General features: G+C 39.2%; 56 protein-coding genes, 1 tRNA gene, 1 rRNA gene and 1 other RNA gene (1 of these 59 running past the window's edge). 32 read left to right on the top strand and 27 right to left on the bottom strand.

All coding sequences use genetic code 11. The annotated features are described in order from the left end of the window. Together IQ236_RS13120 and IQ236_RS13115 are read right to left on the bottom strand one after the other, a co-directional pair. Positions 1-633 carry the 5' portion of a GTPase family protein gene (locus IQ236_RS13120; RefSeq protein ID WP_193869668.1) on the bottom strand. Its footprint begins 207 nt before the window's first position, so the window shows 633 of its 840 coding nt (coding positions 1-633); it begins with the start codon at positions 631-633; its stop codon lies off the left edge, out of view. 6 nt (positions 634-639) lie between these two features. Beyond that, on the bottom strand, positions 640-1,299 hold the full coding sequence (locus IQ236_RS13115; RefSeq protein ID WP_322744147.1) for a GTPase family protein: 660 nt from the start codon (positions 1,297-1,299) through the stop codon (positions 640-642). Positions 1,300-1,556: 257 nt separating this feature from the next. Between IQ236_RS13115 and IQ236_RS13110 the strand changes: the two genes are divergently transcribed. Beyond that, positions 1,557-2,966 carry an NB-ARC domain-containing protein gene (locus tag IQ236_RS13110; protein WP_193869667.1) on the top strand — a complete coding sequence of 470 codons (1,410 nt, stop codon included), beginning with the start codon at positions 1,557-1,559 and terminating at the stop codon, positions 2,964-2,966. Positions 2,967-2,976: 10 nt separating this feature from the next. Here IQ236_RS13110 and IQ236_RS13105 read toward each other — a convergent pair whose 3' ends face one another. The 4 genes from IQ236_RS13105 to mnmA all read right to left on the bottom strand — a co-directional run bounded on the left by IQ236_RS13105 (position 2,977) and on the right by mnmA (position 6,910). Further along, positions 2,977-3,336, bottom strand: a complete 360-nt coding sequence (locus IQ236_RS13105; protein WP_193869666.1) for a hypothetical protein — start codon at positions 3,334-3,336, stop codon at positions 2,977-2,979. A gap of 180 nt (positions 3,337-3,516) precedes the next feature. Next, positions 3,517-4,176, bottom strand: a complete 660-nt coding sequence (locus IQ236_RS13100; RefSeq protein WP_193869665.1) for a peptidoglycan-binding domain-containing protein — start codon at positions 4,174-4,176, stop codon at positions 3,517-3,519. 84 nt (positions 4,177-4,260) lie between these two features. After that, positions 4,261-5,541, bottom strand: coding sequence for a M16 family metallopeptidase (locus IQ236_RS13095; RefSeq protein ID WP_322744143.1), 1,281 nt, complete (start codon positions 5,539-5,541; stop codon positions 4,261-4,263). Between the two features lie 280 nt (positions 5,542-5,821). Next, positions 5,822-6,910: a tRNA 2-thiouridine(34) synthase MnmA gene (gene mnmA, locus IQ236_RS13090; protein WP_193869663.1), complete on the bottom strand. Its 1,089-nt coding sequence runs from the start codon at positions 6,908-6,910 to the stop codon at positions 5,822-5,824. A gap of 142 nt (positions 6,911-7,052) precedes the next feature. Between mnmA and IQ236_RS13085 the strand changes: the two genes are divergently transcribed. From IQ236_RS13085 to IQ236_RS13075, 3 genes are all read left to right on the top strand, one after another. Beyond that, positions 7,053-8,018 (top strand): SPOR domain-containing protein, encoded by a 966-nt coding sequence (locus IQ236_RS13085; protein WP_193869662.1) that lies wholly within the window; start codon positions 7,053-7,055, stop codon positions 8,016-8,018. Between the two features lie 66 nt (positions 8,019-8,084). Further along, positions 8,085-9,656 (top strand): NAD(P)H-hydrate dehydratase, encoded by a 1,572-nt coding sequence (locus IQ236_RS13080; protein WP_193869661.1) that lies wholly within the window; start codon positions 8,085-8,087, stop codon positions 9,654-9,656. Between the two features lie 13 nt (positions 9,657-9,669). After that, the gene (locus IQ236_RS13075) at positions 9,670-10,392 is read left to right on the top strand and encodes a M23 family metallopeptidase (RefSeq protein WP_193869660.1); all 723 of its coding nucleotides are present in this window, start codon (positions 9,670-9,672) and stop codon (positions 10,390-10,392) included. On the opposite strand, the gene IQ236_RS13070 is transcribed toward IQ236_RS13075, so the two are convergent. Beyond that, the gene (locus IQ236_RS13070) at positions 10,389-10,811 is read right to left on the bottom strand and encodes an NUDIX hydrolase (RefSeq protein WP_193869659.1); all 423 of its coding nucleotides are present in this window, start codon (positions 10,809-10,811) and stop codon (positions 10,389-10,391) included. The two genes, IQ236_RS13075 and IQ236_RS13070, sit on opposite strands and share 4 nt — an antisense overlap. A 100-nt stretch (positions 10,812-10,911) precedes the next feature. Continuing rightward, the gene (locus IQ236_RS13065; protein WP_193869658.1) at positions 10,912-11,310 is read right to left on the bottom strand and encodes a hypothetical protein; all 399 of its coding nucleotides are present in this window, start codon (positions 11,308-11,310) and stop codon (positions 10,912-10,914) included. A gap of 151 nt (positions 11,311-11,461) precedes the next feature. Here IQ236_RS13065 and folD point away from each other — a divergent pair, with 151 nt between their 5' ends. Further along, entirely contained in the window at positions 11,462-12,328 is an 867-nt protein-coding gene (folD, locus tag IQ236_RS13060; protein ID WP_193869657.1) for a bifunctional methylenetetrahydrofolate dehydrogenase/methenyltetrahydrofolate cyclohydrolase FolD, read from the top strand. Positions 12,329-12,399: 71 nt separating this feature from the next. Here the strand turns inward: folD and IQ236_RS13055 are convergent, their stop codons facing one another. Next, positions 12,400-13,932 (bottom strand): phenylacetate--CoA ligase family protein, encoded by a 1,533-nt coding sequence (locus IQ236_RS13055; RefSeq protein ID WP_193869656.1) that lies wholly within the window; start codon positions 13,930-13,932, stop codon positions 12,400-12,402. A 79-nt stretch (positions 13,933-14,011) separates the two neighbouring features. Here IQ236_RS13055 and IQ236_RS13050 point away from each other — a divergent pair, with 79 nt between their 5' ends. Further along, entirely contained in the window at positions 14,012-15,871 is a 1,860-nt protein-coding gene (locus tag IQ236_RS13050; RefSeq protein ID WP_193869655.1) for a serine/threonine-protein kinase, read from the top strand. Between the two features lie 141 nt (positions 15,872-16,012). Then, entirely contained in the window at positions 16,013-17,821 is a 1,809-nt protein-coding gene (locus tag IQ236_RS13045) for a transporter substrate-binding protein (RefSeq protein ID WP_193869654.1), read from the top strand. A gap of 115 nt (positions 17,822-17,936) precedes the next feature. Here the strand turns inward: IQ236_RS13045 and IQ236_RS13040 are convergent, their stop codons facing one another. Then, complete coding sequence (locus IQ236_RS13040) at positions 17,937-18,668, bottom strand: glutamine amidotransferase-related protein (RefSeq protein WP_190521517.1); 732 nt, start codon at positions 18,666-18,668, stop codon at positions 17,937-17,939. A gap of 923 nt (positions 18,669-19,591) precedes the next feature. On the opposite strand from IQ236_RS13040, the gene IQ236_RS13035 reads away from it, so the two are divergent. From IQ236_RS13035 to IQ236_RS13020, 4 genes are all read left to right on the top strand, one after another. Continuing rightward, a complete protein-coding gene (locus tag IQ236_RS13035) occupies positions 19,592-19,819 on the top strand; it encodes a hypothetical protein (RefSeq protein ID WP_072718870.1) in 228 nt (75 codons plus the stop codon). 256 nt (positions 19,820-20,075) lie between these two features. Further along, complete coding sequence (locus IQ236_RS13030; protein WP_190521515.1) at positions 20,076-20,426, top strand: YtxH domain-containing protein; 351 nt, start codon at positions 20,076-20,078, stop codon at positions 20,424-20,426. 75 nt (positions 20,427-20,501) lie between these two features. Further along, positions 20,502-21,041: a DUF948 domain-containing protein gene (locus tag IQ236_RS13025; RefSeq protein ID WP_193869653.1), complete on the top strand. Its 540-nt coding sequence runs from the start codon at positions 20,502-20,504 to the stop codon at positions 21,039-21,041. A 46-nt stretch (positions 21,042-21,087) separates the two neighbouring features. Continuing rightward, positions 21,088-21,915 carry an ion transporter gene (locus IQ236_RS13020; protein WP_193869652.1) on the top strand — a complete coding sequence of 276 codons (828 nt, stop codon included), beginning with the start codon at positions 21,088-21,090 and terminating at the stop codon, positions 21,913-21,915. Positions 21,916-22,074: 159 nt separating this feature from the next. Here IQ236_RS13020 and IQ236_RS13015 read toward each other — a convergent pair whose 3' ends face one another. Together IQ236_RS13015 and IQ236_RS13010 are read right to left on the bottom strand one after the other, a co-directional pair. After that, on the bottom strand, positions 22,075-22,383 hold the full coding sequence (locus IQ236_RS13015; RefSeq protein WP_193869651.1) for a hypothetical protein: 309 nt from the start codon (positions 22,381-22,383) through the stop codon (positions 22,075-22,077). A gap of 14 nt (positions 22,384-22,397) precedes the next feature. Continuing rightward, complete coding sequence (locus IQ236_RS13010; RefSeq protein ID WP_193869650.1) at positions 22,398-22,562, bottom strand: hypothetical protein; 165 nt, start codon at positions 22,560-22,562, stop codon at positions 22,398-22,400. Between the two features lie 294 nt (positions 22,563-22,856). Here IQ236_RS13010 and IQ236_RS13005 point away from each other — a divergent pair, with 294 nt between their 5' ends. From IQ236_RS13005 to ureC, 5 genes are read left to right on the top strand one after another with little or no spacing between them, the layout of a single operon-like run. Then, complete coding sequence (locus IQ236_RS13005) at positions 22,857-23,240, top strand: urease subunit beta (RefSeq protein ID WP_193869649.1); 384 nt, start codon at positions 22,857-22,859, stop codon at positions 23,238-23,240. Positions 23,241-23,286: 46 nt separating this feature from the next. After that, positions 23,287-24,468, top strand: a complete 1,182-nt coding sequence (locus tag IQ236_RS13000) for an AAA family ATPase (protein ID WP_193869648.1) — start codon at positions 23,287-23,289, stop codon at positions 24,466-24,468. Beyond that, positions 24,465-24,776 (top strand): hypothetical protein, encoded by a 312-nt coding sequence (locus IQ236_RS12995; protein ID WP_193869647.1) that lies wholly within the window; start codon positions 24,465-24,467, stop codon positions 24,774-24,776. The genes IQ236_RS13000 and IQ236_RS12995 overlap by 4 nt, the downstream gene beginning before the upstream one ends. Positions 24,777-24,797: 21 nt before the next feature. After that, the gene (locus tag IQ236_RS12990; protein ID WP_193869677.1) at positions 24,798-25,151 is read left to right on the top strand and encodes a DUF4276 family protein; all 354 of its coding nucleotides are present in this window, start codon (positions 24,798-24,800) and stop codon (positions 25,149-25,151) included. After that, positions 25,148-26,866 (top strand): urease subunit alpha, encoded by a 1,719-nt coding sequence (ureC, locus tag IQ236_RS12985; RefSeq protein ID WP_193869646.1) that lies wholly within the window; start codon positions 25,148-25,150, stop codon positions 26,864-26,866. The genes IQ236_RS12990 and ureC overlap by 4 nt, the downstream gene beginning before the upstream one ends. Before the next feature lie 65 nt (positions 26,867-26,931). On the opposite strand, the gene ssrS is transcribed toward ureC, so the two are convergent. Both ssrS and IQ236_RS12975 read right to left on the bottom strand, forming a co-directional pair. After that, positions 26,932-27,118, bottom strand: a non-coding RNA gene (gene ssrS, locus IQ236_RS12980) — 6S RNA. Between the two features lie 184 nt (positions 27,119-27,302). Next, positions 27,303-27,376: transfer RNA gene (locus IQ236_RS12975), tRNA-Arg, on the bottom strand. Positions 27,377-27,640: 264 nt separating this feature from the next. Between IQ236_RS12975 and IQ236_RS12970 the strand changes: the two genes are divergently transcribed. The 3 genes from IQ236_RS12970 (at position 27,641) to IQ236_RS12960 (ending at position 30,583) form a co-directional block, all read left to right on the top strand. Then, on the top strand, positions 27,641-28,312 hold the full coding sequence (locus IQ236_RS12970) for an Npun_F0813 family protein (RefSeq protein WP_072719584.1): 672 nt from the start codon (positions 27,641-27,643) through the stop codon (positions 28,310-28,312). A 134-nt stretch (positions 28,313-28,446) separates the two neighbouring features. After that, complete coding sequence (locus IQ236_RS12965) at positions 28,447-29,487, top strand: hypothetical protein (protein ID WP_193869645.1); 1,041 nt, start codon at positions 28,447-28,449, stop codon at positions 29,485-29,487. Positions 29,488-29,605: 118 nt separating this feature from the next. Next, positions 29,606-30,583: a helix-turn-helix domain-containing protein gene (locus tag IQ236_RS12960; RefSeq protein ID WP_193869644.1), complete on the top strand. Its 978-nt coding sequence runs from the start codon at positions 29,606-29,608 to the stop codon at positions 30,581-30,583. A 65-nt stretch (positions 30,584-30,648) separates the two neighbouring features. Here the strand turns inward: IQ236_RS12960 and IQ236_RS12955 are convergent, their stop codons facing one another. Further along, entirely contained in the window at positions 30,649-31,506 is an 858-nt protein-coding gene (locus tag IQ236_RS12955; RefSeq protein WP_193869643.1) for a methyltransferase domain-containing protein, read from the bottom strand. A 114-nt stretch (positions 31,507-31,620) separates the two neighbouring features. Here IQ236_RS12955 and IQ236_RS12950 point away from each other — a divergent pair, with 114 nt between their 5' ends. After that, positions 31,621-32,955 carry a TrkH family potassium uptake protein gene (locus tag IQ236_RS12950; RefSeq protein ID WP_193869642.1) on the top strand — a complete coding sequence of 445 codons (1,335 nt, stop codon included), beginning with the start codon at positions 31,621-31,623 and terminating at the stop codon, positions 32,953-32,955. A gap of 34 nt (positions 32,956-32,989) precedes the next feature. Next, entirely contained in the window at positions 32,990-33,688 is a 699-nt protein-coding gene (locus IQ236_RS12945) for a potassium channel family protein (protein WP_190524677.1), read from the top strand. 13 nt (positions 33,689-33,701) lie between these two features. On the opposite strand, the gene IQ236_RS12940 is transcribed toward IQ236_RS12945, so the two are convergent. From IQ236_RS12940 to IQ236_RS12930, 3 genes are all read right to left on the bottom strand, one after another. Then, complete coding sequence (locus IQ236_RS12940) at positions 33,702-34,130, bottom strand: hypothetical protein (protein WP_193869641.1); 429 nt, start codon at positions 34,128-34,130, stop codon at positions 33,702-33,704. Between the two features lie 109 nt (positions 34,131-34,239). Continuing rightward, on the bottom strand, positions 34,240-35,916 hold the full coding sequence (locus IQ236_RS12935) for an ABC1 kinase family protein (protein ID WP_193869640.1): 1,677 nt from the start codon (positions 35,914-35,916) through the stop codon (positions 34,240-34,242). Positions 35,917-36,103: 187 nt separating this feature from the next. Then, positions 36,104-37,258: a DegT/DnrJ/EryC1/StrS family aminotransferase gene (locus tag IQ236_RS12930; RefSeq protein ID WP_193869639.1), complete on the bottom strand. Its 1,155-nt coding sequence runs from the start codon at positions 37,256-37,258 to the stop codon at positions 36,104-36,106. A 475-nt stretch (positions 37,259-37,733) separates the two neighbouring features. Between IQ236_RS12930 and IQ236_RS12925 the strand changes: the two genes are divergently transcribed. The 7 genes from IQ236_RS12925 (at position 37,734) to IQ236_RS12895 (ending at position 42,916) form a co-directional block, all read left to right on the top strand. Then, positions 37,734-37,898, top strand: coding sequence for a hypothetical protein (locus IQ236_RS12925; RefSeq protein ID WP_193869638.1), 165 nt, complete (start codon positions 37,734-37,736; stop codon positions 37,896-37,898). An 82-nt stretch (positions 37,899-37,980) separates the two neighbouring features. Continuing rightward, positions 37,981-38,331, top strand: a complete 351-nt coding sequence (locus IQ236_RS12920; RefSeq protein ID WP_193869637.1) for an antibiotic biosynthesis monooxygenase — start codon at positions 37,981-37,983, stop codon at positions 38,329-38,331. A 162-nt stretch (positions 38,332-38,493) separates the two neighbouring features. Beyond that, positions 38,494-39,147, top strand: a complete 654-nt coding sequence (locus tag IQ236_RS12915; protein WP_228041599.1) for a hypothetical protein — start codon at positions 38,494-38,496, stop codon at positions 39,145-39,147. A gap of 126 nt (positions 39,148-39,273) precedes the next feature. After that, positions 39,274-40,335, top strand: a complete 1,062-nt coding sequence (locus tag IQ236_RS12910; RefSeq protein ID WP_193869635.1) for a class I SAM-dependent methyltransferase — start codon at positions 39,274-39,276, stop codon at positions 40,333-40,335. A 99-nt stretch (positions 40,336-40,434) separates the two neighbouring features. Beyond that, a complete protein-coding gene (locus IQ236_RS12905; protein WP_193869634.1) occupies positions 40,435-40,911 on the top strand; it encodes a YbjN domain-containing protein in 477 nt (158 codons plus the stop codon). After that, a complete protein-coding gene (locus IQ236_RS12900; RefSeq protein ID WP_193869633.1) occupies positions 40,880-41,665 on the top strand; it encodes a lipoate--protein ligase family protein in 786 nt (261 codons plus the stop codon). Before IQ236_RS12905 ends, IQ236_RS12900 begins: the two co-directional genes overlap by 32 nt. A gap of 42 nt (positions 41,666-41,707) precedes the next feature. Beyond that, the gene (locus IQ236_RS12895; protein WP_193869632.1) at positions 41,708-42,916 is read left to right on the top strand and encodes a 4-hydroxy-3-methylbut-2-enyl diphosphate reductase; all 1,209 of its coding nucleotides are present in this window, start codon (positions 41,708-41,710) and stop codon (positions 42,914-42,916) included. 91 nt (positions 42,917-43,007) lie between these two features. Here IQ236_RS12895 and IQ236_RS12890 read toward each other — a convergent pair whose 3' ends face one another. Then, the gene (locus IQ236_RS12890) at positions 43,008-44,426 is read right to left on the bottom strand and encodes an aldehyde dehydrogenase (RefSeq protein WP_228041598.1); all 1,419 of its coding nucleotides are present in this window, start codon (positions 44,424-44,426) and stop codon (positions 43,008-43,010) included. Between the two features lie 41 nt (positions 44,427-44,467). Between IQ236_RS12890 and IQ236_RS12885 the strand changes: the two genes are divergently transcribed. Continuing rightward, the gene (locus IQ236_RS12885; protein WP_193869630.1) at positions 44,468-46,525 is read left to right on the top strand and encodes an NAD(P)/FAD-dependent oxidoreductase; all 2,058 of its coding nucleotides are present in this window, start codon (positions 44,468-44,470) and stop codon (positions 46,523-46,525) included. Here IQ236_RS12885 and IQ236_RS12880 read toward each other — a convergent pair. Then, complete coding sequence (locus IQ236_RS12880; RefSeq protein ID WP_193869629.1) at positions 46,522-46,899, bottom strand: hypothetical protein; 378 nt, start codon at positions 46,897-46,899, stop codon at positions 46,522-46,524. The genes IQ236_RS12885 and IQ236_RS12880 overlap by 4 nt on opposite strands. A gap of 322 nt (positions 46,900-47,221) precedes the next feature. Next, positions 47,222-49,123, bottom strand: coding sequence for an ATP-dependent zinc metalloprotease FtsH (gene ftsH, locus IQ236_RS12875; RefSeq protein WP_407676152.1), 1,902 nt, complete (start codon positions 49,121-49,123; stop codon positions 47,222-47,224). A gap of 228 nt (positions 49,124-49,351) precedes the next feature. Here ftsH and IQ236_RS12870 point away from each other — a divergent pair, with 228 nt between their 5' ends. Next, positions 49,352-49,897: an NADPH-dependent FMN reductase gene (locus tag IQ236_RS12870; protein WP_193869627.1), complete on the top strand. Its 546-nt coding sequence runs from the start codon at positions 49,352-49,354 to the stop codon at positions 49,895-49,897. A 98-nt stretch (positions 49,898-49,995) separates the two neighbouring features. Here the strand turns inward: IQ236_RS12870 and IQ236_RS12865 are convergent, their stop codons facing one another. From IQ236_RS12865 to IQ236_RS12850, 4 genes are all read right to left on the bottom strand, one after another. Continuing rightward, the gene (locus IQ236_RS12865) at positions 49,996-50,697 is read right to left on the bottom strand and encodes a cyclase family protein (RefSeq protein WP_190524710.1); all 702 of its coding nucleotides are present in this window, start codon (positions 50,695-50,697) and stop codon (positions 49,996-49,998) included. Positions 50,698-50,715: 18 nt separating this feature from the next. Next, complete coding sequence (locus IQ236_RS12860; RefSeq protein WP_193869626.1) at positions 50,716-51,933, bottom strand: glycosyltransferase; 1,218 nt, start codon at positions 51,931-51,933, stop codon at positions 50,716-50,718. A 127-nt stretch (positions 51,934-52,060) separates the two neighbouring features. Next, a complete protein-coding gene (locus IQ236_RS12855) occupies positions 52,061-52,516 on the bottom strand; it encodes a DUF29 family protein (RefSeq protein ID WP_193869625.1) in 456 nt (151 codons plus the stop codon). Between the two features lie 183 nt (positions 52,517-52,699). Further along, entirely contained in the window at positions 52,700-53,596 is an 897-nt protein-coding gene (locus tag IQ236_RS12850; RefSeq protein WP_193869624.1) for an alpha/beta fold hydrolase, read from the bottom strand. Between the two features lie 187 nt (positions 53,597-53,783). On the opposite strand from IQ236_RS12850, the gene IQ236_RS12845 reads away from it, so the two are divergent. Continuing rightward, a complete protein-coding gene (locus IQ236_RS12845; protein WP_193869623.1) occupies positions 53,784-54,248 on the top strand; it encodes an MEKHLA domain-containing protein in 465 nt (154 codons plus the stop codon). Positions 54,249-54,290: 42 nt separating this feature from the next. On the opposite strand, the gene IQ236_RS12840 is transcribed toward IQ236_RS12845, so the two are convergent. Then, positions 54,291-56,561, bottom strand: coding sequence for a RelA/SpoT family protein (locus IQ236_RS12840; RefSeq protein WP_193869622.1), 2,271 nt, complete (start codon positions 56,559-56,561; stop codon positions 54,291-54,293). Positions 56,562-56,931: 370 nt separating this feature from the next. Here IQ236_RS12840 and patD point away from each other — a divergent pair, with 370 nt between their 5' ends. Further along, positions 56,932-57,294, top strand: coding sequence for a heterocyst frequency control protein PatD (patD, locus tag IQ236_RS12835; protein ID WP_193869621.1), 363 nt, complete (start codon positions 56,932-56,934; stop codon positions 57,292-57,294). Positions 57,295-57,537: 243 nt separating this feature from the next. Here patD and IQ236_RS12830 read toward each other — a convergent pair. Further along, a 23S ribosomal RNA gene (locus IQ236_RS12830) occupies positions 57,538-57,671 on the bottom strand; the annotation flags it as partial.

Below are 57,671 nucleotides of genomic sequence, written 5' to 3'. Positions count from 1 at the left end.
ACCTGTTGAGAGTGTAAATTCTTTAATTTGTGCTTCAGTTGTACCAACAGTTGTAGGGCTTGTTTTAAACTGACCATTAAACAGATTATTAATAGTCGTTGTTTTACCAACTCCAGATTTACCAATCACCGCAACTTTAGGTGGTAATTTAGTTTCTTTTTGAAGCTTATCTAAGATTAATTTTAAATCGGTTTCAGGGATAATTTTCTTGATGTCCTCTAAAGTTCTAGTCTTAGAATCAAGCTTTTGACGTTCTTGCTCCGCAAAAGCTTTGACTTCTTGATCTGCTAATTCAAATGGATCGGCAGGTTTCACGTTATCTAGCTTGAATCCTGCATAAGCATTTTGGATAATTTTGGTTAGCAAAGGTATCAAACGATAACGCTGTAAGGCAGAATAATATTCTATGTTCTCCTCAGATATTGCTACATTTTTACTCAATTTTTTAATAATATCTTTACACCGACGTTCAATAACTTTTTCTGCTTCATCAGTAGGACTATTTAAACGCTTGTCCCAACCGTTAGGAATCATTTTATCAACTTGGTTTAAACCAACAACAAGCCTAAGCGGTGTTTGAGGACTTTTTCCAGAAAAAAAGCTAGATATCTTAGCCCCTATATCTTCAAGCATAATTCTTTATCTCCTTGTTAATATTTTTATTTTCAGATTTTCTAATCCCCAACCGTAAACAGATGAGTAAGTTACAATTTGATTTTTGTCAAAAGTTATTTTCCCATCCACTGCACTGTTGAAAATGCAGTAAACATCATCTATTTTTTCAGGAATTAGTCTAAATTGGTCTTCTGAAGGTTCTCCTCTCTCTGGATCAAAGGGTTTTTCCCCTTCATAAACTCCCAGACAATCTATTTTATTAAGAGCAACAATTAGGAATAGAGACGGCTTAAAGAATGGCTTTAACTGCTTTAAAAAAATCTCGTCCCGTTTGTAAGCTCTCGTATCTGCTTGAGTCACCCAGACTAAAGAATCTGCTTGAGATATCCATTTTTTGTAGTAAGCCCTATATTTTTGATCGCCTGTCAGACTTTCACCAATTCCAGGCAGATCAACAACTCTTACTTGTTGGTGGGGAAAATCAAGGTAATCAAAGATATCTAAATCGGCAAACTGAGGTTTTTTTGTACAAGCAACGGCATTATCGGTAGGCCAGTTTAGCCCAAACAGAGCGTTGAGAGTGCTACTTTTCCCAACTCCGGTTTTACCAAAAAATACAACTGTTAGTCTATCGTTTTTAAAGAACCGGGCTAAGTATCTGATGATTTTCTTTAACCCAGACACAAGTGGCAAATAATTACCTCCTTTTTTATTACAGAATTTAGATGAGCGATCGCCAGTCTATAAAATTGCCTTTTCTTTGATTATTTTGTCACTTAATTTTTCTTCTGACAAGGTATACTAGGTGACATTTGGTGACAAGTTTCTCGTTTGTTAAGTTTTTATTGGGTGTCGAAAAGTAAGATTTAGTGGCAAAAGTAGCGGAAGTGTGATAAAGTAATATCAAATTGTAACTAAAATTATGACCTCATCTAATATCTATGGATATTCAAGAAGCTATCGAGTGGACGGATGATCGAGTTTTTACGAAAACTGGAAAGCACCTTGATTCGCTTCAAAGAACTATATTAGAGGGGACTTTAGAAAATCAAACTTACAAGCAATTATCAGAGGATTATCATTGTAGTAAAGACCATGCGAAAAGAGTTGCTTCGGATCTATGGAAACTTCTATCTGATGTGTTGGGAGAAGATGTTAAAAAATCTAACTTTAAATCAATATTAAAGCGAATAGAATTTTCTAATATTTCAAACTCTACACAACAAATTTTTAGTAATATCAATATCTGTAGCGAAATTTGCCCCTATCCCCAAGTACAAAAAAATCGAACGCCTACTCACTCAAAAAACGCTAAATCTCAACCCCACCACGACCTCAGCGAAGCGCCAGAATACGATAATTGCCTCTACGATCGCACCGACGAACTCACTACCCTCAAACAATGGATACTCACAGAAAATAGCCGTATTATTACCATCACCGGATTATCGGGTATCGGTAAAACAACCCTAGCGAGACAACTGGTAGAACAAATCAGAGATAACTTTGATTACATTCTGTGGCGATCGCATCGAAAATTTCCGACTCTCAACGCCCTTAAAGCCAACCTGATCGAGTTTTTCTCCCCAACTCCACCCTCAGAAAATCCATCAATTATCAACTATTTGCATTCTCGCCATTCCATCCTAGACGATTTGCGATCGCACCGTTGCTTAATTATCCTCGACGACTTTCAAGACACCTTAACCCCCCGTGAATTCGTCGGAAATTATCTTCCAGAATATGAAAATTATGGTAAACTATTAACCGAAATTGGCAGATCTCCCCATAACAGTTGTCTCTTGCTTCTCAGTTGGGAACAACCTATTGAAATTGCTAACTTAGAAACGGAAAACCGCTATTGTAAAACCCTACAACTCCAAGGCTTAGGTCAAGCCGCAACACAACTTTTAGCGGATAGAAAACTCACAGATCAACAGAAATGGCCAGAACTCATTCAACGTTATAGTGGTAATCCCCTGTGGTTAAATATTATTGCGTCTACGATCAAAGATTTATTTAATGGTAGTGTTGAGCAATTTTTATCCTATAAAACTGTATTTTTAGGAGATTTAGAACCCTTGATTAAGCAACATTATCAACGGTTATCCGAATCTGAACAACTTTTGATGCTGTGGTTAGCGAACCCAGATAAAACAGTCAATATTTTGAGTAAACCCACAGAATTTTCATCGGATACCGATTTTTTAAGGACTATACAATCTTTGAAAAAACGGAGTTTAATTCAACAAGCGCGGAATAATAAAGAATCTTACTGGAATCTTGAACCTGTGATTAAAGAATATGTGAAAACCCAATCTTTGAGTTATAGTAAACGTTCAAGAGATTAATAAATAATCTTCATTTTCTAATTTGCACTGCATCAATTTCTGCTGCAATTTCTGCTTCAGATAAAGGATTATCTGTGTGTAATTCTTGGATTTCTCGACACAACTCTCTGAACCTTTGCGCTAGAGCTACTTTAGCTGGATTCTCAGGTGTATTTTTCCTCGACTCCTTAATTATTTTAAGCTTTTCTTCTAGCAACTTTTGAGCAAATTCTCCTTTTACAATAGAAATATCTATGCTTTCTGGAGTAGAATTTTTATTGACTTTTTCAATACTAATTATATCTCCTTCTCTCCTAATTTCAACCTCCTCTAAACCTACCAAAAAAGATGGGGGAATGACTAGACCATTTTCATTAACTCTTAATCTCATTTCTTTTCTCCCTTTTTGATTATTGATGCTTCTATGCTAACCTCGAAGTCAGAGCAGTTTACACACCCTGTTAACCGGGAAGAAAAAATAATTTTTCCCTTTTTTCACTACATCTCACGCCTCACCTTACACTTCAGAGTTGGTGCGTGCGCTGCGCTTACACACCCTACAATTATTCTATCAACGTAACAGAATCATCCAAGTTTCGGAGCCAACAACACCATCGGATTTGAGTTTATATTCTGTTTGGGCGGCTTTAACGGCTAATTGGGTTTCTGGGCCAAATACCCCATCAACGCCACCTTTGAGAAATCCCTTCGCTTTCAAACGTTCTTGTAACCCTGTGACTGCTATTCCTTGCATTCCCAGACGCAATATCGGAAAACTAGGGTTATCGGGTGTAGTCGCTGCTGTTGCTGTATCCGTAGAATTACTGACAACAGGTGGCTGACAAACGGTATTATTTGTAACTGATGTGGCGGTGGGAGTTACAGGGGGAAATAAACGGTTCCAGGTTGTGCTATCAGTAATTCCATTAACCGTTAACCCAGCGAAGGTTTGAAACTCAGAAACGGCCGTTGCGGTCTGTTCCGAATAAATGCCATCAACAGCCCCCTGATAATATCCCAATAATTTTAGGGTGGCTTGCAGTTCAGAAACGTCCTTTCCCCGACTCCCCATTTGCAAGACTGGACGACTGACTTCAACAGCAATTTTTACCGGAGATAGAGTCGGGGTTTGGGCTATTGCTGACGGTATCAAATTTAACCCGATAACGAACACGGACGCTATGGGTAAATAACGGTGAACCTTGACCCGAAACTGGTAATCATTCTGCATAACAATCCTCCTCCCACCTTAACTTTAAGATTTCTGCCTGGTTATTGTACCAGCCAGAGGCAGGAGTTGAACGCCGGAGAAAGCCTAGGACTGGGAACCCACAAAGGCTTCTGGGCCAACGACGGAAACATAAGGTTCAATAAAATAGTGGTTAGCGACTCGCAGCGTTTCTGCTGAAGTCACCCCCGCAATATTAGCCTGAAATTCCGTATCAAATTCTATCCCTAACCTTAAACATTCGTACCAGCCATAGATTTGCGCCAGTTGGGAGTTGGTTTGTTTTCCTAAAGCATATTGACCCAAGAGTTTATTTTTAGCTACTTGTAGGTCATCCGCCGTCAGGGGAATGTTGACGAGACGTTCAACTTCCGTGCGTAACCCCTCAATGGCAATATCGGTATTTTCCGGTGCAGTTCCCATGTACACGACAAACTGAGACTGGTCGAGGCGAGTGGGGAAAAAGGCGGATACATCGTAAGCTAATCCTCGTTTTTCCCGCAATTCCACAAATAATCGACTGGATAACCCGTTTCCGAGATAGGTATTTAAGACTTTTAAGGCTGAATAGTCTTCATGGTTGACCGAACTGGTTAAATAGCCCAACATGACAACGGACTGTTGGGTTTCTTGGGGGGTAATGGCGCTTTGAGGATGGGGGGTTAAGGTCGGTAAGGATAATGTCGGTAAAGGAGTTTGAGGTGCTATCCAGTCGCCAAATACCCGTTGAATTTGTTCCATCGCGGCTTCGGGGGTAATGCGTCCGGCGATGGAGATAATTAAATTATCAGGACGGAAATAGGTTTGATGGAATTCTTGGAGGTCATCGCGGCTAAGTTGAGCAACGCTGGTTTCTGTTCCCAAGGTCGATAAGGCGTAGGGATGATGTTGATACATCTGGTGTCGCAGTTGTTCAAAGGCGACGGAAAAGGGTTGTTCCCGTTGAGAGCGAATTCCCTGAATGGTGATGCGGCGTTCGAGTTCGATTTCGTCTTCGGGAAAAGAGGGAAACCGTAATAATTGACCCGTTAAACTTAAAATATCTTGAAAATCGGAAGCAACGGTTTTTAGACTGATTAAAAAATAATCCGTTGACGTGTCTGCATTTAATTTGGCCCCAACGGATTCTATTTGTTCGGCAATTTCCAAGGAGGAAAGTTGGTTGGTTCCTTTGGTTAATACAGTGGCTAATAGATGGGAAAGTCCTGATTTTTCCTGGGGTTCCCAGCGACTTCCCGTTCGTAAAAATAAACGAGTTGCAATAATATCAGCCGCCGGATTTTCGGTGACAAGCAGCACAATTCCGTTATCGAGAACGGTGCGATGGACATTACGAATGGTGGTAGATGGAATTAAAGTTTGGGTCACAGTTCCTCTATTTTCCTTTGTGGTTGGGGAATTAAGATCGGCGTTACTGCATTTTTTATCACAAATTGACCTATTATGTAATCCGTGATTGTTCGGAATTATTTTTTGATGCTGAACATCCGTATAACTGAACCCAGTACAATCCTCTGTAATCATACGGTTGTTTAGGATACAATTTTTTAAATTTATCCGTACTCTGACGCAAGGAATCAGTTTTACTCTTATTTCTCAACATCTTAAAAGGGTTAAATTGAATTCAATTTAACCCTCTAGGTAAAACTTATTTTTGCTGTTCAATAATTCCCCCTCCTAAGACTAAATCTCCGTCATACCAAACCGCAGCTTGACCCGGAGTAATCCCAAAGATAGGTTCATCAAAAATTAGTTTAACGCCAGAACCGATTTTCGGATCAATTTCTTCTGCTTCTGGGGAATTAAGGGGAACAACGGTAACAGGTTGCGGTTGCGACCGATAGCGAATTTGTACTTCAGCACGAATGGGGTTATCCGGTGGAGAAATCGACACCCAATTGACTCGTTTAATCAGACATTCTGTTTGTACCGCACTGTCTCTATCCCCAACAATCACTTGATTTCGACCCGCATCAATTCCGACAACATATAACGGATTGGGGGCAGAAATTCCTAATCCTTTTCGTTGTCCAATGGTATAATGATGAATGCCTTCATGGTGTCCTAAAACTTTCCCCGTTGTATCAACAATATCGCCTTTTTTCCCGGTAATATATTTATCCAAGAACGCTTGCATAGAACCACTGGCTTCCACTAAACATAAATCTTGGCTTTCGGGTTTGTCGGCGGTTTTTAAGTTATATTGACTGGCAATTTTACGGGTTTCGGTTTTGAGGACTTCTCCCAAGGGAAATAGAGTTCCAGCCAGTAAATCTTGAGTTAAGTCGTATAAAAAATAAGACTGATCTTTATTGGAGTCTACGGCTCGTTTTAATTGATAGCGATCGCAAGTTTTATCATAGTCTATTCTAGCATAATGACCCGTTGCAATCCGTTCAATTCCTAACTGTTCACGGGCATAATTTAACATCGGCCCAAATTTCACAGCGCGATTACATTGAGAACAAGGTAAGGGTGTAATTCCGTCTCGATATCCATCCACAAGATAGTCTACAATATAGGTTTGAAATAACTCTCGACTATCAACAATATGATGAGGAATTCCTAATTGTTCACAAATAGATGCCGCATCCACCATTCCTTCAGAACAACATTGTCCTTTTCCCTTCATTAACCACAGGGTTAACCCCACCACCTCATAGCCTTGGTTGTGTAACAAGGCGGCGGCGGCGGAACTATCGACTCCACCGGAAAGACCAACAACAACTTTGCTCATGATCCTATCAGAATAACTTGCCAATTTCAATAAACTCACTTAACTTTAATTTTAATGTTGACTGATCTGTCAGTTCTGATGACTCTGGATTCACTAACTTGCCAACATCAATCGAACTCACTCAAACCGGGAGGACGTTAAAATGTCAGTCTATTCTATTGTAATACAGAAAAAAACAAATGGGTTGATCAATTTTTTATTGAAAATTCCCCTATTTTCTACCCTAATGCTATTGGGGGGATATGGATGGATAGCCAACCCAGTTTTAGCTGAACAACGCTATGGGGTTTATGTCAATGGTGAGAGTCCTTTATTATTAGAAGTGGTGCAACAAGTTCAACCCGGAGCGATGGTGCAACGCTATAATAATCGTAGCATTATTGATCTAGGAATTTATTTTAATCAAAGTGAAGCTCAACAACTGATTGAAACCTTAAAACAACAAGGCGTTCAAGGGAATATTATTAACTTTAAAACCGGAGAAGATTTTAATAATCCGGTAACGGTAAATCCGATGATTATTCCCCTAGACCAAACGAATGTAAAAGTGATTACCACTTCTATTCCTCCCGGTCAAGTTCCGGTGACAACGGATTTAGGATTGTATCAAATTTTTGTCAGTCCGACAACGACTTCTTTAAGTGCTGTCCGACAAATTTCTCCGAATGCAACAACTTTAAATTATCAAGGGCAATCTGTGATTCAAGCGGGAAGTTTTGTTAATTTGTCTAATGCCAATCAACTCCAACAAAGGTTAGCTTTATCGGGAATTTCTTCGACCATTATTAATAGTACAGCACAATTACAAGCGTTTTTAGCCAGTATTCCCACAATTCCTAATCCGCCAACTCAGCCTAATTTTAATTTAGGTTTAGGCAATACTAACGGTTATTTTATTTTAATTCCCAGTCAACGGAATCAACTGGTTACTATGGCTCAAAATATTGTCGCCTTGGGTGTTCCTTCTCAAAGTGTTCAGATGCAACAAGCCGCTTCTAATCCTTTCGTTGCTGTTGGCCCCTTTGCCAATCAACAGTTAGCACAACAATGGGAAAATTACCTCAAAAGTTCAGGATTACCTCGTGCTACGATTTATTTTGGGAGATAATTTTGGGCGGGAAAACCCCGCCCCTACGATATTATAATAGGGTAATATTACATAGTTTATAATGTTATGAATTCTGAAATAAGATCCGAAAAATTTCAACAAATTGTTGTCACCGCAGAACAAATGCGAACCCTTGAAAACCGGATTTTTTCTGCGGGAATGCCTGTAGCTGCGTTAATGGAAAAAGTGGCTCTTAAAATTACCCAACGCTTACAGAAATTTTTATCGGAAAACTCAATAACCTCCTCGAATAAAATCGGGATATTAGTAGGGCCAGGACATAATGGTGGTGATGGGTTAGTTGTCGCTAGAGAATTGTATTTTCTGGGTTATTCTATTATTATTTATAGCCCTTTTTCTAAACGAAAAGAATTAACGGAGGCTCATGCTAACTATGCCATTAGTTTAGGAATTCCTAGGGCTTCTAATATTGAGGAATTACAAACCTGTGATGTGTTAATTGATGGCTTATTTGGATTTGGTTTAGAACGACCTATCACTGGAGAACTTGCTAACGCTATTGATACCATTAACACTTGGAATAAATGGGTTATTAGTATTGATTTACCATCAGGAATTCATACCGATACGGGAGAAATATTAGGAACAGCTATTCGCGCTGATTTAACTCTGTGTTTAGGGTTATGGAAACAAGCCTTTTTACAAGAGGTCGGATTAGATTATATAGGAATAGCAGAACGGATTGATTTTGATATTTCCTTAACAGATATTACCGCAATTTTAGGGGAATCTCCCTTTCTAAATCGGATCACTTCCTCAACAGCAATTCACAGTTTACCTCTCCCCCGTTCTGTTAATTCCCATAAATATAAAAACGGTCATTTATTAATCATAGCAGGTTCAAAACAATATACAGGAGCCGCTATTTTAGCCGGACTAGGAGCCAGAGCAAGCGGGATTGGAATGTTATCCATTGCTGTTCCGAATTCGATTAAATCCTTACTCAGTTCGACATTACCCGAAGCCTTAATTATCGGTTGTCCTGAAACCGAAAAGGGAGCTATTCTCAAACTTCCAGAAGACATCGATTTAAGGCGGTATCAAACTATTGCCTGTGGCCCTGGATTAACCCCAGAAGCTCAACCTATTGTCGAAACGATTTTAACAGCAAATTGTCCGATTATTTTAGATGCAGATGCTCTCAATATTTTATCTAAACTCAATCCCTTTTTTACCCTGTCTTCTCGTCAATCTCCCACGATTATAACCCCTCATTTAGGAGAATTTAAACGTCTGTTTCCTGAATTAATGGAATTAGAAAACAATAAAATAACTTTAGCCAAACAAGCCGCAGAATTAACCCAAACCATTATTGTCTTAAAAGGAGCAAGAACCTGTATTGCTACCCCGAATCAAGTTTGGATTAATCCTGATAGTACCCCTGCTTTAGGTCGAGGCGGAAGTGGTGACGTTTTAACGGGATTAATAGGAGGGCTGTTACCCCCTATCATTTTAGCCGAAAAACCTGTAGAATCAATTGTTAATAGTGCAGTTTGGTGGCATTCTCAAGCTGGAATTCTAGCAGCAAAAGAACGCACGGAATTAGGGGTTGATGCCTCTACCTTAACCCAATATTTAATTCCCGCTCTAATACCGTTTATAAAAACAAGATCATAGGAAATAAGTTACGATGAAATTACAAGTTTTAGAACATACTGTTTTTAAGCTTCATCCTATTGCTGCTGAAGCAATTTCTGATAATGAGAAAATCTGCGTTCATTGTGATACAATATTTGAGATATACAGTTATTCGGAGGCAGAAGAAAACCATTTACAGGTTAACTTCTTATCTCCCAAACCCAAAAATATGACCACTTGGTTTGTTCTGGCTCATCAAGTTAAACTCTTAGAAACCGATGAAGAATTAACCGCCTCCCGTTCAGTTTCTTCGGCTTCCTTTGCTGCTTCTAATTCCGAGTGGATATGGCCGATGACAGGAACCAGTATGGGGTCAAGGGCAGAATTTGGTTATGCGAGAGGCAGACTTCATGCAGGAGTTGATATTGGCGGATATACCCCTGATGAATGTTATGCAGCTAGTGATGGTATTGTTGATTATATTAAAAATGATTGCAGTGGTGCAGAAGGTCGGGCAATTTATATTAAACGTTCTAATGGTTGGGAACACGTTTATTTTCATTTACAATCGATTCGGGTTAAAGTGGGTCAAAATATTACCAAAGGTCAATTTATAGGAATCCGGGGAGGTTCAGGGTTTGGGTATGAAGGATTAGAAATTGATGGCGGAGGCTATTCCATTCATCTGCATTTTGAAGTCCGTCAACCCAACGGTGAATCTATTAATCCCCGTTCTATTTTACCCGATGATGGCAGTGTTCCCATTGTCGGTTAAATTAACTTCTGAGCGATAAAATCTAACAAAATCTTTTGATGAGGAGTTCCGATTAACCTCACCATTCCGGCTTTGTGAGAATAACATTTTCCAGCTTTAATATCCTCGGTGGTTAATAACCCCATATCCCATCCTTCATTTAAGACTAATTGACTTAAATCAACCGTTAAAGGAGCATAAAAAACAAAACGATTAACCTGAGAATCACCATACTCTTTAAACAGAACTAAATCAGAAACTTGATAACCAATTTCTTCAATTAATTCTCGTTTCAAGCATAATTCTGGCGTTTCTTCCCCTTCCAAATGTCCGCCAAATAATCCCCAAACCCCCGGATGAACAATGCCAGGAATATTATCTCGCAATTGAAATAAAAACTTTACATCTCGATAAAGAATTGCCAAAGAAACTTGAATCATAATTATCAGTCATCAGTTATCAGTTATCAGTCATCAGTTATCAGTCATCAGTTATCAGTCATCAGTCATCAGTCATCAGTTATCAGTCATCAGTCATCAGTTATTCTCGTTTAATTTCTTTAAGATAAACTTCTCCAATATCTTTACCTTTCATATCTTTCAGTAAAATACTTTTATATTCGACTTTACCCTGAATTAATAAGTCTTGGTTAAGGGGGGGTAAGGGTTGAGTTGTGAAGACCCAAATAGAACCTGTATTATCTTGGAGTTGATAAGCACCTGCACCTAAAAATGGTGCATGGCTTTGAACTTTACCTCGTAGATAAACTTTAGCACCGATTTTCTGCCGTTGTTGAAGCTGATCAATTTTAGCGGTGTTCAAATTAATCCAAGTTTCCGAAGGGGTAATACTCCCACAACCGACTAATCCGGTCACAAATAGTAGTACAATACTCAGGGGCAACCTTGGGGTGAACTTCACTGGAAATGCAAGGGTCATAGAGTCTGGAATCTAAAATAAAATTCTTTTCTCAAGCCTATAACCTTTCGTGAGAAAAAGATTAAATTTATAGGTAAAATTATCTCCAATCCTAGCTTAACTGCTAAAAATAGAGACGATTGCAATAGAGTGAACGACAAGACAACGAATTATGGATAATCTATTAGACGGTAAATCTACAGCGAAAAAAATCCAAGCTGAACTTCAAGAACAAGTCCAAACGTGGGAAGCGAAAGTAGGGCGTCCTCCCGGTTTGGCGGTAATTATGGTGGGAGATAACCCAGCCAGTGCGGTGTATGTTCGCAATAAAGAACAAGCTTGTGCTAAGGTTGGTATTGCTTCCTTTGGTCAACATTTTCCCGCAGAAACTTCTCAAGAAGAACTCACCCAAACGATTCATACCTTGAATCAAAATCAACAGGTGGATGGAATTTTAGTACAGTTACCTTTACCTCCCCATTTAGATGCTGTTGGGTTATTGTATGAAATTGATCCCCAAAAAGATGCTGATGGTTTACACCCGGAAAATTTAGGACGGTTAGCCAGAGGAGAAAAGGGGTTAAGAAGTTGTACTCCCGCCGGAGTTATGCGACTATTTGAAGAGTATAATATTGAGTTAAAAGGCAAACACGCCGTTGTTTTGGGTCGTAGTATTTTAGTCGGAAAACCGATGGCGTTAATGCTCTTAGAAGCAGATTGTACCGTAACAATTGCTCATTCAAAAACAAAGGATTTAGCAACAGTTACCCGTGATGCTGATATTGTAGTGGGAGCCGTTGGACGTCCGCAAATGATCACGGCGGATTTTGTGAAACCCGGTGCTATTGTTATCGATGTTGGGATTAATAAAATTACCGATGCTAACGGTAAATCTCGCCTCGTCGGGGATGTCGATTTCAACAGTGTTCAACCTATCGCCCAATATATTACCCCAGTTCCCGGTGGTATTGGCCCCATGACCGTTGCGATGTTATTACAAAATACCTTCTGGAGTTATTTGGAAACAGTCAGGGGTTGACCTGGATGGTTAACGGGTAGGGGGCGGGATATGGGTCTAAAAGTAGGCTCTCAAACCCCTATTCCCCTGTCCTACTGTTTCCGGGTGTAACGATGTTTTACTCCTAGGGGAAAATATTCAGGATCTCCGGTTAATTTAAGGGTAATTTGAGGGGTTTGATATTCAGGGGGTACATAATTAGCAAATTCGCTATTGAGGCGCTTTAATTGAGTTAAAATAGAAGTGGCGATCGCTTCTTTTTTATCTTCTGTTTCTTCAACACCGGGAGCTAATTCTACCACCACTGACAGAAATCGATTTTGATCAGAATCTTCTATCACAGACATGACAAATTTACCCGTTACCCACTCTTTTATTAAAGGTTGTTCTAACCCTACAGTAACATTTTCAGGATAAATATTTGCCCCAAAATAGGATATTACAAATTGCGATCGCCCAAACACAAACACAAACGGTAATTGATGAATGCCTCGATTTCCTAATTTCTGTAATTCTAAAATAGGGTCAAAATTATATTGTTTTAAAAAGTCTAACATCTCCTGAAATTGAATAATTCCTCCTTGATCTGCAATATGATAACGGATTAAAGGAATGCCATTATCTCCTGAAAATAATAACGTTCCCGTTGTCGAATCTTCCTGCTTTTGGACTTCAAAAAATCGACTTTTGGGGTCATATTGTACTAAAGTTGGTAATCGAGATTCTCCAAATAATTGTTTAGCACTGTCTGGATTTTCAGCCAAGAATCGACGAATACAAATACTTAACGGGGTTTCATTCCCTAAAACCCCTGCATCTGCTGTGCCATATAAGCTTGCCGAATCATAATACGGTTGTGTTGAGCCAACTCGTTCCCCGACTAAACTGCGCCATTCTTCACTAAAAACCTCTCCTGCAAAAACTAATTTAACGTGATATTTTTGCCATTCTATCCCTTCAGCAATTCCGGTATCAATAATATCTTTAATAAACGGAGGATAGCCTAATAAAACCACCTGCTCAAACTGTTCCCCTAATTCTCGAATTACTCGAAAGATTTCTAATTTTTGGTTTCCAGGGGTAATAACCGTAATCGGATAACCTTTTGTGGCTAAATGACGACAACAAGCCGTTGTATACAGTCCGCCAACCCAGGTTCCCAAGGTAAAACAAATAACCGCTAAAGTCCGACGTTGATCCCCTTGAAAACTATCATAAAAAATCTGTTCAAACCGAGTGGCAATTTGCAATTCATCACTCATAAACCGGGGCCAAAATGTCGGGTTTCCCGTGGAACCAGAAGAAACAGCAATTAAATCACAGGTTTCTAATTGACCATAACGACACAATTGGGATAATGAATAGGAGCGTAAATAATTTTCTTTAGTAATTACAGGAAGGGTTTGAAAATCTTCAAGGGTTTGAATGTTAGGAATAGACTGATAATATTCTGCTAAAAATCCTTGATAAGCTGGAACAGTTGTGACAACCTGTTGAAATAATTGTAAAACAGAAGTAACCCCTCTATCTGGCGAGGGTTGAATTAAATCAGATAAGGGTGTAGATAAAAAGCCGTTTAACGCTGAAATTGCCCGTTGGCGTTGTTCGTCTCTGAGTTGACCCATGTTACAGTCCCAATAAATTGCTACTCTCAATTTAGACAGATTTGAACCGTTTAACACTCCTTTTTTACCCTAACAGCGAATGAGTCAATTAATTTACCCCGGTATTGTTCTGAGAAACCATTACACCATTGTCCGTGAGTTAGGACATGGAGGTTTTGGACGCACCTATTTAGCACAAGACCAACATCGGTTTGATGAACTTTGTGTTTTAAAAGAATTTGCCCCCCAGGTACAAGGAAGTTTTGCCTTAAAAAAATCTCAGGAATTATTTGAACGGGAAGCAGAAATTCTTTATAAATTGAAACATCCTCAAATTCCTCAGTTTCGAGAGTTATTTCGAGAAACCATTGATAATAAAGGCTATTTATTTTTAGTCCAAGATTATGTGGAAGGATTGAATTATCGGAGTTTATTGAATCAACGGTTACGCCAAGGCTTGCCCTTTACTGAAGCAGAAATGATTCAATTTTTACTCCAACTGTTACCCGTTTTGGATTATATTCACAGCTATGGTGTGATTCATCGAGATATTTCCCCTGACAATATTATTCAACGTCAATTAGACGGTTTACCCATATTAATTGATTTCGGGGGTGTTAAATTAATTCAAGCTAAAGTTGAATCAGAATTAGCCGCACAACAAGGTCAAAATCCAACCCCCACTCGCTTAGGAAAAGTTGGGTATGCTCCCGATGAACAAATGCGTTTAGGAAGGGTTTATCCCCACAGTGATTTATATGGGTTAGCAGCCACCCTATTTGTGTTATTAACAGGGAAGGAACCTCAACAATTAATTGATCCTCAAACGTTAATTTGGAATTGGAAAAAATACACAAATTTAAGCCCAGAATTTGGGGCTATTTTAGAGAAAATGTTAGCGTATCATCAAAGCGATCGCTTTCCATCGGCTCAGGATGTTCTAGCAGCACTTTCAACCCTAAATTCTCCCCTAACTCAGTCTTTGCCAAAACCCTCGACTCCCCTGACTCAGGGAACAGTTTCCTTAACCCAAAACCAAAGTTTATCTCCCCAAGTTTCTCCCACTCCAGGAAGAATATCTGCGGGTCTTAAAATGCCTTTATTAATATTTGTTTCAATTTTAATCCTGGGAGGGTTCGGGTGGTTAGGAGGACGCTATTGGTTAAACCATTATGCAGATTTATATCAAATTCCGGGGACAGAACAAGAACGACAAGAAGCCTTAAGGGATGAAAGACGTTTATTAGGGATTAATTTTAACTTTTTTGTTAATTTAGTGAATGAAGAATTTTATACTCGCTATCCTGAACAACAAGGAAGAACCTTAACAGATAGTTCCTCCGATGCCATTTGGCGACAACGATGGCATCAAATTGCCGATGAATTCTTGCAACGTCTGGGACAATTAAGTGAGGAATCTCGGCTGAAATTAGGAACCTATCGTTTGGATGATCTTGATCACTGGAAAGCCACCGTTAATCAGTTACAATTAAGTAGTCAATCCTTGTATGATTTAGCAGATGCCAAATTTTTCTATTTATTTCCTGAACAATCAAGAACCGCCAATTTATTAGAGTTGCCCATAGGACAAGTTTGGCAAGCTTTTACCGATGATGTTGTTCATCAGTTACAAGCGGGATTAACTTGGGAACGAGTGGAATTTGCCTCGCAAAAAACTCGAAAAACGTTAAAAGAAACCCTAAAACCCGGAGAAGGAAAAGCCTATATTGCTCGCTTTAATAAAAATCAAGTTTTGCAAGTGCATCTCAAGTCTCCAAAACCCTCAACGTTACTTTCAATTTATACCCCTGGTATAACACAAAAATCCCAATCTTTATTAGAAGATTCTCCTAAGACTCGTTGGTCAGGTCGCTTGCAGGAGTCTGGCGATTATGAATTTGTAGTTGTGTCTAACTCTTCTCAACCTTTTGAGTATGAGTTAACCCTAGAAACTCGTTAACACCTTTTCTCTTCTGATTAAGGGTATTCAAACGAACTAAAAATTGATCCGGTTTTTGCCAAAATTAAACCGATGTAATCATTGATGTTCAGATTCTTAGTAACACCAGACTCTATGAGATTCTAAAGGATATTAAACCCTATGAAAAAAATAAAAGTTGGTCTTTTATATTCCTTAAGCGGAACCATGGCAATGAGTGCAACCCCCTTGTTAGAATCAACCTTAATGGCAATTACAGAAATTAATGCTCAAGGAGGGATTTTAGGATATGAAATTGAACCCTTAATTGAAGATGGTGCGTCTGATATTTTAGTGTTTGAAAAAAAAGCCCAAAAATTACTAGAAATCGATCAAGTCAGCACAATATTTGGCTGTTGGACATCGGCTTCTCGAAAAGCAGTAAAACCTTTAATGGAAGAATATAATGTTTTACTTTGGTATCCTGTTCAATATGAAGGGTTAGAATCTTCTCCTAATATTTTTTATACCGGTTCCTGTTTAAATCAACAAATTCAACCTGCGGTGAGTTGGGCACTCCAAAACCTAGGAAAACGATTTTATTTATTAGGTGCAGATTATGTATTTCCTCGGACAGCCCATAAATTAATTAAATCCCTTCTGAAACAAAAAGGCGGAACTGTTGTTGGAGAACACTATTTTACTTTGGGAGATCAAAGATTTTTCGATATTATTGATGAAATCAAAAATTTAAAACCCGATGTCATTTTTAATACTTTAAATGGGGATAGTAATTTCTATTTCTATCAAGCTTATTATGAAGCTAGAATTTCACCCTCAGAGATGCCCATTGTAGCAGTGAGTGTTTCAGAATCAGAGGTTCAGAGTATGGGTGAAGCGAGTGTGGGTCATTATGCTTGTTGGAGTTATTTTCAAAGCTTAAATAGCGCCCATAATCAAGAATTTGTGAATAATTTTAAAGCTTTATATGGAACCGAGCGAGTGACTTCTGACCCCATTGAAGCTGCTTATTTTCAAGTTTATCTTTGGAAAAATGCTGTAGAAAAAGCCAATAGTTTTGAAACAGATCTTGTTAAAAAAGCTGCTTATGATCAAACCTTTGAAGCACCGGGAGGACGGGTTAAAGTTGAATCTAACCATCATTTATGGAAACATTGTTATATGGGTCGAGTAACCGAATCTAAACAGTTTGAAATTATTTGGAAAAGTCCCGATTTAATTAAACCTTTACCTTGGTTAGGAGTGGAGGAGTTAAAAAATTTTCTGCAAGCGGATTTAGTGATTGATATGTTAGCAGAAGTTTCTCAAGGGATTCAATATAGTTGTTTATTAGAAGCCAATAGCCGACGCTTAGAATTGACGATGCAACAATTAAAAACCGAAATTGAAGAACGTCAACGGATTGAAATTACGTTACAAGAGGTTAATAAAGAATTAAAACACATGGCAATTACAGATAGTTTAACTAAATTAGCCAATCGATATTGGTTTAATGAATGTCTAAAATCTGTATGGAATCAACATTTAATAACTGAAACCACTTTAGCATTAATTTTATGCGATATTGATTACTTTAAAAACTATAACGATACCTACGGCCATCAAAAAGGAGATGACTGTTTACAACAAGTAGCTCAAGCGATTAAAACAGCCGTTAGAAATGGGTTTGACGTGGTGGCGCGTTATGGTGGAGAAGAATTTGCGGTTATTTTACCCCACACCGCCTTATTTGATGCCTCACAAGTAGCAACTCGAATTAATATGGAAGTGCAACAACTTCAGATCCCTCATAAGACTTCTTTAGTCGAGAAATATGTTACAGTGAGTTTAGGGGTTGCGAGTCAAATTCCTGAGTTACAGTCTTCTCCTGAAGTGTTAATTTCTGAAGCGGATAAAGCCCTTTATAAAGCTAAAAATAATGGCAAAAACCAATGGTGTTTACATTATATTAGTGAACAGGGAACAGCTTAACTGGGAACAGGGAACAGGAGGAAAAGGAGGAAAAGGAGGAACACAAGTCTAGGTTTGCTGTATTAGTCTTTGCCACCACTGTTATAACTAATAACTGATCTAATTTTATTTTAAATTAAGCCGAACGTCGTTCTAACAGCAAGTTTTGTTCTGGGTGAATCGAATTTATCCAACTCGGAAGAAAGGTTTTTAACCATTTTTCCCCCTGAGTTCCATACAAATGATGTTTATGAAGTTGTTCCGTTAGAGATTGGCTTCCGGGTAAGGTTAATTGTTCCCTTCCTCGCTCTATCCACCGTTTCATTAATTCTTCAGTCATTTCTGGGTGAAATTGCAAACCATAGGCCGTTTTCCCATAACGAAATGCCTGGTTAGGAAAATCTTTTCCCGTTGCTAATAAGACTGCGCCAGATGGTAATTCAAACCCTTCTTGATGCCATTGATAAACGTATTGTAGAGCGTTAAAATAACCTTGTCCTTCGACGGTTGGGGTAATGGGGAAATAGCCAATTTCTCGAATTTCTTCAGGATGAAACGAGACTTTTGCCCCTAACACTTTGGCTAACAGTTGAGCCCCTAAACAAATGCCTAAATAGGGTTTTTTGGACTCTAAAACCAGGGAAATCCAGTTCAATTCAGTCCGAATATAAGGTAACGTATTTTCATCATTGGCACTCATGGGCCCCCCAAAAACAATCACAGCCTCATGTTTTTCTAAATGATGGGGTAAAGCATCCCCCTGACTGGGAAGGCGAATATCCAATTTATAACCATAGGACGTTAGAATTTGTCCCACCCGCCCTGTTTCGGTGGTGGGTTGATGAATAATAACCAGAATATTTTTCATCTTTCTTCCTCCCGGTCGACTCCCGCCATAGCTATACTCAGCTTGGCGGTGAGAGGAAAGGGAGGGCGGGGTCTATGCAACATAGTGAATTCTTGTGGGTTAGAGAAAACCGTTGTGCCTCAGAAGTGGCGAAACTCCCCGGCATACCTGTTGGGATTACAGGATTGAGGCTACCGATATTGTTCTGGTTAGACCCGCCTCGGTAGGGCGTTTAATTGGGTTTGGGGATTTCTCCCCCTCCTATTTCTAGGGTAATGTTAGCTTGGCCAATGTTATCCAGGCTTTTTCGGCTGAGTACACTGCCTCCCAAATGGTTGTTTAATACTCAGCGACAGAGCGGAAAACTAGCTACGCATTTTCCGGTGTCGTGACCTAAATAACGGAGTCAGTTAAGACTTAGGCGGGTCAACTAGGGCTGTATTTCAAGCCCCCACTGTACTTGTACTCAAGTCAGTGGTGGGTTGTTGACAGACCTTGTAAGCGCAATACACCATTCCAACTAACGACAAGCTGAGTCCGTTATTAAACCATAAAACGGAAAGAACCCTTAGTATAGAGGGCTACTAACGAGATAGATTAATCATTCGTTTGTGTTGCTAGTATAGCCGTCTTCAAGCCATAAGCCAATAGGTTTTTCCAAATTCTGTTGTATTTTTTAATACAATTTTTGAGAAATTAATTTTTATTCACAAACAGAATTTGACAACGTTGAGATTGTATTGTCAGAAGGTTTTTAAGATTCTAATCAGGGGGGAAGGGAAATCTTTCCTAAGTTAGATGTGTATATCTGTGACAATTAGGAACAATAGGAAAGCAAGATCAAACTTGTTTAGAAGTCTTTTCATTAGGAGAGAATGCTAACAGATTCATAGCCTAATTTTTATAGGGATCTGCCCTATAACTTTAGAAATAGGAGAATAACCATGTCACGTTTTATTCAAGTTAAAAATTTTGGATTTAGCCTTGATGCAGTGATTTGTTGGCAACGTTTAACTCATGAAATGGGCAGTCCGTTAGTTGTCAATTTTTTGGGTGATCAAACTCTAAAATTTACCGATGAAGAAGCTGAACAACTTCATCAAATTTTAAATAATCATTCCATGACTTTAACAACCCGAACTTTAACACCCCATCGTCTGGAAGTCGCTTAATGATAGCAACTGTTAAGGTGATTAAGAACAAACTATAAGCTGTCCCAATTGCCAACACACTAAATCCAAGTTATAAGTGTTATGGCGGCGGTTTTTAAGGGGAGTTTGGGGTTGAAAATCTCCCATCCCCCTAATCGGTAATCTTGTCTGTTGATTTTGATTGGTTTCAATCCCTTTCAGGGATTAGTGGTTATTATAACCATTTTCTTAATAGAATAAATAGAGTACGGGGATAGAATTTGTACTGCGATTCAATATGTCAAATCAACGGTTAGGACAATTTTTAGGTGGTTTTGTCTTAGGGTCTGTCGTGGGTACGGTGGCTGGTTTGTTGGTAGCCCCTCGTTCTGGGAAAGAAACGAGAAAGTTACTCAAAAAATCAGCCGATGCCTTACCCGAACTTGCAGAAGATCTATCCACTAACGTTCAGTTACAGGCAAATCGACTGTCTGAGTCTGCATTACGCAATTGGGATGAAACCTTAATTCGGCTTAAAGAATCCATTGCAGCCGGGTTAGAAGCCAGCCAACAACAGCGACAAACCCAACAGAAGTTAGAAGTTGAAAACCATCTACCAGAGTCTCAAAAAATCATACGGGAACGTTAACAATGGGGGATTGCGCCTAAAAATCGCTATACTTTGAAGGCGAATAAACCCCAAACTGTTATTGATGGAAATCCAGTGACTGAACCTTTGTTTTGGCTGGCACTGTCGCTATTTTTTGTGGCAGTCAGCCTTACTGCTGTTGTTGTTGTTGCCTTACCTGCCTTGCAAGCCATTGCACGGGCAGCTAGAAGTGTGGAAAAATTAGCGGATACTCTCTCCCGTGAATTTCCACCGACTTTGGAATCGATTCGGTTAACCGGGTTAGAAATTACCGAACTGACGGAGGATGTTAGCGAAGGGGTACAAAGCGCGAGTCAAGTGGTTAAACAAGTGGATTTAGGCTTAGATAGCGCTAAACAACAAGCTAGAAAATTGCAATCTACCACAGGCAGTATTTTCACCGGAATTCGCGTGGCGTGGAAAACCTTTACGCGCAAAACGTCCCCCTCTGAGTCCCAACGTCGCTCAGGAAATCGTTTGTCAGGGAGTAGAAATTCCCATCAGTTCAGAGAGCGAAATATTCAACGCTTAGAACTTTATTCTGAGGCAAATTTTGAGTTAGAAGATGAAGATCCTGAAGGAAATCATCATGCTTTTAAGAAAAAAGATTATTAACACAGATTAAAAGCGGTTTGTATAGGCGATCGCATCCTTTAAATTTATGGAAGATCCACAATTATCCCCATCTAACTTAGACTTTTGGGAAGAAAAACGCAAGAAAGTAGCCTTTTATTTAGACGATATTGAAACGCCTTTGGGGAAAACCATAAATTTAACTTTAACGGGAATTATATTAATCTCCTTAGCTAGTTTTATCGCTCAAACCTATCCCCTTTATGCGAATGTTCGTTCTCGTTTAGAATTATTAGATTTTATTATTTTAATTTTATTTACTATTGAGTATGTTATTCGATTTTGGGCTGCTGAAAATAAAAAAAAATTTGTATTAGATCCTTTATCATTAATTGATTTATTGATTATAATACAAGGATCTTTAAGATTTTTAAATATTAGTTATTTAAGGATTTTTCGTTGGTTTAGAGTTCTCCGATTAATCCGATTTATTGATGTAAAAATATCTGTTTTCAGAATTCAAACTGAAGATGGGATTATTTTTGCTCGAATTATTTTTACACTATTAACGATTATTTTTATATTTTCTGGCCTGATTTATCAAGTTGAACATCCTGTTAACCCAGAAATCTTTAAAACCTTCTTAGATGCGGTGTATTTTTCCGTTGTCACCATGACAACCGTAGGGTTTGGAGATGTTACCCCCCTATCAGAAATGGGGCGATTTTTAACCATATTAATGATATTAACCGGAATAGCTTTAATTCCTTGGCAATTAGGAGATTTAATTAAACAATTAGTTAAAGCATCCAATCATATTGATACGATTTGTGTCGGTTGTGGCTGGTCAGTTCATGATAAAGATGCCCGTTTTTGTAAACGATGTGGAACCCCCTTAAATCCCTCCAACTCGTAGGGTGCGTAAGGCGAAGCCGCACGCACCAACTTATTATGAATTAACCCAACTTATTATGAATTAACAAGATTTTGGTGCGTGCGCTACGCTTACGCACCCTACAAAAACTATCATTAGTTTCGTTTTAGACTCATTGCATAGAACTTAAAAATCAGTACCTCAACAACCTAATATTCCTCGGATAGACACAACCAGTCCACCAATAATTGTTGTCAAACCACCTCCAGTAGCAACATCACCTGTGATAGCTGCTGCTATTGTTTCAATACTCGAACCAGCCATAATCATTGTAACGAGTGTGGTAGCGATTGATGCAACTGTGACACCAGCAGCAACAACCGTTACTAACCCAGCCGTAGCAACTAAACCAATAATCATTCCCCACTGTAGAGGATTGGGAGGCTGACAAGATTCAATGACATTTAGGACAACTGGAAAAATTTGTAAATTGTGTAAAAATATATCCATGTTTAATGCTTTTACTAATTAGATTTTCCAATTGTTGCAGCTAAGAAGGTGGTCATTGTACCTGTTATTACACCTATTATTCCATCTGCGGGAAGGTGGTTTGTAATTTCGTTACTAATAATAGTAGTAAGTACCCCGACGATAACTCCAACTAAAACCTGCTTACCAAAATTACTCATAACTTCTTATATGGATGCTGTAAACTATTTATTGATTATAAACCAACTGTACAAAACTTATCATGGGTATTATTACTGATTTTTCAGTTGTTAATTGTTACAACCCCAAAAAATTTTATACTTAGGTAATAAAAAAATATTAATAAAATATAATATTCCCGTTAATCTATTGTTATCCTAACATTCTTGCTAATTCAGCAATTATCCTAGATAATAATATTAAGCAATACCATATAATTCTGTAAACATGGTATTCTGATTAAGAATCCTAATCATCTTAAGAGGAAATAAGCAATGATTCCAGGGGAACTGATTGTTAAACCGGGTGAAATAGAACTTAATGCGGGTCGTCCCACCTTAAAGGTTAAAGTGGCAAATACCGGAGATCGCCCGATTCAAATTGGATCACATTATCACTTTTATGAAGTTAATGAAGCCTTACAATTTAAACGGGAACAAACCAAAGGAATGCGGTTAAATATTCCAGCTGGAACTGCGGTTAGATTTGAACCGGGAGATGAACGGGAAATCGAGTTAGTGACCATAGCCGGAAGTCGAGAGATTTATGGCTTTAATAAGTTAGTAGAAGGTCAACTAAAAACTGTTCCATCAGAAGCGTCAGACAAAAAATCTAAGAAAGAGAAAGATAAAACCAAAAAAGGTAAAAAAAAGAAGTAGAATAGATGAGTAAAACTTTAATAATTGATTATCTCTGGAAATTTTAATGATGAGATTATTATCGATTGATATTAAAGGGTATCGTCCTTTTAAAGACTTTAAAGCTGACTTTAAATCTTTAGAAGTGATTGTAGGTGCTAATGGGGCTGGAAAATCCAGTTTGTTTGAATTTTTGAAATTTCTCCGAGATGGTATGTATCGAGAGATCCCCACTGAAATTATAGAGGGATCAATCGGTCAACAAATTTTTCATCTGACCGGGCCAGAAAAGTTTACATGGAATTTAGAAATTGATACCAATAGACCTGTTTCTATGCTCTATCAAGGCGAACTGGTTGGCCCTGTGGGAAAAACACAAATTACCTATGAAAAAGTTGTTTCCTCTAAACCCTTTAGCGATCAATATAAAAACCCTTATATTTTCATGGATATTCAAGGGAATCAAGGGCGAGTTCAAAATCCAGATACAGGGAGGTTTGACACTAGAGAAATTAAGCAAGATATTCAATCTAAACGCAATCAATTAGCTTTAAGTACCATCACTAATCCACGTTTAGAATTATTATTCGAGTTGAGAGAATATATTCAGAATTGGAGATTTTATAGCTCTTTTAATATTGCTAATCAAAAAATCCGTAAATCAGTTGTAATTGAACAGGAACCGATTCTTCATGAAGATGCAGGAAACCTAAGTTCTGTTTTATTTTATTTACAAACGGAACATCAAGAAATTTTTAATGAATTGCAGTTGTTTTTAAGATTAATGATTCCAGGGTTTAAAAATTTAATGGTAAAAGCGCGAGGAGGCCCTGGCGAGGTCATTGCATTTTGGCAAGAAAAGGGAGTTGATGAAACTATTAGTTTAGCGGATTTATCCGATGGAATTTTACGTTTGATTTGCTGGATTTGCCTTTGTTTACATCCGAAACCGCCCAGTTTAATCTGTATTGATGAACCCGATCAAGGGGTACATCCTCGGACATTATCTATTTTAGCAGGACTATTGGAGAAAGCATCAGAACGGACTCAAATTTTATTAGCAACCCATTCTTCCTATTTCCTAAGTCAGTTTGATTTATCTAAAATTGCCGTGATTCGTAAAGAACAGGGAGAAGCTGAATTTTTTAAACCCTGCGAATTTCCCATATTAATTGATATGTTAGAGGATTTTGGAGCAGATGAAATTGAAAAATTACATCGTTCAGATGAATTGGAGCAACTGACATGAAAGTGATTGTTTATGTAGAAGGAAATTCAGATAAATTCGCAATGGAACAATTATTCAAACAAGTTATTGAAACTAAGCAAAATCAGGGTATTAAGATTCAGTTCTTTTCAGGGAAAGGAAAGGATAATCAAAGAGGTGGGAATGCAAAAAAAGAATTATTAGAGGTAATTCCTAAAAAAGCAATTAATATTTTAACAGGTAATCTTAATTCAATGGTTGTTGTTATTCCTGATTTATATCCTAAAAATATAGGGTTTCCCCATACAACTTATGATGAACTGAAGGAAGGAATTATTAATCAATTTTAACAGGAATTAACAAAAAAAGCAATAGAAGATCATCGATTAAAACAAAGGTTTAAAGTCTTTTGCTACAAACATGACTTAGAAGCCTTAGTTTTAGCCTCGGAAAATCAACTCAGAAACCATCTAGGCTTGAAAAAGGATCAGAAATTCTTGATTTCTTGGACAATTCCCGTAGAAGACCAAAATCATGATCAGCCACCCAGTAGAATTGTTGAAAGATTATTTAAAGCGTATAATAAAACCTATCAAAAAACAGTTGATTCAGCGTTGATTTTAGGACAAGCTAATTATCAGGATCTTGCTGAAAGATGTCCTCAATGCTTTAAACCCTTCGTTGAATTCCTAGAAAACTTATCATTACCCCAGGAAGACTTATGAGTTATAAAATGGATCGACAAGCTTATGCAGAAACCTTTGGGCCAACAGTAGGCGATCGCATTCGATTAGCCGATACAGAATTAATAATTGAAGTAGAAAGCGACTATACAACCTATGGGGATGAGGTGAAATTTGGCGGCGGAAAAGTGATTCGAGATGGCATGGGACAGTCACCCATTACCCGTGAAAATGGTGCAGTCGATTTAGTGATTACGAATGCTTTAATTATTGATTGGTGGGGCATTGTTAAAGCGGATGTAGGGATAAAAGATGGGAAAATTTATAAAATTGGCAAAGCGGGAAATCCCTATATTCAAGATCATATTGATATTATTATCGGCCCTGCCACAGAAGTGATCGCAGGAGAAGGAATGATCCTCACGGCGGGAGGAATTGATAGTCATATTCACTTTATTTGTCCTCAACAAATAGAGACTGCCATTGCATCAGGAATTACCACAATGATCGGCGGTGGAACTGGCCCCGCAACGGGAACAAATGCCACCACTTGCACTCCGGGTGCGTGGAATATTTATCGAATGTTAGAAGCGGCGGAAGCCTTTCCCATGAATTTAGGATTTTTAGGCAAAGGAAATAGTAGTCAACCCCAAGGTTTAGTTGAACAAATTGTTGCAGGGGCGATGGGTTTAAAATTACATGAAGATTGGGGAACTACACCGGCTGCAATTGATACTTGTTTAAATATTGCGGATGAATATGATGTGCAAGTTGCCATTCATACGGATACGTTAAACGAAGCAGGATTCGTAGAAACCACCATTGAAGCGTTTAAAAATCGAGTCATTCATACCTATCATACGGAAGGCGCTGGAGGCGGTCATGCGCCCGATATTATTAAAGTTTGTAGCCTCAAAAATGTCTTGCCTTCTTCTACAAATCCTACTCGTCCCTATACGATGAATACCCTAGAAGAACATCTGGATATGTTGATGGTTTGCCATCATTTAGATCGGAATATTCCAGAGGATGTCGCGTTTGCAGAGTCCCGAATTCGTCGAGAAACCATTGCGGCTGAAGATATTTTGCACGATTTAGGGGCATTTAGTATGATTTCTTCTGATTCTCAAGCGATGGGACGGGTGGGAGAAAGTATTATTAGAACTTGGCAAACTGCCCATAAAATGAAAGTACAACGGGGGCTTTTACCTGAGTCTAAAAATTCTCAAGAAACCCATGATAATTTTCGCGTAAAACGCTATATTGCTAAATATACAATTAATCCAGCAATTACTCATGGAATTTCTAATTATGTCGGATCAATTGCGGAAGGAAAATTAGCCGATTTATGTTTATGGAAACCTGCTTTTTTTGGGGTTAAACCAGAATTAGTGATTAAAGGCGGGTTAATTGCTTGGGCACAAATGGGAGATGCAAATGCCAGTATTCCCACACCCCAACCTGTCCATGGTCGCCCCATGTTTGGCAGTTTTGGAAAAGCGATCGCCTCGACATCTTTAACCTTTGTTTCTCAAGCCGCTTTAGACGCTAAAATTCCCGAACAATTAGGGTTACAAAAACAATGCGTAGCGGTTTCAGGAACTCGAAATATTAGCAAAGCGGATATGAAATTAAATAATGCCTTACCGAAAATTGACGTAGATCCTGAAACCTATCAAGTCAAAGCAGATGGGCAATTATTAACCTGTGAACCTGCAACTATATTACCGATGGCACAGCGTTATTTCTTATTTTAATAAAATTTAGGGTTGGGTGTTGTTGCTAAACCCAACCCTTTGATCAAGGCTATAAAATTCTGATAAGGTTAACCGCAACGCCGTGTCGCCTCAGCTTTTGACCTGGTTAAAACCAGGTGGGCACCTCGACCAGACTTAAAGTTTCCGAGTACAAGCTCGGTTTACTGCCGTCTGTAACTTTCTTAGTTCCCGTATTCTTAAAGCTATAGATCAAAAAAACATATCGGCAAGCCACCAACGTCGCAGCACAACCTTAAAACTTATTATAACGGATTTTTTCAGGATGGGAAGGGGGATCGCAAAGTAGAAGAGGAAGGGTTATACACAATGCTCAACTGTACCGGGCTCGATAGAAATCAGTGAATGAGTGGATAGAGCATCAGATTCCGCTCTGACATTTGGGGAAAAATCAGGGGTTGAAAGGCTTGATTTTTAACGGGTGTGGAGGGATTCGAACCCCCGACTGACGACTTAGAAGGTCGCTACTCTATCCACCTGAGTTACACACCCAATCTATAAGACATTTTACCTTATTCCTGCTCAATTTTTAACACAATCTCAAAAGACTTTTACTCAAGCCATTGACAGATGCCATGTTATTCTGAGTAAATGGCGGAAATAAGAGGTTTGATCTCAAGCCAACTGTCACCCGTAAAGATCTGCCTAGCGTATCTTTGTCGGGAAAAGTCTGAGGCTTCTAGGCGGAGACAGAAGTTAAGGACTACAATCAAAGACACAGCCGACCGCCAGGACAGGAGTAGGTGCAGAAGTGTCATGTTTATATTGAAACGAACGGATGTTGAAATAACAACGGTTCAACACCCTAGTAAAGATCAGCAGATTCCTGTTTTAAATTATCAGGGACAAACATTTCGCCTGATGAAAATGTTTAGCGCCCAACAAGCGGAAGAGGCGAGAGCATTGTGGCGAGATCTCACTGATAACAAGGGAAAAGCTTGTGTCCTATTAGAAGAATCAGATCGATATAGTGTTTGGGGAAAAGTCCGTTTAGATCAACTCTTGGGAGAAGGTCACGGCGGAACAGACACCAAATTACCTATTTTGACTCAAGCCTGTTTACTCCTCTTGCAAGCCGTGTACTTTGATATTGAAGATTTGCTAGGGGCGAAACAAGCGGGTTCTTTTGAAAAAGATTTGATCAAAATTTTTCAAAAGTCTAAGTTTCCCCAAGCCGATCATTCAGAGGCTATAAAAACCTTACTGACCCTAAATCCCCTGGATAGCCTCCACATTCCACCTTGGCAAGAGAATCACCTCTGCACCTTGCTGCAAGAACTCTATAAGTTAGGGAAAGGCTATTTTGGGAATACCAGTTTTGCTGAAGGGATAGAAGAAGTGCTCGAAGATTTATCGCCAGATGATCGGGATCTGTTTATCAATTGGTTGAGTCAGTCTGCTTTGGACAAACTCTGGATTATGAATTGACCCATGTTAGACTAGCTGATCTGACCTAAATATGGGACGATCTTACCAAAGACTCTTGTTGAAATGCTGGAGTTAAAAACGATCAGCTTCTCAAGGTTGTCTTAATTCTTTAAGTTGCTAGTTATTTTAATCTTATGAGTAGCACTTCACAACAAAAGTCCTCCTTATCGTCCTCCCTGTTTTCGGCACAGGGCTTGGTGATTGCAGGGATTGTGTGGGCTGTTCTTGCCTTGTTATTCTTCCTGCTGTTTAGTGTGACGGTAGAAGGAGAAGAGTTACCTCTGTGGTACTCCATCGGAACCTACTTTTTTGAATTAGGGGCATTTCTGGGAGCCGCGATTGTCTGTTATAGAAACTGGCAAAGTCCCCAGATGGTCAGCGGTCGCAATGTCTGGTTGTGTATCGGGTTAGGGGTATTTTTCTACTTTATCGGGGGTGTCCTGTTTGGGGTATGGGAACTGGTTTGGCATTTAGATCCTGCGGTTTCCATCGCCGATGCCTTTTACGTCCTCAGCTACCTATTTCTGGGTGCGGGGATGATTTTGGCAGTTCTTTCTAAACGAGTGGATTTAGAAATTGCACAGTGGGTTGCTTTGGTGGGGGTAGCCGTTGCAGGAACCGCCTTTGGTTTGTGGGTGGCTAGTCCGACCTTTTTTGGATTACTGGGTTCACCGGAACCTATTGCCATTGAACAACAGGTTGCTGCACCTTCAGTCCCGACTCCTGGGGTATCTGCCCCTAAAGTAGAAAAACTGAGCACTCAAACCCCAGCAACGCCTGCTGCTGAATCCGAGGAAGAAACTTCACCCGCTCCTTTATGGGTAGAAGCCATTGATAGCAAACTCGAACCCCTCGAATTCGGGGTGAACTTGTTCTATATTATCGGGGATGTTTTCCTGTTAATTTTAGCAACAGCCCTGATTTTAGCGTTTTGGGGCGGACGATTTTCTCAATCGTGGCGGATGATTGCATTTGCGATCTTTTCCCTTTACATTGCGGATATGTACTTCAAATGGTCTGACTCCCGACTGGAAGGGGACTATGAAAGTGGCGGTTTGCTAGAGGTGTTCTTTGTGTTTACGGGGGTTTTATTTGCGGTTGGCGCAATTTTGGAATACGACATCTCCACCCGTTCTCGTCAAAGCCGACGGAGCAGACGCACGGCGAAAAGTTAATCGATTGACCTGTTAGTCGAATTCTCGATATCCATCGGATCACCCTGATTAACCCCAACGTTAAATCTGATTCCTATTTTCATCCCTAACCCTTTGACATGAAGTGACTCCCAACTCAATGACATCCACGAAACTTTCTGAATCTGAAAAACAGGAAATTATTAGGCTCTATCAAGAGGTGCCAGAGGAAACAACGATTACTTTGGCAGAACGCTATGGAGTCAGTAGCTCAACGGTGAGACGAGTCCTGCAAAATGCTGTTCCTAAAGATGTTTATGACATTCTGACAACTCAAAAACAGCGTCTTCATCGTGCGGGTAAACGCTCCCTAGAGGATCTGAGTGATTTGGATATTGCCGAAACCCAACTCACTCTTGATTTGGAGACACCTGAACCTGTAGAGGTTTCCCGCGAATCTACACTGATACTGCCTCGTAAGCGTAAACGCTCATCTGCCCTTGAGTCGGAGCCTATAGAATCTAACGCTTCTAATTCTTTAGGAGAAGATTTTATACAGACTCAAGCGTCTAATTATCAACCCTCTACTCCCGGCTTAGAAGAACTGTTAGCAAAAGATCTGCTTGATTCCAGGGGCCATGTGTTTGGGGACTATGAAGATAATGAGGATGACGAGGAAAACCAGGAAGACGAAGAAGACGAGGATGGGGAAAATCATAATGAGGAGGACTACCTAGACGAGTTTGGCGATGATGAGGATGAGGATGAGGATGAAGACGACAATCGGCACAGTCTATTTTCTCACTCTCTGACGAGTGGAGGGACTGCATTAGTCAAGATTTTGCCTTTAACAGAAACGGCACTACCCAGAACCTGCTATTTAGTCATTGACCGCTCCTCAGAATTGATTGCTAAACCCCTGAGAGCGTTTAGTGAGTTAGGAACGATTCCAGAGGAGGAAATTCTGGAAAAAACCCTTCCTGTGTTTGATAACCACCGGGTAGCGAGTCGTTTCTCAGGACGAAACCAACGGGTGTTTAAAGTCCCCGATGGCCGACTCCTGAGAAAAGCTGCCCCCTATCTACAGGCTAAAGGAATCACTAGATTGTTAATTGATGGCCAAGTCTATCGATTTTGAAGCAGACAGCAGACAGGAGACAGAAAAGGGTTTCCCGTCTTTCTCCTGTTCTCCCCCTGCTCTCTCTATTTCGTTGCTTGTAATAAACCAAAACGAATCAATCCGGTTTCATAGCCTCGACTCATGAGAGGTAAGGCGAGAGCCGCTTGAATCGTTGTCCAGCCACTCAATACTAAACCCATCAGGGCGCGAAGATCAAAGGCTGAATTAATCACAGTATTCCAAAAAGGGGCAACGGATACAGACCAATCGGCGGTTTGGAGATGGTTAAACCCAATTTGAGTGGCGATCGCTTCATATTCAGGTAAAGAAATCACATAAGGTAAGGCATAAACCCGATAAATTTCGGCTAAATGACGACGTTCTGCATCGTTGAGTTGTCCGGCCTTTCCCTCTAAGGGACGATGACACCAAGTCGCCATCAGTAACGTTCCTCCCGGTTTCAACACTCGATAGGACTCCTGCAAAAACTTAATTTTATTCGGGAAATGTTCAGCACTTTCTAAAGACCACACCAAATCAAAGCGATTCGCCTCAAAGGGCATTTCTAAGGCATCAGCTACCAAAAACTTCGTTTTTTCCTCTAACTGGGCTTCTAGGGCACGTTCTGTGGCTCTTTTAGCTTGAACAGGACTCAGGGTAATCCCTGTAACCTCAGCTTGAAATTTATCGGCTAAATATAAGCTACTTCCCCCAATACCACAGCCCACATCCAGAATTTGAGATAATGTCAAAGGGTTTGAGGTCAATCCCCAGTTTAAAAGTTCTTCAATTAAATCAATCTGGGCTTGACGTCGTTCTTTTTTGAGGGTTCCATCTGGCCCATAATATCCATGATGTAAATGTTCTCCCCAAATTTCTTCCCATAAACCAGAAGAAGAATCATAGAATTGCTGAATTTGTTGATATAACGTTGAGTTCATCTGAATCAATCAAAGAATTTTTTTCGGACACACTTCGGTAAGCGTCTCTAAAGTATGATTCTATTGATTCGGAATTGTCTTGTAACTTAACTTGAAGATTGAGCTTAAACTCCCATGACCGTATCTCGAACAATAGGTTTAGGTTTCCTAGCGGTAATTACCGTTGGGACAATGTTGCTGATGTTGCCCTTTTCCTTGAGTACGGGAACTTGGGGTGATCCTCTAACGGCTTTATTTACAGCCACTTCTGCCGTTTGCGTGACGGGGTTATCCGTTGTGGACGTTGGGAAATTTTACTCCTTTTGGGGCCAGTTTATTTTAATGTTACTGGTTCAGGTGGGAGGATTAGGATACATGACTGTCACCACCTTTTTATTATTACTATTAGGTCGGAGGTTTCGCCTCAAAGATAAATTAGCTCTACAACAATCCTTAGACGCTTCGGGAATCGCGGGGGCTGTGCCTTTATTAAAATCGATTGTAGCAACCACAGCTATTTTTGAATTAACAGGATTTTTTCTCTTGTTATTCGTATTTGTCCCTGATTTAGGATGGAATCAAGGATTATGGTTCGCTCTGTTTCATAGTTTAAATGCTTTTAATAATGCCGGTTTTGGTTTATTAGCTGATAGTTTTATCAGCTATGTTCACTCGCCTTTATTAAATTTTGTGATTACCTTTCTGATTATTTGGGGAGGCATGGGTTATCAAGTCATTCAAGAACTTTATTTATGGATTCGGAATCGTTTTTCTAAAAATCCCCTGCGTCGGGATTTTTCCGTTCACTTTCGAGTTGTTACTTCCACAACCGTTTTTCTATTAATTTTAGGGACAGTTTTAGTATTCTTCACAGAATATCGTAATCCAGGAACCTTAGAACCCCTTAATTTTCCTGATCAAATCATGGCTGCTTGGTTTCAATCGGTCACGACTCGAACCGCCGGATTTAATACCATTAATAATGGAGCATTAACCGTTGGCGGGTTATTTGTATCGATTATTTTGATGTTTTTGGGGGCTAGTCCAGGGGGAACGGGAGGAGGGATTAAAACCACAACGATTCGGATTTTATTCAATGCGACTCGCTCGGCTTTACAAGGACGAGAAGAAGTGATTTGTTATAAACGCCAAATTCCATTACCTTTAATTTTAAAAGCTATTGGTGTTTTATTGGGTTCATTTGTCGTCATTTGTATTTCGACAATTCTCATCTCTTTAAGTCAACCTGAAATTGATTTCGATCCCATTTTGTTTGAAGTCGTTTCTGCCTTTGCAACCGTGGGATTATCAACGGGAATTACAGCGAGTTTAACCCCCTTGAGTAAACTGATTATTATTAGTACAATGTATATGGGTCGGGTTGGGGTATTGTTGTTAATGTCAGCAATTTTAGGAGATCCTAAACCAACCTCCATTGACTATCCTGAAGAAAACCTTTTAGTCGGATAAAACTTTAATTTCCTCTTTCTGGAAAACCCACAATATGAATCTCTCTTCTTGGAATTTTTTACGCAATCTCAGAACCGAAAAAAAACAATTTGCTGTAATTGGATTAGGTCGTTTTGGGAGTGCCGTTTGTTCAACATTGCACAAAAGCGGTTATGAAGTTCTGGCGGTTGATAAAGAAGAAAAGCGAGTAACTTCAGCATTAAGTGATCAAATAGCTTCCCATGCGTTACTCTTAGATTCAACAGAAACCTCTGCACTTCGAGAAGCGGGAATTTTAGAATTTGATACGGTAATTGTGGCGGTGGGTAGTTTTTTGGCTGAAAGTATTACCACCACTTTAAACTTAAAAGAAGGGGGTGTTACTAATGTCATTGCCAAAGCTTCATCGGAAACCCATGTTAAATTATTAAATAAAGTTGGGGCGGATTTGGTGGTCTTTCCCGAACAAGAAATGGGACAACAATTAGCTCGACAATTAACCCGTCCTCGTTTAATTGAACAATTTGAACTGGATGCAGAACATAGTATTGTAGAGATGATTGTTCCTGATGAATTTGATGGAAAAACCATTGCTGAATTAGAACTCCGCCGTCGCTATGGATTAAATCTTTTAGCAATTAAAAATGAAGGGGATAAAATGGATATTAATCCCCTTTCTAATCGACGACTTTACAAAGGAACCTTAATTGTTGTTGTGGGTTCTAATCAGGATATTAATCGTTTAGCGGGTTAGAATTTATCCGCGATTAATTATCCTGTAGATTTTGTTGAGGGATGATTTTACCTAAACTTAAATCGTCTAAATCAATCCCTCTTAAACCCCGTTCTTCAAGTTGATTAAATAACCGAGTTAGCTGATACCAAACTAATCCCGCCATTAATACCGTTAAAGGAATAGAAAATCCATAAGCAATGATTCCTGAAAAGGCAAAAACTTGCAAACAGGAAGCCAGAAAAATACAAATTCCCACCGCCACTCCCAAAAAGGGAAAAAAGACTTGAGCACCTCGCAGGTTTGCTAAATTAGTGGAACAGGCATCTTGCCTGTCAATTCGATTTTTCGCCCATTCTTTTAACAGTTGTTTGAGCGTCACAACAAAGGCGGTACAGGAAGTTATTCCAATGAATAAACCCGCAACCAGTAAAAGCAAAGGTGGATCAGCAGAATTATACATAAATTATGTCTGAATCAGGGAACAGGGAACAGGGAACACCGAACAGGGAAATCTGTCTGAATCTGTTATATGTGTTGGTTGTTGACTATTAACCGACAACCATTAAAGTTTAAGAAAGTTTAAGAGCAGCAACTTGATCAGTTGAAAATTGGGAGATCGCACCCCAAGCCGCATCGAACAAACGACTGGGTTGTAAATCAGGTTGAATTAAACTCCATAACCGTTGAACTTCTGCGGTATGGAGGCGATCATCTTCTGTTAACGCCAAAATAATTTGACGTCGTAAGAAGTCTCCCTCATCAGACAGTAAATATTTTAATCCTAATTGTGCCGTTGGTAATAGATCAAAATTTCGATCTGAACGGGCGATCGCAATCATATTTTCTAACCGTTGCCATTGGAATTTTCCATCCTTAAATAAAACTTCAATTAAACGACGGCGCAGCGCTGGAGTTTCCCCATTTAATAAGCGACGGGCGACATAAGGATAAGCCACATCCACAATTTTAAAATCAGGATTTAAACTCAAAGCAATGCCTTCCTGTGTCACCAGAGAGCGAATAATTAAGGCAAATTGAGCCGGAACTCGGAAGGGATATTCATACATCAATTCCGAAAAACTATCGGTAATAGTTTTAAAATTAAAATCTTTAACGCTCGTTCCCATCACATCCCCTAACACCGATTCTAAAGCCGGAATAATCGGTCTAATATTAGTTTCGGGAGATAAAAACCCTAATTTAACGAAATCAATCGCCAGTTGATCATAATCTTTATTAATCAAATGCACCACTGAATCCACAAGGGTTTCTTTCGTGATTTGTTCCAACTGATCCATCATCCCAAAATCAATAAATGCCATGCGACCATCGGGCAGAGCAAATAAATTACCGGGGTGAGGATCGGCGTGGAAAAAGCCAAATTCTAACAACTGTCTTAAACCACTGGTGACTCCAATTTGAATCAAAGCATCTTGATCTAATCCGGCGGCTTTAATTCGTTCCGTATCCGTCAATTTAAAGCCATTAATCCACTCCAAAGTTAAAACACAAGTTGTGGTGTAACGCCAATAAATTGAGGGAACTTTAACATGAGAATCATCGGCAAAATAAGTAGCGAAGCGTTCAGCATTGCGCCCTTCATTAATATAGTCAATTTCCTCAAATAACTTAATCCCAAATTCATCGACAATTAAGGTTAAATCATGACCTAAATTTAACGGCAACCAAGGAGAAAGCCATCCCGCAGCCCAGCGCATTAAATATAAATCCAAGGTCAAAACGGGTAATAAATTCGGACGCTGTACTTTAACAGCCACTTCTTCTCCGGTTCGCAGTCGAGCGCGATAAACTTGACCTAAACTCGCTGCCGCAATGGGTTCAGGAGAAATTTCGCTGTAAATTAGATCTAAATCTTGGTCTAATTCTGCTTCAATAATCGCCATTGCCTGCTCATGATTAAAGGGAGGCAATTGATCTTGAAGTTTAGTTAATTCCTCTAAAAAATCCTTACGAATTAAATCAGGACGAGTGGAAAGAGCTTGACCGACCTTAATATAGGTGGGGCCTAAATCCGTGAGAACATGGCGAAGGTGGGCGGCTCGTTCGGGGGTATGTTCAACGTCTCGATGTTGCCATTGATCCCACAATAAACCCAGAAGAAATCCGGCAAAGTGCCATAAGATTAGGATTGTTCGCCCAATTGCTAACCAAGGACGACGACGATAATAGCGGGCAATCTCCTGTGGGTCATAACGTCGTCTTGATGTTCCTGCCTGTGGATTCACGCTTGTAATAGTCCTCTGTTACCGTTAAATTGTTAGGTTTTGGATAAAAAGTTGACGGTTGACGGTTGGCTATTCATTAACAACGGACAACCGATACCGAATCAACCTAGATTTGTGAAATTTTTTATCGTTTCATTACATACAGTATACAAAAATTGCAACGGTAGAGACGCTTTATAAGACATCTCTACTGTTGTTGCGTTTGAACTAATCCTTCTTTCAGGGCATCAATCACTTGCTGTTGTTGGTTTGGGGACAATTCCGGGAACAACGGTAAAGATAAGACTTCCTGACAAACGGCTTCAACACTAGGCAGTTGATGGGGTTGATATCCTAAATTCTGATAAACGGGTTGCTGATGGAGGGGGATAGGATAGTAAACCATAGAACCAATTCCCTTTTCCTGGAGATAATTTCGCAGGTAATCTCGGAATTTGAGATCAGAATTTAATCGCTCAGAAGTTGATAGAACCCGGATGGTGTATTGGTTCCACACACTCTGGCCCCCAGCAATTTCCTGGGGTGTGATAATTTCAGCAAGAGGATAGAGAAATTGGTGATATCGTTGGGCCATTGTTTGCCGTTGTTGGTTCCAAGTGTCGAGATAGGGCAGTTTGATGCGTAAAATAGCAGCTTGCAACGCATCCAAACGGCTATTAATCCCGATGGTTTCTGAACGATAGCGGCTGGCTTGACCGTGTTCTTTAATAATTCTCATGGACTGAGCCAAAGTTGGATCTTGGGTCGTGACAGCCCCCCCATCTCCGCAAGCTCCTAAATTTTTAGTCGGGAAGAAACTAAAACAGCCAATATGTCCGATACTGCCGACCTTTTGCCCTTGCCAAGTGGCTCCCGTTGCTTGAGCACAGTCTTCAATGACTGCTAAATGATAGGATTGGGCGATCGCCATTAACCGAGTCATATTGACAGGTTGACCAAATAAATGCACCGGAATAATGGCCTTAGTTTTTTCAGTAATGGCCTTGGGGATTTGTTCGAGATCGAGATTAAAGGTTTGGGGATCAATATCAACAAACACAGGAGTTGCCCCCACCGCACTAATCATTTCTGCTGTGGCGATAAAGGTAAACGGCGTGGTAATGACTTCATCCCCTGGCCCAATATTGAAAGCGCGTAAAGCCAAAAATAAAGCATCGGTTCCTGAGTTGCAAGCAATGGTTTCTCGGACTCCAATATATTGCCCAAACTCCTGCTCAAAGGCTTCGACGATTGCACCTCCAATATAACGACCCGAAGCCAAGACCGCTTGCACCGCTTGGCTGACTTCATCCTGAATTAATTTGTACTGTTGGCTGAGATCAAGGGGAGGGACTGTATTCACGTTTCACACCACCAAGTAAAATTTAAAGTTAGTTTGCTTTCTAAGGAACGTTTTTTGATTTCCTTAGATTTTACCGATTTGGTGCTTTCATGAGGACTCATTGCGATCGCAATTGCTGTTTCTGCTGGGCAATGTTGAGAATAACAGGAGCCACTGTTGATAGCAAGTCTCCAAACTCGGCTTCCGTTAGGAGTTCTGGGTTAGGGGTTGGCAAAAATCTGTAATTGGGGATTTCTGTAGCCCTATTGTCTTTGCCCTTAGAGCTTGAAGATGAAAGGATTTTGATTTTAACTTCTTAATTATTTTCTATAATTTTTGGGGATTAAACTGGTAAAATTGTTAAAGGTTGAATCTGCATCCCAAGAGCGTGCAAAGGTGATCAATTCTTCCTGTCGGAGAGTACCTCATTTTTGGTTCACTTTTGGGAAATAGAGGGGCTTTCTATTGATTTTTTTTGTATAAGACTGGATTTCAAGTGACTATTTTACCAAAAAAATACCATTTGTTATCCTCTTTCCCCGAAGAATACAGCCTGAACAATTTGCTATTTGACTCAGCCTGTGAGGTCGGGAACAGTCGTCAAAATTTTTTAGTTCCCCTTAGCCTATTTTCTCCGGTTTCCGGTGATGGTCAAGAGTGAAACCTGAGTCCCTTCATCAACAGGCCGAAACACCAGACATAGAATCTCTGGAAAAATTATCGTTTATTACATCCCTTAACTTATGTCTGAATTTCAGGATTTTCTAAGACGAAAAGTTGCCTACGTTGCTATCGGTGAATTCAAACCGGGTAAATTTAAAGAAGCTCAAACATTATTTGAAAAAGCCGTAGCAACTTATAAACAAGGCTTTCAAGGGGCTTACTTACTTCAAGAGCCGGGAACCGATAAGGGAATTGCCATTATTTTTTGGGAAGATATTGGCGATATGGATGTCTCTGATAATCAAACAGAAGCCTATCAAGCTATTATGAATGAAATGGCGACTTTATTTATCAAAGCACCCACGACATCGTTTTATGAAGTGAGCAGTGCTATTCGTTTAGAGCAACTTGCAGAAGCGTTACTACGATAAAATTTTGATCGGTTTCGACTTTTTAAACCGATTAAAATCTGTGGTAACACACACCAAACCCGCGCCTGCGGGTTTTTAAAATTAAAGATGGGATTTATTGATTGTATAATACCTTATTAATAGCCTGCATTGCCCTTACACACCCTAAGATTGAGGTGAATGATGGAATCTATAATTAAACTTTCGGCTTTGAATACCAGTTCAATCGAAGTTCGCTTAATTGAAGGTCGAGATGAAGCTTATATTCGGGTGAATGAACATTATTTTTCCTTGGTAACGGGGACAAAAACTAATATTTCTTCTGCGTTACAAGAAGGAGTTAATTTATTAAACTTGATGATTAAGACCTATCCGCTTATAGAACGAATTCAGAGAGGGTTATTTAATCAAGATTGGTGTGGACGTTTTGAACTTTATATTGATGGAAAATTACGCGGAACTTACAATCAAAATGGCGGTGTGATTCTTGGTTCTGGTGAATATACCGTTGCTGAAATTGAACTCAATATTAATCCTGATCCCATCACAAATAATCCTGATCAAACTCAAAAAGAACTTTTAGGAATTATTAATCGTTTAAAAAATATTCCAGGGATGACCCCAGCTAACCCTCAAGATGTTCAATTTTCTACTTCTTATATTATCCTAAAAAATAAAATAAAGGTTAATGTTTGGAAAAACTTGGCAGGGGTTGATCATGTCTTTGTCCTAGATCCTTCAGGAAATTGTTGTTTTGCGGGTTATGTGGGATGGATTCATGCTCAAAAATTCTATCAAATTTTACAGCAAATTCAGAATGATTGCTCTAATATTTAATTAGCGATCGCCTGTAATTTAATCTAATCCGAGAACCAATCTCAACCCCAAGTTGCAATTTTTAAACAAAATATTACAATAATTAATAAGACCTAAAAACCCGTTACATCTATCTCATCTTTGTCCATGACTGACCCACTCACTAAATTAACCTACCAAGCATTTCAGCAGGGAAAAAGCTATTTTAGTGTTGCTCATAGCACCCTAACCCAGCAATTGCTGAACTGGATTAATCCCATTTCTCCTGAGCGTAAAACCGAACCCCTGAGTCCTGAAATTTTGTTAAAAATTCAACAGTTATTGAATGAAATCCTGGAAACAGACTGGAAAGATGCCGAAAAAGGGGTGTATCCCGTTTCTATTTTATTTGATAATCCCTGGGAGGATTTCTTTCATTACTATCCGAGCATTTTATTAGAGCTACCTGAACGCAGAAAACGGGCAAATCAAAAACAACATCAAGATTTTTCTGCTAATATTGATACAGACGGATATCCGAGTTATTATGTGCAGAATTTCCATCATCAAACCGATGGATATTTGAGTGAGATGTCCGCAAATTTATACGATTTGCAGGTTGAAATTTTATTTTATGGGGGTGCAGATCCCATGCGTCGTCGGGTTCTTGCCCCTTTAAAAACAGGGTTAAAGGCATTTAATGATATTCCTGAAAAACAAATTCGGGTGTTAGATGTTGCCTGTGGAACAGGTCGAACCCTAAAAAATATTCGGGCGATGTTACCCAAAGCGTCCTTATTTGGTGTGGATTTATCTCCGGCTTATTTACGAAAAGCCAATCAACTTTTATCGGAAATTCCCCAAGAATTGCCCCAACTGATTCAAGCCAATGCTGAAGAGTTACCCTTTCCCGATCATTTCTTTCATGGCGTTACCTCCGTTTTTTTATTCCATGAATTACCCGCTAATGTTCGCCAAAAGGTAATTAATGAATGCTTTCGAGTAATCAAACCTGCCGGGATTTTTATTATTTGTGATTCCATGCAAATTTCGGATTACCCCGATTTGACACCCCTCATGGAAAACTTTCCTAAAACCTTGCATGAACCCTATTATAATCATTATATTAGGGATGATTTAGTAGAACGATTAGAAAAGGCAGGATTCCAAAATATTACCACTCAAAACCATTTTGCCAGTAAATATTGGATTGCCCATAAACCGGTTTAAAGCTTGGGTTATACAACCCTTGTGACTTCCCCTAACCCTCTCCTTAGCAAGGGGAGGGCTAATTACGATACAATTCAACTAAACGCGAGTAACAGTATTATGACAAGTACAGAACAAGCCCCATTAACCACTGAAACGAACGACGAACTGATTGAAGATGCCATGGCCACCGTCAAACCGTCAGAGGAAATTGAAGCGGTTCTCGCTGGGTTAGCTGAAGACCAAAAGGTGATGGTGGCAACCTCCGAAGCAGGTAAGGTTTGGCAGTTTGAATATGGTAGCGTCGAAGTGTTTGTCCAACTCACCGGAGAAACCGATGAAGACACCCTCACCGTTTGGGCTTCTGTACTGAAATTCCCGGTGAAAAATGAAAACTCGTTAATGCGAAGATTATTAGAAATGAACTGGTTATCAACTTTAGAATCCCATTTTGCTATTGTTAATGATCAAGTTGTGGTTTTATCCAGTCGAACATTAGCGGATATTTCGGCGAGTGAAATCTCTCGGATTATTACGATTGTAGCGACTATTGCTGATAATAACGATGATCAATTACAAGCAGAATTCGGACTCTAAAGTTTGGCGTTTAATTCCCGTTTTCAAGGCATCGGGACATCTGCAAATGGCAATTGACCATTGGTTGTTTCACCAACATCAAAAAGGTCAACATCCCTCGACTTTGCGGTTTTATCTTTGGGAAACGGCAACGATTTCTTTAGGCTATCATCAAAAAAATTGGCCGCAACATTGGCAACAATTAACCTGGGAAAATCAACCGTTACCCTTAGTCAGACGTCCAACGGGAGGTAGGGCTGTTTTACATCAAGGGGATTTAACCTATGGGGTGATTACCTCTGGATTAACCGACAATCACAAGGCTGCCTATCAAATATTATGCCAATTTTTAATTGAAGGATGGCGATCACTCGGTGTTGAACTACACTATGGTTGCGGGGGACGAGGATATATTCACAACCCGAACTGTTTTGCTACCCCTACCAGCGCCGATTTAGTCTTATCTGATGGCACCAAATTAATTGGGAGCGCCCAACTGAGGGGGAATGGAACCATTTTACAACATGGGTCAATCCGGTTAACCCCTGATGCAGAATTATTTCGTCAGGTGTTTGGTTTGGAAATGCCTACACCCACTTTAACCTCAGTCGCTTCACCAGATAGCTTAATTCCAACGGTTATCGAAGCTTTGGCGATGGCGGCTAGTCGTTGTTTTGGGGTGGAATGGGTAATAGAGCCCCTTTCGGATACGGAATTAGAGACAATTGTACAGCAGTATTCAACCGCTTGGAAAGTTAGCCCCCAGGTAGTTTAAAATTATGAATAACAAACGCATCTGAGTTAAAGATAAAAAAAGATGGATACAAAAGCATTTAGACGTTCATTGCAACAGTCAGAAAGCTATCATCGTAAGGGCTTTGGTCATGAAGAAGAAGTGGCGACTGTCATGCAATCTGCTTATCAAAGTTCTTTAATTCAAGAAATTCGAGACAATAACTATATTATTAAACGGGGTAATGTTACCATTAAAATGGCTCAATCTTTTGGGTTTTGTTGGGGTGTAGAACGGGCTGTGGCAATGGCCTATGAAACTCGCCAACATTTCCCCACCGAAAATATTTGGATTACCAATGAAATTATTCATAATCCTTCTGTAAATCAACATTTACAGGATATGAAAGTTGAGTTTATTCCGGTAGAAAATGGGAATAAGGATTTTTCAGTTGTCAATTCTGGAGATGTGGTGATATTACCTGCTTTTGGGGCGAGTGTTCAAGAAATGCAAATCTTGAATGAAAAAGGCTGTAAAATTGTCGATACAACTTGTCCTTGGGTTTCTAAAGTTTGGAATACCGTTGAGAAACATAAAAAGAGAGATTACACCTCAATTATTCATGGAAAATATAGCCATGAAGAAACCGTCGCTACCAGTTCTTTTGCAGATAAATATTTAATTGTTTTGAATTATAAAGAAGCAGAATATGTCTCGAATTATATTCTGAATGGGGGCAACCGTGAGGAGTTTTTAGCAAAATTTAGTCGTGCTTGTTCCGAAGGTTTTGATCCCGACCAAGATTTAGTCCAAATTGGTATTGCTAACCAAACAACAATGTTAAAAAGTGAAACCGAACAAATCGGAAAACTTTTAGAACATACGATGATGAAAAAATATGGCCCCGATAACTTAAATCAACATTTCCAAAGTTTTAATACCATTTGTGATGCAACCCAAGAACGCCAAGATGCCATGATTGGTATATTAGATGACCCCTTGGATTTAATGGTGGTTATCGGTGGATTTAATTCTTCTAATACGACCCATTTACAAGAAATGTCTGTCGAAAAAGGAATTCCTTCCTATCATATTGATTGTTCAGAACGCATTTTAAATGATAATCGTATTGAACATAAACCGTTAGGAAAGCCTTTAGAAATTCAAGAGAATTGGTTTCCTGATGGTGAAATTTTAGTCGGAATTACTTCCGGTGCGTCTACTCCTGATAAAGTCGTTGAAGAAGTCATTGAAAAGATTTTTGCCCAACAACTTTCTAGTGTTCAGGGTTAAACCTTAACAATAGTAATTCTTAAATGTTTGCTACGCATTCGTATCCCGTAGAGACGCGCCATGGCGCGTCTCTACTAGACCATAGTTTCGATTACATTAATAATAATTTTTTCATTAACCATTCTTTTCCTTTATAAGGTGCATAACGTAAAGGTAAATCGAATAAAAAGGTTTGTTTTAACACACTGCGATAATGGGAAAATCGATCAAACGTAGCTTTTCCGTGAGAACTTCCCATCCCACTCTGTCCTACTCCTCCAAAGGGCAACGTTTTACTACTAAACTGTAATAACGTGTCATTTAAACACAGAGTTCCTGATGAAGTTTCTTGTAAGATGCGGTTTTGTTTGTCTTTATTTTGAGAAAATAAATATAATGCTAAGGGTTTGGGACGGCTGTTAATTTGAGCGATCGCATCTCCTAAATCATCATACTCCAAAATCGGTAAAATCGGCCCAAAAATTTCCTCTTGCATCACTGGATCATTCCAAGAGACTTGATCAATAATCGTGGGAGAAATATATCGAGTTTCCGGGTTACTTTCACCGCCTGTAATGATTTTACCTGCTTTTAATAATTCCTGTAATCGGTTAAAATGAAACGGGTTAATGATTCGAGCATAATCAGGGCTAGTAGCAGGATTTTCTCCAAAAAAAGTTTGGATTGACTGTTGCATTGCTGTGATTAATTCTGATTTAATCCGAGAATCAACCAGCAGATAATCTGGGGCGATACAAGTTTGACCAGCATTCACAAATTTTCCCCAAACAATCCGTTTTGCTGTATATTCTAATTGAATATCTTCATCCACAATACAAGGGCTTTTTCCACCTAACTCTAAGGTTACAGGAGTTAAATATTTAGCGGCTGATTCCATCACAATTTTTCCTACTTTTGCCCCTCCAGTAAAGAAAATATGATCAAACTTTTCAGCTAATAACTCTTGACTGGTTTCCACCCCGCCTTCAACGACAGTAATATATTCAGAATCAAAATTTTTATTAATAATCTCACTAATAATTTTAGACGTATTTTGACTAATTTCTGAGGGTTTTAAAATCGCACAATTGCCAGCCGCGATCGCTCCAACCAAAGGAGAAATAAGCAGTTGAAAAGGATAATTCCAAGGAGCTATAATTAATACAACTCCTAACGGTTGAGGATAAATCCAGGTTGAAGCAGGAAATTGACTTAAAGAGGGGGTAACTTTTTGCGGTTTAACCCAAGATTTGAGATGTTTAATGGCATAATTAATTTCAGCAACGGGAGCGAGTTCAAAATAAGCTTCCAGATCAGGACGGCCTAAATCCGCTTTGACTGCCTTAATAATAGCCGTTTCATGGTCTGCGATCGCTTGTTTTAACCGATAAAGTTGTTCGAGACGAAACTCGATATCCTGGGTTTGTCCCGTCGCAAAAAAGTCCCGTTGTTGCTCGATTAAACGTTGAATAGCAGTTTTTTCAGTCATTTTTACCTCTCCAAATTTTCCTGATCCCCTTTTATGGTACAACTTGATCTAGTAGATTTATTGCAACTGAGGTCAAGCTGAGAATGGCAAACCTAAAAGAAATTTTATATCTTGAAGTTCCCACTCCCGATACTCAACAGGTTTGTACTTGGTTGCAACAAAATTTTAAAGCAGAAATGGGAGAAAAAATTATGACTCCCGATGGGTTTCGGTTGCGATTTTCTCAGCTTGATCAAAATACACCGAAATTGAGTGAACTTTCAACCTTTGTGTGGTCAGTTCAACGAACAACTTATTTAAAAGTCTTTCGAGTGGGTGAACCTCCCAAAGCGCAGGAACAGAAGTTTTTAAAGCGTTTAGAAACTGAACTTAGAATCACATTTCCTTATCAATATCCTGAACCTCCAGAGATTAATTTATCCCAACAATCCATTTTTGAAGCCTTAGAAAAAGATTATCCTTTAACAGTTAAATACTTCCAAAAAATGCCCAATGGAGAATTTGATCTGCAACGGGTTTATTGGTGGGAAAAACGTTGGCGAGAAGGCGTGAGAAATCCCCAAACGCCAAAACAAGTTATTTTTAAAACCGATACTTCACAACCGTCGGAATCTCCCAATTATGACTTAATTTATATCGGGGGTGCTTTAGGAGTCATTCATGCCGCAGTCATGGCAAGATTAGGCTATAAAGTATTATTAATTGAACGGTTGCCTTTTGGTCGCATGAACCGAGAATGGAATATTTCTCGGAGCGAATTAAAAAGTTTAATTGATTTAGGATTATTTACCCCAACTGAAATTGAAAGTTTTATTGCTAGAGAATATAAAGACGGATTTCATAAATTTTTTGATGCCTATAATCCTGAATTTGCTAAAGCTAAAATTCTTCATACCCCAACGGTCTTAAATGTGGCTTTAAATGCAGATATATTACTGAAATTATCTGGGGAGAAACTTAAACAAGCAGGAGGAGAAATATGGGATGAAACAGAATTTTTAAAAGCCGATATTCATCCGAATTTAGTTAATATTCAATCTCTCCATCTTCCCACCCAAACAGAACGAATTGCCACCGGACGGTTATTAGTCGATGCGATGGGAACGGCTTCTCCCATTGCTTGGCAATTAAACGGAGGACGGGCGTTTGATAGTGTTTGTCCGACCGTTGGGGCGGTAATTGATGGCGGGTTTGAACCGGGGGTTTGGGATGCTACATTAGGAGATGTTTTAAATACTCATGGGGATATTTCACGGGGAAGACAGTTAATTTGGGAACTGTTTCCTGGGGCGGGAAATGAATTAACCTTTTATCTATTTCACTATCATCAAGTCAACCCTAAAAACCCTGGTTCCCTATTAGAAATGTATGAAGACTTTTTTACTATTTTACCCGAATATCGTCGATGTGATCTGGATAAATTAGTTTGGAAAAAACCCACTTTTGGTTATATTCCAGGGCATTTTAGTAATGGAAGTCGCGATCGCAAAGTTAGTTTTGATCGATTAATTTTAATCGGAGATGCTGCTTCTTTACAATCTCCATTAGTCTTTACCGGGTTTGGATCTTTAGTCCGAAATTTATCTCGATTAACCGATTTATTAAATACGGCTTTAAAACATAATTTATTAACCGCAGATTGGTTAGATAAAATTCGAGCTTATCAAACTAATGTTTCTGTAACGTGGTTATTTTCTAAAGGAATGATGGTTCCCACAGGCAAATATTTACCCCCAGAAAAAATTAACTCAATTTTAAATACTTTTTTTGGAATTTTAGCAACCGAACCCCAAGATATTGCAGAAACCTTTATTAAAGATCGGACAACTTGGTGGATATTTACCCGGTTAGCCTTAAAAGCTGCCCGCATGAATCCTTTATTATTAGTGTGGATTTTAGACTTTGTAAACTTTGGGGAAGTAGTGCGCTGGACAAAGAATTTTATGCAATTTATGGTGTTGTCTGTGGTGAGTTTTCTTTTCGGTTGGCTTCCCCGTTTCATTCGTCAAATTCAACCTTGGTTAGAACCCCGATATCCTAAACTTTGGATGTGGTTATTAACAACCAGTTATGCTTTAACTGACGGGATGGGGAAACCCCAAGCTCCCCATTTCACAACATTAAAACTCAGGGTTTCTTAAATTTCGGGGTGAAACTCGACGGAATCAATAGTAGATTTCTCTGGTTCAAAATGGAAGTTTAAACGTCCAAAACCGAGATCAAAAGAGATTATACTTTGGGGGATATTCAGGCTAACGTTATACCCTAAATCCCGCATTTCTGAAATCACATCACTGGTTTTCCAGCCTAAATAAACTTCTAATTCTTCAGGTTGAGGTTGACTGCTAAAGATACAATTTCGATATTTTTTCTTAAGCAATGAGTAATAGTTTGTCCCTGGAGACGTGTAACCCGTAGAGGTGGGTAAAGGATGCGATCTTAGATGGCGTTTAAGATCCTGTTCCCAAGGGTTTTGTGCCGTTGATGAGGGGGTTAAAGGGATGGGAATCAGCATGAGTTATCCTCCAATCTAAAATTCTTGTAGAAGTACCTTTGTTCCTAGCTTGTTCTATAACTTCCTCGTTTGTCGATAGGGATAAGTTCAGGATTTCAGGTTTCTACTCGTCTGTTTGGGGATAGAGATTCCCTAAAAAAAGGATGGAAAAGTTCAGTTCAGATCTTCCGTACTGATAGAAGTTTTCAATTGAGTACGGAAGATCGGGAAATTAGCGATCGCACTTTAATATTAATTAGCGCGAGTTTAACCTTTTGTTAATCCATGACTTAAAGTAGCGATCGCTTGCTGATTTTTTTAGAGGCGATCGCTTTTTTTGAGCTTAACTTCTGGTTGCTAACTGATGCTCTGGAAGGGGAGTTTTTTCGGCAACCAGTTGTCGGAATTGCTCACCATCTAAGGTTTCTACTTCTAACAATAATTCCACCAATTGATCAATTAATATTCGGTGTTCCCGAACAATTTCTCGTGCTTGTTCATAACATTGAAATGCCAGTGATCGAATCAAGTGATCAATTTGGGTAGCGACTTCTTCAGAATATTCTGATTGAGAGGGAAATCCTCGCCCTAAAAACACCTCTCCCGATGGACTTTCTAACGCCACTAACCCTAAATCAGACATTCCATAATGGGTGATCATTTCCCGTGCTAAATTCGTCACCGTTTGAATATCGCTCGTTGCGCCATTGGTAACTTCCGCATCCCCAAAAACTTCCATTTCAGCGGCTCGTCCTCCCAAACAAATGGTAATCCGATCAATTAACCAGGCTTTTGTATATAGCCCACTATCGACCATTTCTTCATTAAACATTTGTTGAGCAAAACCCCCAATCCCTCCCGAACGCGGGATAATAGTAACTTTATTTAAGGGATCGGAATTCTTCAACAATGTCATTAATAAAGCGTGTCCGATTTCATGATAGGCAATCAAACGCTTTTTCTTACTATCTAATAACGGCGTTAATGCTAACCCAATGGTAATCCGATCAATGGCATCATCAATTTCTAAAGCAGTAATTGCTTCTTTGCGTCGTCGGGCGGTTAAAATTGCCGCTTCATTGAGTAAATTTGCTAAATCTGCACCGGATAATCCAGGGGTACGACGAGCGATCGCATCTAAAGAAACCTCCTCGGATAACTTCTTATTGCGAGCGTGAACTTTAAGAATTCCTAAACGACCATTAAAACTGGGTAAATCGACCATCACCTGTCGATCAAACCGACCCGGACGCAATAAGGCTGCATCTAAAACATCAGGACGGTTGGTAGCAGCAATGACAATAATTCCTGTATTACCTTCAAACCCATCCATTTCTGTTAATAATTGGTTTAGGGTTTGTTCGCGTTCATCATTTCCCCCCCCAATTCCAGCGCCCCGTTGACGTCCGACGGCATCAATTTCATCAATAAAAATTAAACAAGGGGCATTTTCCTTGGCTTTTCTAAATAAATCCCTCACCCGTGAAGCACCAACCCCCACGAACATCTCCACAAATTCTGACCCAGAGATGCTGAAAAAGGGTACTCCGGCTTCTCCCGCAATGGCTTTAGCTAATAAGGTTTTTCCGGTTCCCGGTGGCCCAATTAATAAGACCCCTCTGGGAATTTTAGCGCCAATGGCTGTAAAGCGTTCCGGTTGCTTCAGGAAGGTGACGACTTCTTGCAATTCTTCCTTGGCTTCCTCAATTCCGGCGACATCCTCAAATAATATCCCCGTTTTGGCTTCCATTTGGAATCTCGCCCTGGATTTGCCAAAGTTCATCGCTTGGCCCGATGCTTGGGTAGACCGTCGCAGAATCATTAATAGAAATGCCAATACGCCAAAAATAATCAGCATATTGATAATTAACCCCATCGCCGCACTATTATCGGCCGTAGGGCTAACTTCATACTCAACATTATTCGCCCGAATTTCCTGCATTAATTCCGGGTTTTGTTCAAACAGAGAAACCCAATACACCGACGATGGCTTTTTATCTTTGTCTCCCTTCAAGGTGACTTTCGCCATTTGCCGCGAGGGATCTTCTTCAATTTTTTGGACTTCCCCAGCCTCAATTTTCTGCAACAGTTGACTATAGGTTAGGGTTTTTGGGGTGTTATTGGCAAATGCTGGAGTCCCCAAGAGTAGACCCTGAGCCATCATCCAACTACCTAAAATTCGCCCTAGTCGTTTGGCGATGATGGTTTTTTGGGGGACGATCTGTTTGGCATCTGGCCATCCCATCCAGGCTTTGATCCAAGACCTCTTCATAAAATAACTCTACCTTTTCCTGTTGCTATGTTCCCAACTTTTAACAGAAGTGGGGGTAAATCTAGTTTAACGCTCAGACGTTGGGATGAGCGGTTGACGACTGAAGAAACTGAGTTTCTGTACCCGTTTTGATTTAGCTATGCTATCGTTTAATTAAACGAAGTCGTTATGAGTACATTATAAAATCAGGAGATCCCCATTATGGTTAAAATCGTAGGACTCGCAGGTAGTTTGCGTCCGGGTTCCCATAGCTATCAAGCTCTGATGGAAGTGGCGAAACGAGTCGAAATGTTGGGTGTAGAGGTAGAAATATTGGATTTGCGATCGCTGAATCTCCCCTTTTGCAACGGTGAAGATCACTATCCCGACTATCCTGATGTGGAAAAACTGCAAGAAACCGTTAAACAGGCAGACGGTTTAATTTTAGCAACACCTGAATATCATGGTAGTGTCAGTGGTGTGTTAAAAAATGCCTTAGATTTGATGAGTTTTGAACAGTTAGAAGATAAAGTTGTCGGTTTAATTAGTGTATTAGGGGGTCAATCCAATAGCAATGCACTCAATGATTTACGAGTGATTATGCGGTGGGTTCATGCGTGGGTAATTCCTGAACAAGTTGCGATTGGACAAGCCTGGAAAGCCTTTAATTCTGACGGGAAAGTCATCGATGAAAAGCTCTCCCAACGGTTTGATGAATTCGCTCAAAGTTTAGTCAAAAGTACCCAAAAAATTCGCAAAGTTGCTTAATAAGCTCAGTGAATTTTCCTACCCTCTCCCTTTTATTGGCAAGAAAAGGGGGATTTTTTTCCTAATTAATAGTTAAAAAAAGGCACTATCACGGAAGTTTAAATTAAAGCTAACACAGAAACAGGTGATCCAGAACCACCTGTAAGTTTTATAATTCCTAGGATTAAAGTAATCCCTGTGGGGGGAAGTTGATCCAGGTTCGTCAAATTTTCTAACACGAAACCGTTGTGTTTTAAAATTAGTTTATTCGTTTTAAAACTATCATCAAAACCCGGGTCAACGCCATGAGTATCAATCCCAACTCCCCCAATCTTTCGCTGTTGAGTTAAAAATTGAATCGCTTCATCTCCAAACCCTGGAAAGTGGGGTTTACCCTGTTCATCAAGATTTAAAAAATCAACCGGATCATGCCATTTTTCTTGCCATCCAGTATAGAGTAAAACCAGACTATTTTCGGGAATCAGATGATGCTGACTCTCCCATCTTTCAATATCGTTTACAGTTAAAATTGAATCAGGATTTAGCATAGATTTTTCCCGAATATCAATCACTACTGCGGGAAGAATACAAGACTCAGGAGAATAGTGATCCACTCCCATTCCGCCTTGATAAAAACTTTGAGGGGAATTGAGATGAGTCCCGCTATGTTCTCCCATCGAAAACTGTCTTAAATAATAACCTGATGTTGAAAAATCTGCCACCGTTTTAAACTCAACAGCAGGATCACCAGGCCATAATGGAATATTCGGATGAATCTTATGGCTTAAATCAATAATTCTACTATAGTTAATCGTTTTCATGATTCTAATGACTGATTTTTAGGATTGAATTTTAATCCATTGGTTAATGGTTTTATAAATATTAACTAATCCTTGAATTTGCGATCGCGGTGAACGTCCGTACAAAAAATCATGGAGACTAATTTGATAATTGTGTTGAATCGCTAAATCTAACCATAAATTATGATAAGCTTGTCCTTGCTCATAATCAGGAATCGTGCTAGAATGATGGTAAAAGTAATCTAAACAAGTATTAAAAAATTGTTTTCGTCCTTGATATTTTAAATAATTCAGCCGAGGTTTAAACGTTGTTAAATTATCTAAAGCTGTATGTAATGTATCGGCTAAAAATTCAGCATCAAATTCTGATAATAACCCTGAACCTTGAGGAAAAATTTGAGCTTGACCTCTAGCATATTGATTAAAGGCTTGAAAACAAATCACCGGAGTATTACAACTCATCGCTTCCGCAAGACTGCTATTTTTTCCATCTAAAAGAGAACCTATAAGGCAAATTTTAGAGCGAGAATAATAAAGCGGTCTTTCTTGATAATAGTCAACCTGAGAAATAATCTGGATATAATCTAACGGATTCACTAAAATATTTTTAACTTTTTGCCATTCTAATTGTGCTTCGCTACTGAGTTTATGAATAGAGTTGGGATCAAAATCATCTTCTACAATAAATATTGTTTTTAAAAGTTTATTATATTTTTTTTTGTAAATCTTTAACGCCTCAGCAATGATAGGGAGATTATTGACAGGAGATAATCGAGATACGCATAAAACATCAATATCTTTAACGGTAAAAGGCTGAGGAGCAATTAAATATTCATGAATAAAATCAGAATGAGAAGCTGGAATTAAAATTTTATTTGCTCGTTGTGGGTCGATTTTTCTAAACCATGTTTCACGGGATGGATTATCATATAAGGTAAAATAAGCATCCGCCGTATTTGACCAAGGATAGGAACACCAACGAGAATCAGCAATTGAAAAGAATGTATCAGAAAGTTGAGGTAAAACTTTATTTAATAAATCAACAGATTCACTAAAATATAATCCTTTAATAAATTTATCTTCATACATTAAAGGCGGCAAAATGATCGAGAAATTTACGTTTTCATAGCGTTCTGATTCCGGCTCAAAAATCTCATTTGTCCAGCTATCTAAATCTACATAAATTTCTTCTAAGGGTTTATAAATTTGATCGGTATTAAAATATGACTTTTGCCGTTGGTAGTTTCCAATTCCCATAATAATTGATTGATGAATTTATTTATAATTTTGACAAACTTTACAAAAAAAATAAAAATTAGCATAAAAAAGCGATTATTTTTTATTTTTTAAGTCAATTAAAAAATGAATCCCCTTATTATTCTATTCAATACGAACTTGAGCAGTTATTAACTGATTTTTTTTCTAAAATTAAATCCATTGCTTTTTTGATAATTTCTTCCTGTTGAACAAATTGACTTAATTCTTCTGATTCATATTTCCCTTCAAAAGCTTCAATTGCAGCTTTTTCTAAGGCTAAATCATAGGCATCTTCTAGGGTAGCTAATAATTCAGCTTCACTCATATAGGTTCCTTTCGCTTTTCCGCGAGAATTAGTGCGTTGAATTTGCTTAACCGAATTATGAATAGAAAGATTCCAAGACCGAGTTGTGCGATTTTCGGCAGATTGTTTAATCAGGTGTAGAAGCAAAATAATACCATAACTAAATATTTTATTCAGTTTATCAGATTTGCTCATTTCTTCTAATTCTTCTACAACTAACAGAGCTTCTGTTATATTACCTTGGTGCAAAAGTTCTTTGAGAGTCAATAGTTCTTCCATTGGCTTTTTCCAGTGGTACTCGTCATTAATTATATCGTGTAATGTAACCTATATAAAGCAATTTTCAATCGATTTTAATATAAATTTTATTGTAGGGGTTTGGTTTTCAAACCCTCTAGCTATCTAGGTGAGAAAAGAAGCCACCCCTACAGGATTTTTTCGCCCATCCTAAACATCAAACCATCATAAGCTGCATTGGTTTAACCAATTCAAAATAATGGTATTAACTTGTTCAGGACGTTCATCATGGGGACAGTGACCAGTATTCGGAATCGAAATAAACTCAACAGATGGATTAATATCGGCTAAATCTTGATAAATTTTTGCCCCTGTAATCGGTGTCCAAGGGTCAGCTTCTCCCCAAATAATTAATAAAGGATGTTGAATTTTGGGTAATAATTCCGAAGGCTGGGGGCCAGGAGGAGCCGTTAAAATTGAGGCAAAAACTTGTTGAGCACCAATATCATTAGAAGGAGCATATAATAACTCAACTAATTCATCGGTAATGGCGGCTTTATTGCCATAAACTTGTTTTAATGTATTGCGAATTCGATGTTTTTGGCGAATTTGATTAAACACAAACGGCCCTATTATCGGATGACTGACCAATTTTGTAAAGAATCCCATCACCATCCGCAACGGTAAATTTAATTCTTCGGGGCGATGATTTAACCCTCCTGCACAATTTAATAAAACAGCACCAGAGGAAATTTCAGGATGATGAGCAACAATCATTAAACTCAATAATGCGCCAATGGAATTCCCAATAAAAATGGCAGGTTGCTGAATTTTTTCTGCCCAAAAATCCGTTAGTAATTCTTGCCATAAATCTAAACTATAATCGAGGTTGGGTTTAGCAGAAGCACCAAATCCTAATAAATCTAAGGTAAAAACTTGATACCCTCCCTCGGCTAAAATAGGAATATTCTGACGCCAATGTCCAATAGATGCGCCAAACCCATGAATCAGGACTAAAGGTTGTCCACTTCCTGCGACGGTGTAGTGAATTTGATGTCCTTTCCAGACCCAGGTGAGGGAGTCAAACAAGGTTGTTGTTTGGGCGGGAGTCGTTGTCGTCATTTTATGAAGATTTGTAAACGCTATGTTTCTATAATATAGGACTTACGCAAAAACCCGGTTTCTGAACCCACAATTAAGTTTATAGCTCTTAGCCTTCAGGAGAAACCGGGTTTTTTATCCCCTGTGCGTAAGTTCTGTAATAGTTGAATTTGATAGAAAACCTTAGCTGAACCTCGTTATAAATCCTATGATTGAACCTTGGAAACAAGACACGATTATTCTGCATACTCAACGCCTGTTGAGGAGTTATCAATATTGGACAGGAGAAACCTTGTTAGACGTTCAAGGAACACTTGAAGCCATTGCAGAGGCATTATTTTACGCGCCTTTTGTGTTAGTGTCTCATGGCATTGAACCTGATCCCATTTTTAATTATGGTAATCAAAAAGCCTTAGAACTTTGGGAATTAACCTGGGAAGAATTAACCCAAATGCCCTCTCGAAAAACGGCTGAACCGATGGAACAGGAAGCCCGAAATCATTTATTAGCTGAAACCAAAGCTAAGGGATTTTTAAGAGATTATCAAGGGGTGAGAATTTCAAGTAGTGGCAGACGTTTTTTTATTCAAGATGTTTTAGTCTGGAATGTTTTAGACGAACAAAATCAACGCTGCGGACAAGCTGCTGTTTTTTCTAAATATACATTTTTATAAAAAAACCCGGTTTCTTCAAGAAACCGGGTTTTTAAGACGGTTTTATTTACTATTAATTCGACGTAATGTCAACACATCGCTAATATTTTTAACCTGGGTACAAGTCCGTTCAAATTGTTCGCGATCGCAAATTTCAATTCCTAATTCAATCAACGCAGGTGCATCAGGAAAAGTCTTCACTTGGGCGCTACAAACGTTAATATTATTATCTTTCAAACGGGATAAAATATCGTTTAAAACGCCCACTCGATCTAACACTTCAATGGAAATATTCACCGCATAGGTTTGAGGACGACCGCCACTTTGATAGTTCGGATTCCAACCCACAGGAACTAACCGTTCTCCTTCTACCGTTGCGGTATTAGAACATCCTTGCTGATGAATAGAAATCCCCTTTGTTCGAGTCACAACCCCGATAATCGGCTCCCCTGGAATAGGATTACAACACCCAGCAATATGATAGAGTAAACCTTCAACCCCCATAATCGGAGAATTACTCGGAGAAGAAGAGGGAAGGGGACAAGGAGGAGAAAAATTAGGAACTTGTAAAGAAGTCGTGGTAAGTTCTTGAGAAGTTGTTTGAACTTGGCTTTGGGATTTCACCACATCTCGTAAACGATTCACCACTAAATTTAAAGTGATTTCTCCATAACCCAAGGCAGCTAATAAATCATCAACACTATGATAATTACATCGCTTAGAAACAGAAAGCATCGGTTCAGATTTGAGCAAGGATTCAAAGCCATTTTTGCCCATTTCTTTTTCTAATAATTCCCGTCCCCGTGCAATATTTTCATCTCGATGCGATCGCTTATACCACTGACGAATCCGGTTTTTAGCCGCACTGGTTTTAACAAAATTCAACCAATCTAAACTAGGGCGAATATTTTTCTGGGTTAATATTTCCACAATATCCCCATTTTTTAAAGGCGTATCTAAGGGAACGATTCGATCATTAACTTTTGCTCCTTTACAATGATTTCCCACTTCACTATGGATACGATAGGCAAAATCAACGGGGGTCGCCCCATGAGTTAATGCCATCACATCTCCTTCGGGAGTAAACACATAAACGTCATCAAATTCTAAATTACTTTTAACACTTTCAAGATATTCTTTGGCATCTTTTAAATCACTATGCCATTCTAATAATTGCCGTAACCAGGTGAATTTGTCATCCATTCCTGTCACTTGACCCCCATTAGAATTCCCTTTTTCTTTGTACTTCCAATGGGCTGCAATTCCATATTCGGCAATATGGTGCATTTCTACTGTCCGAATTTGTACCTCAACAGGTCTTCCCGTATTACCAATCACCCCAGTATGTAGGGACTGATACCGATTAGGTTTGGGTAATCCAATATAATCTTTAAAGCGTCCAGGAATAGGGCGAAAAGCGTCATGGACAATGGCTAAGGTACGATAACATTCCTCGTTGGTTTCAACGATCACTCGTAACGCCGCAATATCATAAATTTCATGAAATTGTTTCTGTCTTTGGTGCATTTTCTTATAAATGCCATATAAATGTTTGGGGCGTCCGGTGACTTCATAACATTTAATTCCTCCATTCTCTAGTCTATCGCGCAAAACCTGGGCAAGTTCGGCTAATTTTTCTTCTCGAATCACACGGCGATCAGAGACTAATTCTTTAATATTTTGGTAAGCTTCTGGCTCTAAATATTTAAAGGATAAATCTTCTAATTCCCATTTAAACCGACCAATCCCTAAACGATTTGCTAAGGGAGCAAAAATTTCACGAGTTTCTAACGCAATACTGCGCTGTTTATGTTCAGGAAGAAAATCTAGCGTTCGCATATTATGAAGTCGGTCAGCGAGTTTCACCACAATCACACGAATATCTTTCGCCATGGCTAAAAACATTCGTCGGAAGTTTTCAGCCTGCCGTTCTGTGGTGTTAGAAAAGTTAAATTTAGACAGCTTAGTGACACCCTCGACCAGATGGCGAACTTCTGCCCCAAAATGCTGTTCTAATTCTTCTGGAGTCACCTCCGTATCTTCAATAATGTCATGGAGAAAACCCGCCGCCACCATGGCAGAATCTCCTCCTAAATACCGCAGCAACCCTGCTACGGCAATGGGATGATTAATATAGGGTTCTCCTGATTTGCGATACTGTCCTTGGTGCAGTTGATAGGCAAATTGAAAAGCCCGCACAATCAAATCATTCTTGGCAGAAGACGGGGTATCAGATTTGACCAGAGAACTAGAAACCTCCATGCACTGTTGCAGCCAGTCAGGAATGCTACATTCATAGTCAAGGTCAGTTTTAGCAAGGATTTGAGTATTCATGATAGTTACACCTATAGGGTAATAATACTGATAAGACAATCCGGCGCGGGATAAATTTGTGTATTTTTTTATACCACAAGAAAACAGAAAACCAAAACTTGTGAAACAAGTAAGTTTCACGGAGTTGATTGACGACTATCCGCCCCTTCACTCTAAAAAGTGAACAGCGCTTGATAGAACAATAGCACTCTCTTAAGGTCAGCTTAACCTGCCCCCAAGTGCAGGTTTGAAGATTAGGATCAACCGCTCATCTCCCTCAAAATCAGGATTTGGTCTTGGGGGTACTGCGATCGGATTTTGCTAAACCTCTAGTGAATGAAGCCTGAATCCTTGTCTATTATTTAATAATATAGACAAAATTCTTAACAATATGTTATCAAAATCTACCTCTCAAGTGATCGATCAGTTCCAAAATACCTTGAAACAGCTTCACACGACCTTGATTTCAGCCCCTCTCGATTCTACCGATTTAAAACAGACCTTTCAACAGGCAAAAGTCACCTTTCAAACCCAAATTATGGGGATCAACGAGAGTGATTTTGATCCCCCTGTTGAGTCTCAAATCCAATCCTATTTAACGGAAACTCATAAACAGATGCGACTCTTAGAAATGGATCTAAAATTTCTACAAGCATCCCATCAATCTGCCACCTTCCGCACCCGCCTCACCCAAATTCAAAATCGCCTCGATCTCCTGTTGAGTTATGGTGAAGCCATTTTGAAAGATGTTTGATACTTAAACCTAAACAGTGAAATCTTTTTCCCTGTTCCCGGCTCTAACCAATGCGACGAGGAAGTTCAAAAAGTAAAAAAAATTAACCACCTCCGTCATGATAACAAACTTGGAGATGGTAAGAATAATAGTATAGGAATACTTTTTTATTTTAAATTCCCATTCAGAAAGAAACTAAATGTAGGTACTTTCTGATTCAAAATCAGGAACACTGAAGATTGCAGAGAAAACTGGAGTCAGAGATAAGGTAAAGCCCTCGGTCTGTTAGTGTGTCTCGGCTGCATCCATCGCTGGACTTCGACCTAACACCTATAAACGGGTGTTCTGCCCGTGACCTTACTTGGTTAAGCCAATGAGAGTAATCATCTTGAGGTGGG

Origin of the sequence: Planktothrix mougeotii LEGE 06226 (assembly GCF_015207485.1) — a bacterium.
Taxonomy (GTDB): domain Bacteria; phylum Cyanobacteriota; class Cyanobacteriia; order Cyanobacteriales; family Microcoleaceae; genus Planktothrix.
Note: the sequence above shows the minus strand (reverse complement) of the source record. Positions and strands in the feature narration are given on the sequence as shown.

What these genes read in the sequence shown, in the direction of transcription:
- ureC (WP_193869646.1), top strand. Translation starts at nt 25,148, where the DNA reads ATGAGTTATAAAATGGATCGACAAGCTTATGCAGAAACCTTTGGGCCA.
- IQ236_RS13010 (WP_193869650.1), bottom strand. Translation starts at nt 22,562, where the DNA reads ATGAGTAATTTTGGTAAGCAGGTTTTAGTTGGAGTTATCGTCGGGGTA.
- IQ236_RS12840 (WP_193869622.1), bottom strand. Translation starts at nt 56,561, where the DNA reads ATGAATACTCAAATCCTTGCTAAAACTGACCTTGACTATGAATGTAGC.
- IQ236_RS13070 (WP_193869659.1), bottom strand. Translation starts at nt 10,811, where the DNA reads ATGATTCAAGTTTCTTTGGCAATTCTTTATCGAGATGTAAAGTTTTTA.
- IQ236_RS12895 (WP_193869632.1), top strand. Translation starts at nt 41,708, where the DNA reads ATGGATACAAAAGCATTTAGACGTTCATTGCAACAGTCAGAAAGCTAT.
- IQ236_RS12850 (WP_193869624.1), bottom strand. Translation starts at nt 53,596, where the DNA reads ATGACGACAACGACTCCCGCCCAAACAACAACCTTGTTTGACTCCCTC.
- IQ236_RS13075 (WP_193869660.1), top strand. Translation starts at nt 9,670, where the DNA reads ATGAAATTACAAGTTTTAGAACATACTGTTTTTAAGCTTCATCCTATT.
- IQ236_RS12965 (WP_193869645.1), top strand. Translation starts at nt 28,447, where the DNA reads ATGAGTAGCACTTCACAACAAAAGTCCTCCTTATCGTCCTCCCTGTTT.
- IQ236_RS12970 (WP_072719584.1), top strand. Translation starts at nt 27,641, where the DNA reads ATGTTTATATTGAAACGAACGGATGTTGAAATAACAACGGTTCAACAC.
- IQ236_RS13045 (WP_193869654.1), top strand. Translation starts at nt 16,013, where the DNA reads ATGAAAAAAATAAAAGTTGGTCTTTTATATTCCTTAAGCGGAACCATG.
- IQ236_RS12845 (WP_193869623.1), top strand. Translation starts at nt 53,784, where the DNA reads ATGATTGAACCTTGGAAACAAGACACGATTATTCTGCATACTCAACGC.
- IQ236_RS12940 (WP_193869641.1), bottom strand. Translation starts at nt 34,130, where the DNA reads ATGTATAATTCTGCTGATCCACCTTTGCTTTTACTGGTTGCGGGTTTA.
- IQ236_RS12945 (WP_190524677.1), top strand. Translation starts at nt 32,990, where the DNA reads ATGAATCTCTCTTCTTGGAATTTTTTACGCAATCTCAGAACCGAAAAA.
- IQ236_RS12885 (WP_193869630.1), top strand. Translation starts at nt 44,468, where the DNA reads ATGGCAAACCTAAAAGAAATTTTATATCTTGAAGTTCCCACTCCCGAT.
- IQ236_RS12960 (WP_193869644.1), top strand. Translation starts at nt 29,606, where the DNA reads ATGACATCCACGAAACTTTCTGAATCTGAAAAACAGGAAATTATTAGG.
- IQ236_RS13000 (WP_193869648.1), top strand. Translation starts at nt 23,287, where the DNA reads ATGATGAGATTATTATCGATTGATATTAAAGGGTATCGTCCTTTTAAA.
- IQ236_RS13085 (WP_193869662.1), top strand. Translation starts at nt 7,053, where the DNA reads ATGTCAGTCTATTCTATTGTAATACAGAAAAAAACAAATGGGTTGATC.
- IQ236_RS13015 (WP_193869651.1), bottom strand. Translation starts at nt 22,383, where the DNA reads ATGGATATATTTTTACACAATTTACAAATTTTTCCAGTTGTCCTAAAT.
- IQ236_RS12920 (WP_193869637.1), top strand. Translation starts at nt 37,981, where the DNA reads ATGTCTGAATTTCAGGATTTTCTAAGACGAAAAGTTGCCTACGTTGCT.
- IQ236_RS13055 (WP_193869656.1), bottom strand. Translation starts at nt 13,932, where the DNA reads ATGGGTCAACTCAGAGACGAACAACGCCAACGGGCAATTTCAGCGTTA.
- IQ236_RS13105 (WP_193869666.1), bottom strand. Translation starts at nt 3,336, where the DNA reads ATGAGATTAAGAGTTAATGAAAATGGTCTAGTCATTCCCCCATCTTTT.
- mnmA (WP_193869663.1), bottom strand. Translation starts at nt 6,910, where the DNA reads ATGAGCAAAGTTGTTGTTGGTCTTTCCGGTGGAGTCGATAGTTCCGCC.
- IQ236_RS12860 (WP_193869626.1), bottom strand. Translation starts at nt 51,933, where the DNA reads ATGGGAATTGGAAACTACCAACGGCAAAAGTCATATTTTAATACCGAT.
- IQ236_RS13040 (WP_190521517.1), bottom strand. Translation starts at nt 18,668, where the DNA reads ATGAAAAATATTCTGGTTATTATTCATCAACCCACCACCGAAACAGGG.
- IQ236_RS13110 (WP_193869667.1), top strand. Translation starts at nt 1,557, where the DNA reads ATGGATATTCAAGAAGCTATCGAGTGGACGGATGATCGAGTTTTTACG.
- IQ236_RS13005 (WP_193869649.1), top strand. Translation starts at nt 22,857, where the DNA reads ATGATTCCAGGGGAACTGATTGTTAAACCGGGTGAAATAGAACTTAAT.
- folD (WP_193869657.1), top strand. Translation starts at nt 11,462, where the DNA reads ATGGATAATCTATTAGACGGTAAATCTACAGCGAAAAAAATCCAAGCT.
- IQ236_RS12955 (WP_193869643.1), bottom strand. Translation starts at nt 31,506, where the DNA reads ATGAACTCAACGTTATATCAACAAATTCAGCAATTCTATGATTCTTCT.
- IQ236_RS12870 (WP_193869627.1), top strand. Translation starts at nt 49,352, where the DNA reads ATGGTTAAAATCGTAGGACTCGCAGGTAGTTTGCGTCCGGGTTCCCAT.
- ftsH (WP_407676152.1), bottom strand. Translation starts at nt 49,123, where the DNA reads ATGGGATGGCCAGATGCCAAACAGATCGTCCCCCAAAAAACCATCATC.
- IQ236_RS13100 (WP_193869665.1), bottom strand. Translation starts at nt 4,176, where the DNA reads ATGCAGAATGATTACCAGTTTCGGGTCAAGGTTCACCGTTATTTACCC.
- IQ236_RS12880 (WP_193869629.1), bottom strand. Translation starts at nt 46,899, where the DNA reads ATGCTGATTCCCATCCCTTTAACCCCCTCATCAACGGCACAAAACCCT.
- IQ236_RS12950 (WP_193869642.1), top strand. Translation starts at nt 31,621, where the DNA reads ATGACCGTATCTCGAACAATAGGTTTAGGTTTCCTAGCGGTAATTACC.
- IQ236_RS12900 (WP_193869633.1), top strand. Translation starts at nt 40,880, where the DNA reads ATGATCAATTACAAGCAGAATTCGGACTCTAAAGTTTGGCGTTTAATT.
- IQ236_RS13030 (WP_190521515.1), top strand. Translation starts at nt 20,076, where the DNA reads ATGTCAAATCAACGGTTAGGACAATTTTTAGGTGGTTTTGTCTTAGGG.
- IQ236_RS12865 (WP_190524710.1), bottom strand. Translation starts at nt 50,697, where the DNA reads ATGAAAACGATTAACTATAGTAGAATTATTGATTTAAGCCATAAGATT.
- IQ236_RS13020 (WP_193869652.1), top strand. Translation starts at nt 21,088, where the DNA reads ATGGAAGATCCACAATTATCCCCATCTAACTTAGACTTTTGGGAAGAA.
- IQ236_RS12910 (WP_193869635.1), top strand. Translation starts at nt 39,274, where the DNA reads ATGACTGACCCACTCACTAAATTAACCTACCAAGCATTTCAGCAGGGA.
- IQ236_RS12855 (WP_193869625.1), bottom strand. Translation starts at nt 52,516, where the DNA reads ATGGAAGAACTATTGACTCTCAAAGAACTTTTGCACCAAGGTAATATA.
- IQ236_RS13035 (WP_072718870.1), top strand. Translation starts at nt 19,592, where the DNA reads ATGTCACGTTTTATTCAAGTTAAAAATTTTGGATTTAGCCTTGATGCA.
- IQ236_RS13065 (WP_193869658.1), bottom strand. Translation starts at nt 11,310, where the DNA reads ATGACCCTTGCATTTCCAGTGAAGTTCACCCCAAGGTTGCCCCTGAGT.
- IQ236_RS12905 (WP_193869634.1), top strand. Translation starts at nt 40,435, where the DNA reads ATGACAAGTACAGAACAAGCCCCATTAACCACTGAAACGAACGACGAA.
- IQ236_RS12995 (WP_193869647.1), top strand. Translation starts at nt 24,465, where the DNA reads ATGAAAGTGATTGTTTATGTAGAAGGAAATTCAGATAAATTCGCAATG.
- IQ236_RS12915 (WP_228041599.1), top strand. Translation starts at nt 38,494, where the DNA reads ATGGAATCTATAATTAAACTTTCGGCTTTGAATACCAGTTCAATCGAA.
- patD (WP_193869621.1), top strand. Translation starts at nt 56,932, where the DNA reads ATGTTATCAAAATCTACCTCTCAAGTGATCGATCAGTTCCAAAATACC.
- IQ236_RS13050 (WP_193869655.1), top strand. Translation starts at nt 14,012, where the DNA reads ATGAGTCAATTAATTTACCCCGGTATTGTTCTGAGAAACCATTACACC.
- IQ236_RS13080 (WP_193869661.1), top strand. Translation starts at nt 8,085, where the DNA reads ATGAATTCTGAAATAAGATCCGAAAAATTTCAACAAATTGTTGTCACC.